Origin of the sequence: Pseudomonas mercuritolerans (genome assembly GCF_025706525.1) — a bacterium.
Classification (GTDB): domain Bacteria; phylum Pseudomonadota; class Gammaproteobacteria; order Pseudomonadales; family Pseudomonadaceae; genus Aquipseudomonas; species Aquipseudomonas mercuritolerans.
The window spans coordinates 686,329-742,433 of the sequence record NZ_JAMSHA010000003.1 but is presented as its reverse complement, the minus strand read 5'-3'; the positions used below and the strand labels follow the sequence as shown (position 1 = coordinate 742,433).

General features: G+C 59.0%; 57 protein-coding genes (1 of these 57 running past the window's edge). 32 read left to right on the top strand and 25 right to left on the bottom strand.

Translation table 11 applies throughout. The features are described from left to right. Window positions 1–2 precede the first annotated feature (2 nt). Both tal and ND528_RS11890 read right to left on the bottom strand, forming a co-directional pair. Complete coding sequence (gene tal / locus ND528_RS11895) at window positions 3–929, bottom strand: transaldolase (protein WP_016775468.1); 927 nt, start codon at window positions 927–929, stop codon at window positions 3–5. A gap of 202 nt (window positions 930–1,131) precedes the next feature. Continuing rightward, the gene (locus ND528_RS11890) at window positions 1,132–2,088 is read right to left on the bottom strand and encodes a cellulase family glycosylhydrolase (protein WP_263470387.1); all 957 of its coding nucleotides are present in this window, start codon (window positions 2,086–2,088) and stop codon (window positions 1,132–1,134) included. Window positions 2,089–2,377: 289 nt separating this feature from the next. On the opposite strand from ND528_RS11890, the gene ND528_RS11885 reads away from it, so the two are divergent. The 8 genes from ND528_RS11885 (at window position 2,378) to ND528_RS11850 (ending at window position 12,028) form a co-directional block, all read left to right on the top strand. Further along, window positions 2,378–2,818 (top strand): low molecular weight protein-tyrosine-phosphatase, encoded by a 441-nt coding sequence (locus ND528_RS11885; protein WP_016775466.1) that lies wholly within the window; start codon window positions 2,378–2,380, stop codon window positions 2,816–2,818. A gap of 39 nt (window positions 2,819–2,857) precedes the next feature. Continuing rightward, window positions 2,858–5,080: a polysaccharide biosynthesis tyrosine autokinase gene (locus ND528_RS11880; RefSeq protein ID WP_263470386.1), complete on the top strand. Its 2,223-nt coding sequence runs from the start codon at window positions 2,858–2,860 to the stop codon at window positions 5,078–5,080. Between the two features lie 40 nt (window positions 5,081–5,120). Continuing rightward, a complete protein-coding gene (locus ND528_RS11875; RefSeq protein WP_263470385.1) occupies window positions 5,121–6,203 on the top strand; it encodes a glycosyltransferase in 1,083 nt (360 codons plus the stop codon). Window positions 6,204–6,218: 15 nt separating this feature from the next. After that, a complete protein-coding gene (locus ND528_RS11870) occupies window positions 6,219–7,331 on the top strand; it encodes a polysaccharide pyruvyl transferase family protein (RefSeq protein ID WP_041477306.1) in 1,113 nt (370 codons plus the stop codon). After that, window positions 7,328–8,560, top strand: a complete 1,233-nt coding sequence (locus tag ND528_RS11865; RefSeq protein WP_330221313.1) for an oligosaccharide flippase family protein — start codon at window positions 7,328–7,330, stop codon at window positions 8,558–8,560. Before ND528_RS11870 ends, ND528_RS11865 begins: the two co-directional genes overlap by 4 nt. Continuing rightward, on the top strand, window positions 8,551–9,654 hold the full coding sequence (locus ND528_RS11860; protein ID WP_024013616.1) for a hypothetical protein: 1,104 nt from the start codon (window positions 8,551–8,553) through the stop codon (window positions 9,652–9,654). Before ND528_RS11865 ends, ND528_RS11860 begins: the two co-directional genes overlap by 10 nt. 12 nt (window positions 9,655–9,666) lie before the next feature. After that, complete coding sequence (locus ND528_RS11855) at window positions 9,667–10,716, top strand: acyltransferase family protein (RefSeq protein WP_263470383.1); 1,050 nt, start codon at window positions 9,667–9,669, stop codon at window positions 10,714–10,716. Between the two features lie 178 nt (window positions 10,717–10,894). Then, a complete protein-coding gene (locus ND528_RS11850) occupies window positions 10,895–12,028 on the top strand; it encodes an SGNH/GDSL hydrolase family protein (RefSeq protein WP_263470382.1) in 1,134 nt (377 codons plus the stop codon). Window positions 12,029–12,143: 115 nt separating this feature from the next. Here ND528_RS11850 and ND528_RS11845 read toward each other — a convergent pair whose 3' ends face one another. Together ND528_RS11845 and galU are read right to left on the bottom strand one after the other, a co-directional pair. Continuing rightward, a complete protein-coding gene (locus ND528_RS11845) occupies window positions 12,144–12,557 on the bottom strand; it encodes a mannose-1-phosphate guanylyltransferase (protein ID WP_016770593.1) in 414 nt (137 codons plus the stop codon). A 31-nt stretch (window positions 12,558–12,588) separates the two neighbouring features. After that, window positions 12,589–13,422 carry a UTP--glucose-1-phosphate uridylyltransferase GalU gene (galU, locus tag ND528_RS11840; protein WP_263470381.1) on the bottom strand — a complete coding sequence of 278 codons (834 nt, stop codon included), beginning with the start codon at window positions 13,420–13,422 and terminating at the stop codon, window positions 12,589–12,591. A gap of 387 nt (window positions 13,423–13,809) precedes the next feature. On the opposite strand from galU, the gene galE reads away from it, so the two are divergent. From galE to ND528_RS11810, 6 genes are all read left to right on the top strand, one after another. Further along, on the top strand, window positions 13,810–14,826 hold the full coding sequence (galE, locus tag ND528_RS11835) for a UDP-glucose 4-epimerase GalE (protein WP_016775458.1): 1,017 nt from the start codon (window positions 13,810–13,812) through the stop codon (window positions 14,824–14,826). 230 nt (window positions 14,827–15,056) lie between these two features. Then, a complete protein-coding gene (locus ND528_RS11830) occupies window positions 15,057–15,293 on the top strand; it encodes a hypothetical protein (RefSeq protein WP_016775457.1) in 237 nt (78 codons plus the stop codon). A gap of 91 nt (window positions 15,294–15,384) precedes the next feature. Next, window positions 15,385–16,500, top strand: coding sequence for a polysaccharide biosynthesis/export family protein (locus ND528_RS11825; RefSeq protein WP_172667912.1), 1,116 nt, complete (start codon window positions 15,385–15,387; stop codon window positions 16,498–16,500). 12 nt (window positions 16,501–16,512) lie between these two features. Continuing rightward, the gene (locus ND528_RS11820) at window positions 16,513–17,178 is read left to right on the top strand and encodes a YjbF family lipoprotein (protein WP_263470380.1); all 666 of its coding nucleotides are present in this window, start codon (window positions 16,513–16,515) and stop codon (window positions 17,176–17,178) included. Continuing rightward, window positions 17,175–17,936, top strand: coding sequence for a capsule biosynthesis GfcC family protein (locus ND528_RS11815; protein ID WP_262136114.1), 762 nt, complete (start codon window positions 17,175–17,177; stop codon window positions 17,934–17,936). The genes ND528_RS11820 and ND528_RS11815 overlap by 4 nt, the downstream gene beginning before the upstream one ends. Beyond that, the gene (locus ND528_RS11810) at window positions 17,933–20,011 is read left to right on the top strand and encodes a YjbH domain-containing protein (protein ID WP_263470379.1); all 2,079 of its coding nucleotides are present in this window, start codon (window positions 17,933–17,935) and stop codon (window positions 20,009–20,011) included. Before ND528_RS11815 ends, ND528_RS11810 begins: the two co-directional genes overlap by 4 nt. A gap of 501 nt (window positions 20,012–20,512) precedes the next feature. On the opposite strand, the gene ND528_RS11805 is transcribed toward ND528_RS11810, so the two are convergent. The 3 genes from ND528_RS11805 to ND528_RS11795 form a co-directional block, all read right to left on the bottom strand. After that, entirely contained in the window at window positions 20,513–21,907 is a 1,395-nt protein-coding gene (locus ND528_RS11805; RefSeq protein ID WP_122612703.1) for an undecaprenyl-phosphate glucose phosphotransferase, read from the bottom strand. 390 nt (window positions 21,908–22,297) lie between these two features. Further along, window positions 22,298–22,957, bottom strand: a complete 660-nt coding sequence (locus ND528_RS11800) for a winged helix-turn-helix domain-containing protein (protein ID WP_263470378.1) — start codon at window positions 22,955–22,957, stop codon at window positions 22,298–22,300. Between the two features lie 277 nt (window positions 22,958–23,234). After that, window positions 23,235–23,975, bottom strand: coding sequence for a winged helix-turn-helix domain-containing protein (locus tag ND528_RS11795; protein ID WP_137214684.1), 741 nt, complete (start codon window positions 23,973–23,975; stop codon window positions 23,235–23,237). A 568-nt stretch (window positions 23,976–24,543) separates the two neighbouring features. On the opposite strand from ND528_RS11795, the gene ND528_RS11790 reads away from it, so the two are divergent. Further along, on the top strand, window positions 24,544–25,377 hold the full coding sequence (locus tag ND528_RS11790) for an undecaprenyl-diphosphate phosphatase (protein ID WP_263470377.1): 834 nt from the start codon (window positions 24,544–24,546) through the stop codon (window positions 25,375–25,377). Here the strand turns inward: ND528_RS11790 and ND528_RS11785 are convergent, their stop codons facing one another. Then, window positions 25,378–25,797 carry a DUF2388 domain-containing protein gene (locus ND528_RS11785; RefSeq protein ID WP_263470376.1) on the bottom strand — a complete coding sequence of 140 codons (420 nt, stop codon included), beginning with the start codon at window positions 25,795–25,797 and terminating at the stop codon, window positions 25,378–25,380. It abuts the gene before it with no gap. Window positions 25,798–25,824: 27 nt separating this feature from the next. Continuing rightward, entirely contained in the window at window positions 25,825–26,835 is a 1,011-nt protein-coding gene (dusA, locus tag ND528_RS11780) for a tRNA dihydrouridine(20/20a) synthase DusA (RefSeq protein WP_263470413.1), read from the bottom strand. A gap of 126 nt (window positions 26,836–26,961) precedes the next feature. On the opposite strand from dusA, the gene ND528_RS11775 reads away from it, so the two are divergent. Further along, window positions 26,962–27,249 carry a hypothetical protein gene (locus ND528_RS11775; RefSeq protein ID WP_130909764.1) on the top strand — a complete coding sequence of 96 codons (288 nt, stop codon included), beginning with the start codon at window positions 26,962–26,964 and terminating at the stop codon, window positions 27,247–27,249. 15 nt (window positions 27,250–27,264) lie between these two features. Here ND528_RS11775 and ND528_RS11770 read toward each other — a convergent pair whose 3' ends face one another. The 3 genes from ND528_RS11770 to ND528_RS11760 all read right to left on the bottom strand — a co-directional run bounded on the left by ND528_RS11770 (window position 27,265) and on the right by ND528_RS11760 (window position 29,383). After that, a complete protein-coding gene (locus ND528_RS11770; protein ID WP_130909763.1) occupies window positions 27,265–27,678 on the bottom strand; it encodes a hypothetical protein in 414 nt (137 codons plus the stop codon). A 452-nt stretch (window positions 27,679–28,130) separates the two neighbouring features. Then, window positions 28,131–28,844, bottom strand: coding sequence for a peptidoglycan recognition protein family protein (locus ND528_RS11765; RefSeq protein WP_137214686.1), 714 nt, complete (start codon window positions 28,842–28,844; stop codon window positions 28,131–28,133). Window positions 28,845–28,849: 5 nt separating this feature from the next. After that, complete coding sequence (locus tag ND528_RS11760; RefSeq protein ID WP_263470375.1) at window positions 28,850–29,383, bottom strand: PAAR domain-containing protein; 534 nt, start codon at window positions 29,381–29,383, stop codon at window positions 28,850–28,852. Window positions 29,384–29,824: 441 nt separating this feature from the next. Here ND528_RS11760 and ND528_RS11755 point away from each other — a divergent pair, with 441 nt between their 5' ends. Continuing rightward, window positions 29,825–30,175, top strand: a complete 351-nt coding sequence (locus ND528_RS11755; RefSeq protein ID WP_263470374.1) for a DUF6124 family protein — start codon at window positions 29,825–29,827, stop codon at window positions 30,173–30,175. A 93-nt stretch (window positions 30,176–30,268) separates the two neighbouring features. Here ND528_RS11755 and ND528_RS11750 read toward each other — a convergent pair whose 3' ends face one another. The 6 genes from ND528_RS11750 to ND528_RS11725 all read right to left on the bottom strand — a co-directional run bounded on the left by ND528_RS11750 (window position 30,269) and on the right by ND528_RS11725 (window position 35,547). After that, window positions 30,269–31,057: a transporter substrate-binding domain-containing protein gene (locus ND528_RS11750; protein WP_263470373.1), complete on the bottom strand. Its 789-nt coding sequence runs from the start codon at window positions 31,055–31,057 to the stop codon at window positions 30,269–30,271. A 58-nt stretch (window positions 31,058–31,115) separates the two neighbouring features. Then, entirely contained in the window at window positions 31,116–31,985 is an 870-nt protein-coding gene (copD, locus tag ND528_RS11745) for a copper homeostasis membrane protein CopD (protein WP_263470372.1), read from the bottom strand. Between the two features lie 3 nt (window positions 31,986–31,988). Continuing rightward, the gene (copC, locus tag ND528_RS11740) at window positions 31,989–32,363 is read right to left on the bottom strand and encodes a copper homeostasis periplasmic binding protein CopC (RefSeq protein ID WP_263470371.1); all 375 of its coding nucleotides are present in this window, start codon (window positions 32,361–32,363) and stop codon (window positions 31,989–31,991) included. Window positions 32,364–32,395: 32 nt separating this feature from the next. Next, window positions 32,396–33,265 (bottom strand): copper resistance protein B, encoded by an 870-nt coding sequence (locus ND528_RS11735; protein WP_263470370.1) that lies wholly within the window; start codon window positions 33,263–33,265, stop codon window positions 32,396–32,398. A gap of 11 nt (window positions 33,266–33,276) precedes the next feature. After that, window positions 33,277–34,974 (bottom strand): copper resistance system multicopper oxidase, encoded by a 1,698-nt coding sequence (locus ND528_RS11730; protein WP_263470369.1) that lies wholly within the window; start codon window positions 34,972–34,974, stop codon window positions 33,277–33,279. Window positions 34,975–35,076: 102 nt separating this feature from the next. Beyond that, a complete protein-coding gene (locus ND528_RS11725; RefSeq protein WP_137214694.1) occupies window positions 35,077–35,547 on the bottom strand; it encodes a hypothetical protein in 471 nt (156 codons plus the stop codon). A 164-nt stretch (window positions 35,548–35,711) separates the two neighbouring features. Between ND528_RS11725 and ND528_RS11720 the strand changes: the two genes are divergently transcribed. From ND528_RS11720 to ND528_RS11705, 4 genes are all read left to right on the top strand, one after another. After that, on the top strand, window positions 35,712–36,380 hold the full coding sequence (locus ND528_RS11720; protein WP_263470368.1) for a ribonuclease T2: 669 nt from the start codon (window positions 35,712–35,714) through the stop codon (window positions 36,378–36,380). 138 nt (window positions 36,381–36,518) lie between these two features. Continuing rightward, window positions 36,519–37,016 (top strand): PAAR domain-containing protein, encoded by a 498-nt coding sequence (locus ND528_RS11715; protein WP_408005030.1) that lies wholly within the window; start codon window positions 36,519–36,521, stop codon window positions 37,014–37,016. A gap of 4 nt (window positions 37,017–37,020) precedes the next feature. Continuing rightward, window positions 37,021–37,749: an alpha/beta fold hydrolase gene (locus tag ND528_RS11710; protein WP_130909818.1), complete on the top strand. Its 729-nt coding sequence runs from the start codon at window positions 37,021–37,023 to the stop codon at window positions 37,747–37,749. After that, a complete protein-coding gene (locus tag ND528_RS11705; RefSeq protein WP_178083624.1) occupies window positions 37,749–38,270 on the top strand; it encodes a hypothetical protein in 522 nt (173 codons plus the stop codon). The genes ND528_RS11710 and ND528_RS11705 overlap by 1 nt, the downstream gene beginning before the upstream one ends. Before the next feature lie 16 nt (window positions 38,271–38,286). Here ND528_RS11705 and ND528_RS11700 read toward each other — a convergent pair whose 3' ends face one another. Further along, window positions 38,287–39,144, bottom strand: coding sequence for a LysR substrate-binding domain-containing protein (locus tag ND528_RS11700; RefSeq protein WP_263470367.1), 858 nt, complete (start codon window positions 39,142–39,144; stop codon window positions 38,287–38,289). A gap of 109 nt (window positions 39,145–39,253) precedes the next feature. Between ND528_RS11700 and ND528_RS11695 the strand changes: the two genes are divergently transcribed. From ND528_RS11695 to ND528_RS11685, 3 genes are all read left to right on the top strand, one after another. Next, window positions 39,254–39,961 carry a haloacid dehalogenase type II gene (locus ND528_RS11695; RefSeq protein WP_263470366.1) on the top strand — a complete coding sequence of 236 codons (708 nt, stop codon included), beginning with the start codon at window positions 39,254–39,256 and terminating at the stop codon, window positions 39,959–39,961. Window positions 39,962–39,972: 11 nt separating this feature from the next. Next, window positions 39,973–40,746, top strand: a complete 774-nt coding sequence (locus ND528_RS11690; RefSeq protein ID WP_263470365.1) for an aldolase — start codon at window positions 39,973–39,975, stop codon at window positions 40,744–40,746. Window positions 40,747–40,920: 174 nt separating this feature from the next. Next, complete coding sequence (locus ND528_RS11685) at window positions 40,921–42,489, top strand: sensor domain-containing diguanylate cyclase (protein WP_130909823.1); 1,569 nt, start codon at window positions 40,921–40,923, stop codon at window positions 42,487–42,489. 159 nt (window positions 42,490–42,648) lie between these two features. Here the strand turns inward: ND528_RS11685 and ND528_RS11680 are convergent, their stop codons facing one another. Continuing rightward, window positions 42,649–42,984, bottom strand: a complete 336-nt coding sequence (locus ND528_RS11680; RefSeq protein WP_130909824.1) for a hypothetical protein — start codon at window positions 42,982–42,984, stop codon at window positions 42,649–42,651. A gap of 189 nt (window positions 42,985–43,173) precedes the next feature. Between ND528_RS11680 and ND528_RS11675 the strand changes: the two genes are divergently transcribed. The 4 genes from ND528_RS11675 (at window position 43,174) to ND528_RS11660 (ending at window position 47,906) form a co-directional block, all read left to right on the top strand. Further along, complete coding sequence (locus ND528_RS11675) at window positions 43,174–43,614, top strand: carboxymuconolactone decarboxylase family protein (RefSeq protein WP_073471402.1); 441 nt, start codon at window positions 43,174–43,176, stop codon at window positions 43,612–43,614. 251 nt (window positions 43,615–43,865) lie between these two features. Next, entirely contained in the window at window positions 43,866–44,357 is a 492-nt protein-coding gene (locus ND528_RS11670; RefSeq protein ID WP_263470364.1) for a sigma-70 family RNA polymerase sigma factor, read from the top strand. Between the two features lie 40 nt (window positions 44,358–44,397). Next, window positions 44,398–45,381 (top strand): FecR family protein, encoded by a 984-nt coding sequence (locus tag ND528_RS11665; protein ID WP_263470363.1) that lies wholly within the window; start codon window positions 44,398–44,400, stop codon window positions 45,379–45,381. 98 nt (window positions 45,382–45,479) lie between these two features. After that, window positions 45,480–47,906, top strand: a complete 2,427-nt coding sequence (locus ND528_RS11660) for a TonB-dependent siderophore receptor (protein WP_263470362.1) — start codon at window positions 45,480–45,482, stop codon at window positions 47,904–47,906. Window positions 47,907–47,996: 90 nt separating this feature from the next. Here the strand turns inward: ND528_RS11660 and ND528_RS11655 are convergent, their stop codons facing one another. Continuing rightward, a complete protein-coding gene (locus ND528_RS11655; RefSeq protein ID WP_076563610.1) occupies window positions 47,997–49,148 on the bottom strand; it encodes an MFS transporter in 1,152 nt (383 codons plus the stop codon). 244 nt (window positions 49,149–49,392) lie between these two features. Here ND528_RS11655 and ND528_RS11650 point away from each other — a divergent pair, with 244 nt between their 5' ends. Then, the gene (locus tag ND528_RS11650; RefSeq protein WP_263470361.1) at window positions 49,393–50,373 is read left to right on the top strand and encodes a diaminopimelate epimerase; all 981 of its coding nucleotides are present in this window, start codon (window positions 49,393–49,395) and stop codon (window positions 50,371–50,373) included. Between the two features lie 153 nt (window positions 50,374–50,526). Here ND528_RS11650 and codA read toward each other — a convergent pair whose 3' ends face one another. The 4 genes from codA to ND528_RS11625 form a co-directional block, all read right to left on the bottom strand. After that, the gene (gene codA, locus ND528_RS11645) at window positions 50,527–51,762 is read right to left on the bottom strand and encodes a cytosine deaminase (RefSeq protein ID WP_263470360.1); all 1,236 of its coding nucleotides are present in this window, start codon (window positions 51,760–51,762) and stop codon (window positions 50,527–50,529) included. 14 nt (window positions 51,763–51,776) lie between these two features. After that, on the bottom strand, window positions 51,777–53,048 hold the full coding sequence (codB, locus tag ND528_RS11640; RefSeq protein WP_263470359.1) for a cytosine permease: 1,272 nt from the start codon (window positions 53,046–53,048) through the stop codon (window positions 51,777–51,779). 304 nt (window positions 53,049–53,352) lie between these two features. Next, window positions 53,353–53,709, bottom strand: a complete 357-nt coding sequence (gene queD, locus ND528_RS11630; RefSeq protein WP_007915588.1) for a 6-carboxytetrahydropterin synthase QueD — start codon at window positions 53,707–53,709, stop codon at window positions 53,353–53,355. 85 nt (window positions 53,710–53,794) lie between these two features. Next, window positions 53,795–54,874 (bottom strand): patatin-like phospholipase family protein, encoded by a 1,080-nt coding sequence (locus ND528_RS11625; RefSeq protein ID WP_263470358.1) that lies wholly within the window; start codon window positions 54,872–54,874, stop codon window positions 53,795–53,797. A 291-nt stretch (window positions 54,875–55,165) separates the two neighbouring features. On the opposite strand from ND528_RS11625, the gene ND528_RS11620 reads away from it, so the two are divergent. The 3 genes in view from ND528_RS11620 to ND528_RS11610 are tightly spaced (at most 3 nt apart) and all read left to right on the top strand, a layout consistent with a single transcriptional unit that may run on beyond the window. Then, entirely contained in the window at window positions 55,166–55,474 is a 309-nt protein-coding gene (locus tag ND528_RS11620) for a PepSY domain-containing protein (RefSeq protein WP_024013515.1), read from the top strand. Then, on the top strand, window positions 55,474–55,785 hold the full coding sequence (locus ND528_RS11615; protein ID WP_016775413.1) for a PepSY domain-containing protein: 312 nt from the start codon (window positions 55,474–55,476) through the stop codon (window positions 55,783–55,785). The genes ND528_RS11620 and ND528_RS11615 overlap by 1 nt, the downstream gene beginning before the upstream one ends. Window positions 55,786–55,788: 3 nt before the next feature. Then, window positions 55,789–56,105, top strand: the 5' end (the start) of a protein-coding gene (locus ND528_RS11610) for a response regulator transcription factor (protein WP_016775412.1). It continues 352 nt past the right edge of the window; 317 of the gene's 669 nt are visible here — the first part of the coding sequence; it begins with the start codon at window positions 55,789–55,791; its stop codon lies off the right edge, out of view.

The following is a 56,105-nucleotide window of genomic DNA, read 5'->3' as shown; positions in this document are numbered from 1 at the left end:
AATCACAGCTTGGCCTGCAGCAACGCTTCCAGCTTCTCCTGGTCGCGGGCGAACTGACGGATGCCTTCAGCCAGTTTCTCGGTGGCCATCGCGTCTTCGTTGGACAACCAGCGGAATTGCGCTTCGTTGAGGCTCAGACGCGCTTCACCGGCATTGCCCGGCGCCAGTTTGCGTTCCAGCTTGCCGGTATCGGCGGCCAGCTTCTCCAGCAGTTCCGGGCTGATGGTCAGGCGATCACAGCCAGCCAGTTGTTCGATCTGGTTGATGTTACGGAAGCTGGCGCCCATGACCACGGTCTTGTAGTCATTGGCCTTGTAGTAGTTGTAGATGCGCGTCACCGACTGCACGCCAGGATCATCGGCGCCGGTGTAGTCGTTGCCGTTGGCCTTCTTGTACCAGTCGTAGATACGGCCCACGAACGGCGAAATCAGGAACACCCCGGCGTCGGCGCAGGCGGCGGCCTGGGCGAAGGAGAACAGCAGGGTCAGGTTGGTCTGGATGCCTTCCTTCTCGAGGATTTCGGCGGCGCGGATGCCTTCCCAGGTCGAGGCGATCTTGATCAGCACTCGGTCGCGGCCGACGCCGGCCTTGTCGTACAGCTCGATCAGGCGATGCGCACGCTTGAGGATCGCATCCTGGTCGAAGGACAGGCGCGCATCCACTTCGGTGGAGATGCGGCCCGGAACCACGTTGAGGATTTCCTTGCCCACTGCGACGCCGAAACGGTCGCTGGCCAGGCCGACATCACCCTTGCAGTCGCGAACGCAATCGTTCAGCAGTTCGGCGTAACCGTGAATGGCCGAAGCCTTGAGCAGCAGGGAAGGGTTGGTGGTGGCATCGGTCGGTTTGACTCGGGCGATCGCTTCGAAGTCGCCGGTGTCGGCAACCACGGTGGTGAACTGTTTGAGTTGTTCCAGCTTGGAAGTCATGGGCGTGCTCTATCCTATGGGTCTGAAGACATTACCCGAGCGCTGACGGGCACTCAAGGGTGCATTCGTGGATCGATGGCCCCGGTGGCAACAACCTGAAAACGATTGTTTGAAAGGTGGGGCGCGGTGTCGCTGAATACGATGCCAAAACAGCCCACAGGTTCAAAGCAACCGACCTGTGAACAGGCCGGTTGCCCATGTCCTACTCAGCGTTCAACACACCTTCCACGGACAACCGTGCCGGTTTTGGCTGACCGTCAGAGGTGAGAAAGCCGAAGTTCTTCTCGCGATCGTTGCTGCCCGAATCACTGTTCCGCCATTCATAGATAGAGGTCAGCGGAATATTCAGGCGTTTAACGTCGGTAATAAACGCGTTGATCTTGGTTGCTTGTCCCTCAGGACCACCGTTGGAGGCGAGGGCCGAAACCCCCCATTCACTGATGACCCCCGGCAGATTGAAGTTCTGTTGGATGAAGGTCTGTGCGTTGCTGATCTGCGTCGCGGTCATCCCATAAGGATGATAGGAAACCGCGTTGAGGCATTTCGGGTAATCGCTGACGATACTTTTCATCGCCACCGTCGATGCCGAGCCCGCGCTTGGCGGCCGGGCGAAGCCGAAGCCGACCCGTGGCGTCGTCTGCGGCTGGCCTTCGAAGGCCTTGCACATGCCGGCCATGAACGGCACGAACGTGGTGTCGAAATTGCGCGTCGGCCAATAGGTTTCCAGGTCCGGCTCGTTCCAGATTTCGATCGCCACCAATTGCGAACTCCAGGTTTTTTCCAGCCCGGTCACGGTGTTGGCGAACTTACTGCCGGCGGCGTTCAGCTCTTCGGGCGAAGTGGCCGGCAGTGCCTTGATTGCGCGCACAGTCAGCAGCACCGGCAGGCCGGCGGAAGCGGCGGCGGCAAAGGCGTCGCTGACCTGTTTCTGATACGTCTTGGCGGTGAGGCTGTCGCTCCACACACCGAAGCGCACAAAGCTGAAGCCTGCTGCCTTGATTTGCGCGGCATCGGCGGCGGTGAAGCTCTGGATCTTGACTTGGACGCCGATGGTTTTTGCTGGAAGGTTGGGGAACAGCTCACTGGCGTGAACCTGGCTGGTGGCACCGAGCGCCATCAGGGCGAGGGCGGCGAGTTTATTGCGCTGTGCTGTTTTCATGTCTGCTCTCCTGAAGAGAATGACAACTACGAATATTTATCCCGTTACTCAATTTCCGATAACGGTGATGTCACTAAGTGCGCGAATGTTATTTTTTGTCAGGAAAACAGCAACTGAAAATCACAGTTATTTTTAGTCCGCTAATTGTGGTTGGGGCGGCTTAAAACGCTGTGGTACTTAATGTTCCTGTACTAACAGGGCGAAGCTATTTCTGAGTGCAGGAAAGTCGTGAGGGTTCATTAACTTTCACGGCATGTTGGCTGTTTGATATTACACAGGAAAGCAAGACTTGTTCAAAAAGATCCTCGTTGTCTGCGTGGGCAATATATGCCGAAGTCCGACGGCTGAACTGCTGCTGCGCAACGCGCTGGGCCCGTCCGCCATCACTGTGTCCTCTGCCGGCTTGTCCGCCCGCGTGGGCGAGGGCGTGGAAGCCTCGGCGCGGCAGGTTCTCGAAGAGCACGGGCATTGCGCCGAGGCCTTCAAGGCGCGGCAACTGACTTCGGACATCGTCAATGACTCGGACCTGATCCTGGTCATGGAAAAAGCCCACGTCAATCAAGTGCTGAAGATTGCCTCGCACGCCAGAGGCAAAGTGTTTCTGCTCGGTAAATGGCAGAGCGAGCGCGAAATACATGATCCGTATCGTCAAGGCAAAGCCGCGTTTATTCATGCCCACGCATTGATTGAAGATGCTGTTAGTTCATGGGCGAAGCGTCTCGGGCATTGATGAATCTTCTTCAGAACAGTAAATGGTAAGAACAGACTTATGCAGTTACCGTCCGTAATCGGCACCCGCGACAATGATCAAGACAGTATTGATCTGCTCGGCATCTTCGGCAGCCTGATCGACCAGAAGTGGCTGATCGGCGCGCTGACCGGTGCCTTCATGGTCACCGGCGTCGCCTATGCGGTGCTGGCAACGCCGGTGTACCTGGCGAACGCGCTGGTGCAGGTCGAACCGAAAAAGAACGACATGCTCGGTTTCTCCGACCTCAACAGCATGCTCGGCGGGCAATCGCCGTCGGTGACCGAAATCGGCATCATCAAATCCCGCGCGGTGATCGGCAAAACCGTTGACGACCTGCGCCTGGATATCGACGTCACCCCCAACACGTTCCCGTTGATCGGCGGCTTCCTTTCGCGGCGCTATCGCGGTGACAGCGAGACCAGCGTCGCGCCGCCGCGTTTCGGTTTGAACAGTTATGCCTGGGGCGGCGAACGTCTGGAATTCACTCGGCTGCAATTGCCGAAAGACCTGCTCGGCAAGAAACTCACCCTGGTCGCCGGCGAACAGCAGCGTTTTCAACTGTTCGATGAAAACGACAATCTGCTCGCCGAAGGCGTGGCCGGCGAAGCGTTTGCCAACGACGGCGTGGAAGGGCAGATCGCGCAACTGGCGGCCAACCCCGGCACGCGCTTTCAGGTGGTGCGCAATCCACGCATCGTGACCATCCAGGGCTATCAGGACGCGCTGGATATCTCCGAACAAGGCAAGGAGTCGGGGATCATTCGTCTGGCGCTGGCCAGCTCCGACGCGGCCGAGGCGGTGAAGATCCTCAACAAGATCGCCTCGCTCTACGTCGAGCAAAACGTACGGCGCACTTCGGCGGAAGCCGCGCAGAGCCTCGCTTTTCTGCAAAGCCAGTTGCCCCAGGTCAAGCGTGATCTGGCCAAGGCCAGCGACGCCTTGAATGCCTACCAGACCCACGGCAAGACCGTGAACATCTCGCTGGAAACCCAGTCGGTGCTGGGCCAGTCGGTGGCGCTGGAAACGCGCATCTCCGAGCTGAAAATGCAGCAGGCCGAACTCGATCGCAAGTTCACCAAACAGCACCCGGCCTACCGCGCCTTGATGACGCAGATCGGCGAGCTGACCCAGCAGCAGAAATCTCTCGAGGGCAAGGTTCAGGACTTGCCGGCCACTCAGCAGGAATTGCTCAACCTGACCCGCGACGTCGAGGTGGCTTCGCAGATCTACACGCAGTTGCTGAACAAATCCCAGGAGCTCGACATCGTCCGCGCCGGGGCCGTCGGCAACGTGCGCTTGATCGACACTGCCGATGTCGACCTGACCAATCCGATCAAACCGAAGAAACCACTGATCGTGCTGATCGCGACATTGCTCGGCGCGTTTGTCGGCGTGGCGCTGGTGCTGCTGCGCAAATCCCTTAGCCGAGGCCTTGAAGGTCCAGAAGGCATCGAGCAGTTGGGCCTGCCGGTTTACGCGTCGATTCCCTACAGCGCCTTGCAGGAAGAAGAGGACAACAAAAAGGGCCGCGCCCGCGATGGCGTCGACAAGCCTGCGTACCTGCTGGCGCTGCGCAACCCGACTGATCTGTCGATCGAATCGATCCGCAGCCTGCGCACCTGCCTGCACTTTGCCGGGCTCGATTCGACCAACAACCGCATCATGATTTCCGGGCCGAGCCCGCAGGTCGGCAAGACCTTCGTTTCGTCCAACCTTGCGGCGGTCATGGCCCTGAGCGGCCAGCGCGTGGTGCTGATCGATGCCGACATGCGCAAAGGGCACCTGCACAAAACCCTCAACACGCCGATCAGCAACGGTCTGTCCGACCTGCTGGTCAAGCGCTGCACCCTCGAACAGGCGATCAACAAGGTCGAAGTCGACAACCTGCATTTCATCAGCCGGGGGCAAGTGCCGCCCAATCCTTCCGAATTGCTTATGCACGCCAACTTCCGCGAACTGCTGGCAGAACTCAGCGAGCGCTACGACCTGGTGATCATCGACACGCCGCCACTGCTGGCAGTGACCGATGCCGCCATCGTCGGTCGCGAGGCCGGCATCAGCCTGATCGTCACCCGCTTCGGGGTGAACCCGGCCAAAGAGATCGAACTGACCATTCGCCGCTTCGCCCAGAACGGCATCGAGTTGAAAGGCGCGGTGTTCAACGGCGTCGAGAAGCGTGCGGCCAGCTATTACGGCGGCACTGGCTATTACAACTACGAATACGCGTCCGACAAATCCTGATGGTTGCCGATTGTTCTTTCCTGTTTGAAGTGGGTGAGTTGTGAAAAAAATACTGCACGTGGCAGAGACGATCAAAGGTGGCGTGGCGACGGTGATCCGCACGATCTCGGCATCGCCCGAAGACGACGCAGCGGATTATCAACTGGTCTATCTGGTGCCCGAGGATCAGGCCAAGGAGCTGCACGGCATCGCCCCGCAGCAGGTGCGCACCTTCCCGCGCAGTGGCCGCAACGTGCCGTCGCTGCTGCGTTTCGCCTGGCGTCTGAGCCAGGTGCTGCTCAAGGAAAAGCCCGACGTGGTGCATTTGCACAGCACCTTTTCCGGGGTGATCGGCCGTGTTGTGTGCGTGCTGTTGCGACCATGGCGCAAGCCGAAAATCGTCTACTGCCCGCACGCGTTTTCGTTCCTGATGGAAAGCTCGCCGACCAAGCAGAAAGTCTATGCGTGGATCGAGCGCGTGCTGCAGAAAGTCACCGACGTGATCATCTGCGTCAGCCAGTACGAGCTGGATAAAGCCGCGCGTTTCGGCATCGAGCGCAAGCGCATGAAGCTGATCTACAACGGCATTCACCACAAGGACGACGCACCGAAGAGCGTTGGCGCCGAGCCGATTCATCTGCTTTTCGTCGGGCGCCTGGATTACCAGAAAGGCTTCGACGTGCTGCTCAAGGCCTACGCCAAGGTCAATCGCAACGACCTCAAACTGACGGTGGTTGGTAGTGCGGTCAACGAAGACTCGGTCGAGTGCCCGCCGATGGATTCGGTCGAGTACCTGCCGTGGGTGACGCCGAGTGAAGTGCAGGCGCTGTATCAGAAAGCCGATGCGCTGATCGTGCCGAGTCGCTGGGAAGGCTTTGCCATGGTGCCGCTGGAAGGCATGGCCATGGGGCTGCCGGTGATTGCCAGCAACTGCACCTCACTGCCGGAACTGGTCACCAACGAAGTGTCTGGCTACGTCTTCCCGTCCGGTGATCACCAGGCGCTGGCCGACGTGTTGACGATCATCCAGAAGCCGCGCCTGCTCGACCTTGGCAATGAAGGCCGGAGCATTGTCCGCGAACGCTTCAGCGCCGCGTTGATGATCCGCCAGACCTACGACCTGTATCACGCTCCCACTTATTAAGTAGAACTCAAGCTTATGAACGTAACGATTTTGCATGGCTACAGTGCGTCCAACTCCGGTGACGGTCTGCTCGTCGATCTGGCCATTGCTCTGGTGCAGCGTAACTTCGGTGACGACACCGCGATCAGTGTCGTGGCGTCCGACCCTGAGTCGTTCAATTACTTGCCGCACCCACGTTTCGATGCGCCGGTAATGGCGGCCAAGGGGCTGGGCCGGGTCAAGCAAGCGGTGTTTCTCAATCAGTCCTACGCCGGGCTCGCCGATCTGCTGAAGAAAACCGATCTGATCGTCGGTGTCGGCGGCGGCTACATGCGTTCGAAAAGCGCCTTCGAGCACATCAAGCTGAAGCTCGGCCACGCCAAGCAACTGGAAACCGCGATCCTTAGCAAAGTGCCGTCGGTGTACCTGCCGCAGAGCATCGGCCCGTTCCACGGCGAGAGCAGCAAGATCGTTGAACACTACGCCAGCGCCGATGCGGTGTTCGTGCGTGACAACCGTTCCTCGGCCATCTTCGATGCTTGCGAAAACGTCTACCGCGCGCCGGATCTGGCCGTGCAGTCGCTGGCGAGCAAGATTCTTCAGCAACCGAAATTCACTCGCTGTGCTGCCTCGCCGGCGACAGTCTGCGTGGTGCTGCGCAAGCCGCCGGAGTGGAGCAAGGAGAAGAAGGTCGCTTACGTGGCCAATCTGAAACTGCTGCTGCAGCGTCTGAAGAACAAAAGCAAAGTGGTCTGCGCTGTGCAAAGCGCGGTACGTGGCAACGATGACGGCGCGTTCTACCGCGAGCTGGGCATCAACGAAGATCTGCTGTCGCTGAAGGCAACCATTGCCAAGTACCAACCGGACCTGGTGATCTCGGTGCGTTTGCATGGCGCCATCGAATCGCTGCTCTCCGGCGTGCCGGCGTATCACATCAGCTACGAGCGCAAAGGCTTTGGCGCCTATCAGGACATGGGCGTCGAGGACTGGGTGATCAACGGCGGCGATATCGACGTCGACACCATCATCAACACCGTTTACGCGCCCAATGCCTTGGCGGATTTCGGCAAGCGCCTGACCGACACTTGCCGCGAGATCGAGGCGAAAACCGTGGCCATGGACGAAATCATCAAGGGTGTCGTTCGATGATATTTCGGCTGTTGCTTCGCGGCGGAGCCTTGGGCGCGAAGTTCTTGCTGGTGTTGGCCATCACCCATTACCTCGGTTACGAGGCGCTGGGTTTTTACGGTGTGGTGGTCGCGGCGTCGTTGATCGCGTCGAAGTTCTACAGCGTCGGCTTCAGTTCCGAAATCAACCGGCTGATCAGCGTCGGCGGCAGCTCGCGGCGGGTGGTCGACAAGGTTCTGCTGCTGTATCTGGCGGTGGGGCTGTTGTTGTCGGTACTGACGGTGCTGGTCTATTCGCTGTTTCAGTCGGTGGAAGCGACCGCCACGCTGATCCTGTGCGTGACGCTGGTGTTGCTCACCGAGCACCTGTCGTTCGAAATCAATTCCTTCGTGTTTTCCGCGCAGAAAGCCACCGCCGGCGCTCTGCTGTTCTTCATCAAGACTGGCCTGTGGGCGGCGTTGGCGGTGGGCGGCATGGTGCTCGGCTGGGTCGCGGGCATCGCCAGTGTGTTGTGGCTGTGGGTCGTCGCCAACGTGCTGGTAATCATCGCCGGTTATTTGATCGTGGTGAACGTGCACAAGGGCCGCGAAGCCGCGCCGCTGGACACCGCGACGGTGTGGAAGGCCGGGTTGCCGTTCTATCTCGGCACCGGTCTGATCGCCCTGAGTCAGTACGCCGAGCGCTTTCTGATCATCGACCTCGAGCCCTACGCCAGCCTCGGTAAATATGTGTACGCGTGGTCCGCGGCCAACACTTTGCAGGCGTTGTCGTACGCGGTGGTGGCGGTGGTCGGCATTCCGGTGCTGGCCAAGCGTTTCCAGGCCGATCAACAGGCGTTCACGGTCAGGCAACTGTTCGTCAACAAATGGGTGATGCGCTCGCTGGTGGTCTCCGCCGTTGTGGCCGTGGCGATCTATGTGTTTTTCAATGTGTTGCTCGATTACGTCGCCAGCAGCGTGCCGCGCCCGGATAACGCGCTCCTCGCGGTGCTGATTTTTTCCTTCGCTTTGCGGGCGATTGGCGACATCGTCTGGGGCGGTTTGATTGCTTCGAAAAACAGCCGGGTGTCGCTGGCCAGCTCGACGCTCTGCCTGCTGATTTCAGTGCCGATCAGCTATGTGCTGATCAAGCATTACTCGATCTACGGCGCGGCGTGGGGCAACGTTTTCGCCATCGTCGTGCAGCTCAGTGTGATTGCAGTGTTGACCCGTGTCACCGGCGCGAAAAAGGTTGCGCTGTCATGGGCCTGAAATTGCCGCGCATCGAGTTTCGTGGGCGCAAATTCGATTCGTCGATTTCCTTTCTGATCCTGTTCACCGGGCTGTTTCTGTCAGTGGCGATGCCGCTGTTGGTGCCGCGTGATCCGGGGCCGGATGCGATGACCTTGTGGTCGTCGTATGCGCGTGCCGACAACTGCAATTTCTGGAACCCGTTCTCGCCGGATCGCTCGTCCTACGAGTGTTCGGCGTTCCTGCTGCGGCCCACCGGGATCAACCTGACCAACGCCTGGGCCTACGGCATGTTCTGCAATTTCTTCCTCACCGCAATTCCGGTGGTGGTGTTCCGGCGCATGCCGTTGACCATTTTCGGCACCCTGTGCCTGTGGGGCATCGTGCGCTCGTTTTTCCTCGAGAACCTGACCAAGGAAATCATCGTGTCGGTGGCGGTGTTGAGCATTCTGCTCAGCGCATTGACGCGCAAATATCGCGGCGGTTTTTTCCTCTCGGCGGTGATTTACGGTGTGCTGATCCGGCCGTACTGGATCCTGTTTTCGCTGTCGTGGGTCGGCGTCTGCGTGATGAAAAAGTACGTCTCGCGCTTCACCTTCTTCCTGATGCTGTTCCTGTTTTATCTGGCGGTGGCCATGGCCATTCAGCTGGCGTTGGGCTTTCCGGTGTCATCGATCCGCGCGAGCAACAACGAGCTGCGCACGGCGGGCGAGGAGGGCTCGAAGTCGCTGATCGTTTCGTGGCTCAGCGGCAGCGACTTCGTCTCCCAGGCGCTGGATTCGATGATCATTTTCTTCCGCCTGTCGTTCCCGGTTGAGCTGATTCTGCTGTCCGGGCCGGGGCAGGTGATCTTCGTTGCGCTGATGATCATGACCGCGCTGCTGCTGTTCAAAGTCATCACTTCGACCGACTACAAGGGCGCGCCGATCCAGACCAAACCCAAGGAACTGATCGCGATTCCGCTGGCGTTTCTGTTGGTGCAAGGCTTGTTCGAGCCGGACTTCGGCTCCTTCGCCCGCCACTTCTCGATGGTGGTGCCGGTGTTGTTCGTCGGCCTGGGCTTGATGCTGCGCGCGAACAAACCGGCGCAGGTCGAATCAAGAATTCTCACTTAAGGCAGGTGCTCTATGTCGAGCAAGAAAAAATCCCTGGAAATCGAAACCCTGCGCGGCCTGGCGTGCCTGCTGCTGGTGCTCTATCACGTCATCGGCCCGCTGGGCGGCGGCTTGAAGATCGACATCGGCTCGCCGTTCCGGGTCATCGCCGACTCGATGGTGTACGTGCGCATGCCGCTGTTCACGTTTATCTCCGGCTACATCTATTCGATCTACAAGATTCGCGGCAATGACTTTTCCGCCTTCTTCGTCGGCAAGGTGCGGCGGCTGATCGTGCCACTGTTCTGTGTCGGCGTGCCGTTCTCGGTGCTGCAAGCGGTGGGGCCGGGGGTGAACAAGGACGTCGGCGTGATCGACGCGTTGTTGTCGTTCTGGGTGCCGATCAACCACTTCTGGTTCCTGCAGGCGGTGTTCAGCATTTTCATCTTCGTCGGTTTGCTGGAATGGCGCGGCCTGCTGCGTTCGGCGACGCGGTTGTATGGCTTGTTTGCGTTTGCGGCGGTGTTGTTCCTGCTGCCGCCGTTGCCGTTGGATGCGTTCGGTATCAACGGTGCGATTTATCTGCTGCCGTTTTTTGTTGCAGGGATGATCGGTCAGGAAAATGTCGATGTTTTGAAACAGCGTTTCAAAGTGATCGGGCCGCTGCTGTTTGTGCTGATCTCGCTGACGCTGTTGTACGTCGCGGCGATTGATCGTGAGCTGATTGTCGATCGCCGCAGCCTGATTGGTTTGACCGTGGGTTGCGTGTCTTGCATCGCGTTGCTGTCGAGTGACATGCGCTCGAAAGCGCTGACCTGGCTCGGTGGATATTCCTATGCGATTTTCCTTTTCCATGTGCTGTTCGCAGCGACCTCGCGGTTTGTCCTTGGGCGCCTCGGCGTGAAGGATGAGAGCTTGCTGGTGCTGGGTGGTCTGAGTTGTGGATTGCTCGGGCCGGTGGTGCTGGCGATGGTGTGCAGCCGGTTCAACTTCACTTCGGTGCTGTTCCTTGGCGAGCGCGCGGCGAAGAAAAAAGCACCGGTGATTGTCGCTCCGGTGGTGCAGACGCAATCATCCCTGTAGGAGCTGACGAGTGAAACGAGGCTGCGATCTTTTGATCTTTTGTCGTGGCTTGCGAAGATCAAAAGATCGCAGCCTCGTTTCACTCGTCAGCTCCTACAGTGGATTCGTGCAAGTCACACCATCCTTGTGGGAGCGAGCCTGCTCGCGAAGGGGCCATCCCGGACAAAGGAAATATTCAATGATGCCAGTAGACGCCCCTCAACCAGCCGCCACCTCGGCCATCACGGTAGACGATGCCCGCCAGCGCTTTACGCAGTGGCGCGAGGGCAAGGCCGGCAAGGTGCTGGCGGTTTCGGTGATCGGCGATAGCTACACCGCCGGGCAGGATTTCTACCTGAACAAACTGGTGCAGCGAGTGGCCGCCGAAGCGGGTTTCGCCGGCCCCGGTTACGTCGGTTTCAACCACGGCGCGGCGCTGGGCGGCACGCATTTCAAATACACCCGCAGCAGCGACAAATACTTCGGCGGCGGCTGGAAGGTTTCCGAGCTGGGCCAGGCCAGCCCGGACAGTCGCACGATCAGCGGCAAACCCGGCGCCTGGTTGCAAGTCGATGCCAGCCCTTCGCCGCGCATCGATACCACGGTCACTCAGGCGAAACTGTTGTATCTGGGCAACGGCAAATCCGAAGAGCTGCGCTATCGCTGGTCGCCCGCGCAAGCCTGGCAACCGTTGAAACTCGCAGGCTCAGGCGTTCAGGAAGTCGCGCTAGCGGGCGTTCCATCAGCCGCAGACTGGTCATTCAGACTGGAAGTGGTGAAGGGCGCGCCCACGTTGTTCGGCCTTTGGATGACGAATGATGAGAAGGGCATTCGGGTGTCGAAACTGGCGGCCTCCGGCGCGGCATCGGCGGATTTCTATCACGCCGATCCACAGTGGCAGGCGCAGTGGAAAGCGGTGGTGTCGAAGATTCCGGCCGACGTTTACCTGATCATGCTCGGCGGCAACGATCAGGGTTTCGGCGTCAAACCTGCGCAGTACCTGCAAAACGTTCAGGGCCTGGTGAGCATGCTGCGCGAGATTCAGCCGGCGGCGAGCATCAACCTGATCATGCGCCAAGACACCACGCGCTCCAGCGCTTATCCGATGTCGGCCTACGCGCAGGTGCTCGAACCGTGGGCGCGTGAACAGCAGCTCGGTTTCGCCAACCTGCAATGCGCATTCGGCCCCGACGTCAAACGCTACGCCAGCGCGATGATCGGCCCGGACAAGATTCATCCGTTGCCGGCCACGGGCGGGAAGGTGATTGCCGATTATTTTTATGGCTGGATCATGGGGCACGAGACTGGGTGCGGCAGCGCTGCAAAAATTTGAATGTGGGAGCGAGCCTGCTCGCGAAGGCGCCGTGTCAGATACCGAAATGCTGACTGTGCCGCCGCTTTCGCGAGCAGGCTCGCTCCCACAATGGATCGGCGTGACGCCCGGGTGATCAGGCGTCGTGCTTGAAGGCGTCGATGAGCCCCAGCAGTTCGTCAAGCTTGCGCGGCATCAACCGCGCATCACAGCGGGTCTCGACGTTAATGATGATCGCCGGATCGTTGCAGCAGATGCGCACGCGAAAGCGCCAGTCGCTGAAGATCACTTTCAGGCCATCGCGGTCATCCATTTCCAGCGCCTGTTCGCCATACAACGCCTTCAGGTGCGCGAGTAGCGGATAGGGATCACGCAGCGGCCGGCGAATATCGCCGGACGCAGGAAACACACCGATCCGCTCCACCAGCAGAATCGTGCCCAGCCAGGTCTCGTTGGCGCTGGGCAGCGGTTGATGGCGCGACAACCAGCTCATCACCCCGAGGTTGCCCACCTCACGTTCAATCTCTGTCGAATGTTGTGCAATGTTCATGGTTGCCTGCCTCTGGTGATGGGGGGCCGTCTCAGCGGCCCTTGAGGTACACGTTGTCGTAGCAGAAATTGGTCGCTTGCAAGTAACCCTCGGCATCGCCGCAATCAAAGCGCAGGCCTTTGAATTTATAGGCCAGCACGCAGCCGTTTTGCGCCTGTTTCATCAGCGCGTCGGTGATCTGGATTTCGCCGCCCTTGCCCGGTTCGGTGTCGGCGATCAGGTCGAAGATGTCCGGGGTGAGGATATAGCGCCCGATGATCGCCAGGTTCGACGGCGCGTCCTGCGGCGCCGGTTTTTCCACCATGTTGTTGACTCGGTAGATGCCCTCGGAAATCAGCTCACCGGCAATCACCCCGTACTTGTGGGTCTGGTCGGCCGGGACTTCCTGGATGGCGACGATCGAGCAGCGGAATTTCCTGTACAGCTCAATCATCTGCGACAGCACACCGTCGCCTTCCAGGTTCAGACACAGGTCGTCGGCCAGCACCACGGCAAACGGCTCGTCGCCGATCAATGGGCGACCGCTGAGAATGGCGTGGCCCAGGCCTTTCATTTCCACCTGACGGGTGTAGGAGAAGGTGCAGGTGTCGATCAGTTCGCGGGTGCCGGCGAGGAATTTCTCTTTCTCGGTGCCACGGATCTGGTGCTCGAGTTCGTAGCTGATGTCGAAGTGGTCTTCCAGCGCGCGCTTGCCCCGGCCGGTGACGATGGCCATGTGTTGCAGGCCGGCGTCCCGTGCTTCTTCAACGGCGTATTCGATCAACGGCTTGTTGACGATCGGCAGCATCTCTTTCGGCATGGCTTTGGTCGCCGGCAAGAAACGCGTGCCGTAGCCGGCAGCGGGGAACAAACATTTACGAATCATAAAAGTATCCTGGACAGTCATGGAACACAGGCGACGGTTGCGCACCAGAAAGTGGCGGCAAGTTTCAATGATTATTGAAGGCTTACTTTAATACCCGAGTCAGGTTGTTGCTGGCAATTAGTTGCGCTGTTAAAAAGCGCTAATGTTATGAGATGTCGACTACTTGGTTATTAGTTATTTTTAGTCGGTATCTGTCGATAGTGATAAGTGTCCAGTGAGTGCTAATAAGTACCCGTCAAACAGTTTGACCGGCAAAAATAATTTTTGCCAGTGGTTGAACTGAATTTGTTTGAGGTTGTTGTCGCCCTGTTTGTGTGAATTGCTCCGCATATCCACCAGGCATGGCTTGACACGCTACCGGGTATTTATTCAATGACGGACCGCGCTATGAAGATTCTGGTAACGGGTGGTGCCGGCTATATCGGCTCGCATACCACACTTGCATTGCTTGAAGCAGGTTATGAAGTTGTCGTTCTGGATAATCTTTGTAACAGCAGCGACGCAGCACTTCACGCCGTTGAAGCCATTTGCGGCAAAAGTGCGTGGATGATTCGCGGCGATGTCTGCGATCGGCCGCTGCTCGACCGGATTTTCCGCGAGCATCAGATCGACGCCGTGCTGCATTTCGCCGGGCTCAAAGCCGTGGGCGAGAGTGTGCGCAAGCCGCTCGAATACTACGAAACCAACGTCGGCGGCAGCATCACCCTGTGTCAGGCGATGGCAGCGGCGGGGGTGTTCCGGCTGGTGTTCAGTTCCTCGGCGACGGTGTACGGCGAGCCTGAAGAGATGCCGATTCGCGAGGATTTTCCTACGGGCAATCCGACCAATCCCTACGGCCAGTCCAAGCTGATCGTCGAGAACGTGCTGCGCGACCTGAGCCTCGCCGAGCCGCGCTGGAGCATCGCGCTGCTGCGCTATTTCAACCCGATCGGCGCCCACGCCAGCGGGCACATGGGCGAAGACCCCAACGGCATCCCGAACAATCTGGTGCCGTATATCAGCCAGGTCGCGGTCGGCAGCCTGCGCGAGCTGTCGATCTTCGGTAATGATTACCCGACCGCCGATGGCACCGGCGTGCGCGATTACATTCATGTCGTCGATCTGGCGGATGGGCATTTGAAAGCGTTGCAGTCGATCAGCGAGCGCACCGGCATCCACACCTGGAACCTCGGCACCGGCGATGGCTACAGCGTGCTGCAAGTGCTGCATGCGTTCGAACAGGCCTGCGGCCGCCCGGTGCCTTACCGGATGATGCCGCGTCGCGCCGGTGACATTGCCGAGAGTTTTGCCGATGCTTCGAAAGCGGCGAAAGAACTCGGCTGGAAAGCCACGCGCAACTTGCAGGACATGGTCGCCGACACTTGGCGCTGGCAATCGAATCATCCCAATGGTTATTCGCGATGATGGCCATTTAGTCCGATGTTAGTTTCAGTCAGGTTGTTAGATAACGTCGGGAAATTACACTGGCAATGCCGTTTGCAAATCCGTAGATATAAACCTGCCGTTCGACTTTAGCAGTTGCGTAGCGCTGTGAAAGAACAACGGATCTTGTTCGCGCTCTTTGCGGACTTGAAAGCTACCAGCTCTGACACAGACCTGTTTTTTAACAGTTCGAATGTTAGAAAGGAGTTGTTATGAAAAAAGTGATGGCAGTTGCCCTGTTGACGATGTTGAGCAACTGGGCTGCCGCCGCTGAAGCGCCGTTGACAGCGGTAACCAATGTAGGTGGCAGTGTGGCGGCTTCGCAAGCGCCCGCGGCCAGTACTGCAATGGTTGCCAGTGCTGTAGCGGCGTCCAACAGCGGTGGCAGTGCCAACGGTGGTACCACCGGTACGACGGGTACCACCGGTACAACCGGCACGCATAACTAACAGGAACATTTGTTAGTGCAGTACAGAGTCGCCCGACGCAAGTCGGGTGACTTTGTTTTTTGGATTCGCCCTTGAATAGCGTAGTGCCATTATGACTCGTAGTGTTTATCTTTTAATGTTGGCAAGTCTCGCTTTGCAAGGTTGCATGTTTTCCCCCGGCCAGTACCTCAGCACCAGCGATATCACCCGCCAGGGTGCCAGCGAAAGCAGTCGGGTCGAGCTGATTCCGATCACCCCGAAGCTGATCGCCATGAACCGCGCCACCCAGAAGCGTGAGTCGCTGCCGGCGGAGCTGCTGGTGACGCCGGCGGAATATCGCATCGGCAACAATGACGTGCTGTACATCACCGTCTGGGATCACCCGGAGCTGACTGCCCCCTCCGGCGCGCAACAACAGATCGATGCCAACGGCCGTCTGGTGCGCTCCGATGGCACGCTGTATTACCCGTTCATCAAGGAAGTCCAGGCCGCCGGCCGGACTATCCAGCAACTGCGCGCGGACATCGAACAACGCCTGTCGGCATTCATCGCCGAGCCGCAGGTCGACGTCGCGGTGCTGCGCTTCGCCAGCCAGAAAGTCGTGGTCACCGGCGCCGTCACGAAGGCCGGCCCGCAAGCGATTTCGACCAATCCGCTGAGCGTGGTCGAAGCCCTCGGTTCCGCTGGCATCGACACCAACAATGCGGACTTGTCCGGGCTGCTGCTGACGCGCAACGGGCGGGTGTATCCGCTCAATCTCGACTCGCTCAATCAGCAGGATTCCGAACTGCAGAACGTCTACCTCAAGGGCGGCGATCAGCTGTATCTGCCGTACAACGACAACAAGCGCATCTACGTCATGGGCGAAGTCAACCAGCCGCGCGCGCTGAGCTTCAAGACCGCAACCATGAACCTGTCCGACGTGCTCGGTTCGGTCGGTGGCCTGAGTCAGACCAGTTCCAACGGCAACGCGGTGTACGTGATTCGCGGCGTGGAAAATCTCGACGTCGAGCCGGCGAAGATCTATCAGCTCGAAGCCGAATCGCCGACCGCCATGGCGCTGGCCTCGCACTTTCAGGTGCGGCCGCAGGATGTCGTCTACGTCGGCCCGGCCAACGTTACGCGCTGGAACCGTTTCATCAGCCAGTTGGTGCCGTCGGCGTCGATTGTCGGCACCGGAGCTTCGGCAGCGAAGAACTGGAGCGAATACAGCAACAACAGCAAATAAGGCCGCCCGACTGTGAACCTATTGAAAGTGGGCGTCTGCCTGATGGCGGCCTCGTTGCTGTGCGGCTGCAACCCGCTGATGAGCGCATCGCTGAACAACCTCAAGGCCGCCGTCGTCGGCCCCGACGAGGTTGATGTGACAGCGGCCGAAGTCGCCGGGGTCAACTACCCGCAACTGAAACTGACCACACCGTCCGGCTCAGGCGTGCTGGCGCTGGTGCGCGAGCGTGAAGACCTGCAATTCTGGGTCGCCTCCGGCAAGCAGGTTTTGCTGCTGCGCGATGGCCTCGCCGTGCGCAGCATCGGCCTCGGTCTGCAGGGCGATCTGGATGGCACGCGGCTGGCCGATGACTCGCCGTTCAAGCAAGGCCTGCACCACGTCGCCGACGGTTTCACCACGCGGCGCTGGATCGATTTGTACAAGGGCCAGGAAGTCGGTGTGATCGTCAACAGCCGCTTCTCGCGCCGCGCCACCGAGACCCTGGAAATTCTCGGCAAGCCTTACTCGGTGCTGCGCGTCGATGAACAGATCGACGCCCCAGCCATCGGCCTCAGCGCAACCAACCGTTACTGGGTCGACCCGCGGGACGGTTTCATTCTGCAAAGCGAGCAACAACTGACCTCGCAATTGCGCGTCAAGCTGGTTCAGCTGACTCCTGATCGCAGGCATCTGCCGTGAAGCGCTTAAGCATTTTGGCTGCGGGTCTTTTGCTGATCGCTGGGGCGAGTCAGGCCGCTGTCACTGTGTCCGGCGACGTCGCCAATCCCGGGCCGATTGCATTGCCGCCGGGTGGACGCCTGTTCGATGTGATCAGCGAAGCCGTGCCCAATGCCGAAGGCTATTGGCTGGCGGGCGGCTTGTTGCGCCAGTCGCTGGTCGAGGAACAGACGCGGCTCAAGGTTGGTGTGCTGTTCGATCTCGAGGTGCTGCAGCGCATGGCGACGCTGTTTAATCGGCCAAGCCGCGCGGCACTGGCACAGCGCGTTGCTGAAGAAGTTCGACAGATGCCAGTGACCGGGCGGCAGATCGCTGACCTCGATCCGGTGGCGGTGGAAGTCGGCTTCGCGCGCAACATTCGTCTGGATGACGGCGATCGGCTGATCTATCCGAAACGGGTTGATGAAGTGCAGGTGTTGGGCGCGGTCACCGAGCCATGTCACTTGCCGTACCAGCCATTGCAGGAGGCCCGTGAATACCTGGAAGGCTGCTCGATTCTCGACGATGCCGAGGCCGATTATCTGTGGTTGATCCAGCCCAACGGCGTCTCGCGGCGCGTCGGCATCGCGCACTGGAATCGCGAGTCCGGGCAGTTTCCGGTGGCCGGAAGCAGGATTCTGGTACCGATAAAAAATGATGATCTTGATCCGCCTCTTCCTGAATTGAATCAGCAGTTGGCCGAATTCATTGCCACGCAGCTGGCCGAGGTGGTTCGTTGAAGTTAAGTTTTGCAGCTGTGTTGTTATTGCCCTGCGGTCTGGCTCACGCCGAGCCGCGCATCACCCAGAGTGACTTCGGTGGCGCCGGTCTGTTGCAGACGCCGACGGCGCGCATGGCCCCGGCCGGCGAGCTGAGCGTCAATGCCAACCGCACCGATCCCTACAGCCGCTACAGCGTGTCGTTGCAACCGCTGGACTGGCTCGAAGGTTCGTTCCGCTACACCGCGATCACCAACCGGCCGTACGGCTCGGAGGCCCTCAGCGGCAGTCAAAGCTACAAGGACAAGGCGGTCGACGCCAAGGTACGCCTGTGGCAGGAAAGCCACTGGGCGCCGGAAGTGGCGCTGGGCTTTCGAGATATCGGTGGTACCGGTTTGTTCTCCAGCGAATTCTTCGTCGCCAACAAGCGCTTCGACAATTTCGACTTCAGCGCCGGCATTGCCTGGGGCTACATCGGTAATCGCGGCGACTTCGACAACCCGCTGGGCTACGTCAGCAATCGCTTCGATACGCGCCCGGCGCTGGAAGGCACCGGTGACGTCAACTCCGGCTCATACTTTCGCGGCAAGCCTTCGCTGTTTGGTGGCGTGAGCTACCAGACGCCCTGGGATCGGCTGAGTCTGAAGCTTGAATTCGAAGGTAACGACTACAAAAACGAGCCGAAGGATAACGAGATCAAACAGGACTCGCCGATCAACCTCGGTGCGGTGTTCAAGGTGACCGATTCGATCGATCTGAGCGCTGCCTGGGAACGGGGCAATACGGCGATGTTCGGCGTGACCTTTCACACCAATTTTGTCAGCCGCAAGGCGCCGGCCAAGACCTACGACCCGACCCCCGAACCGCTGCCGGTGAAGGCGCCGACGACCTCGATGGAACAGGTCAACTGGGCCGATGTGTCGCGGCGTTTGCAGCAGAATGCCGGGTACAAGGTCGAGCGCATCAGCCAGCGCGATTCCGAACTGATCGTCTATGGCGAGCAGCAGCGTTATTTCCATTCGTCCAAAGCCGTTGGCCGCGCGAGCCGGATTCTCGACAACAGCGTCAACGACGACATCGACTGGTTCACCGTGGTCAACAAGCGCTACGACCTGCCGCTGGAAGAAACCAGCCTGCCGCGCCAGACCTTTCGCGAAGTGATCAACAACGAAGAGCCGTTGGAGGCGCTGCACCGCACCACCGAAATCAACCCGGCGATGCCGCACAACGAGAAAACCCTCTACACCGAAGCGCCGCAGCATTTCAGCTATGGCGTGGGTCTGGGCTTCAAGCAGAACGTCGGCGGCCCGGATGGTTTGCTCTATCAATTCAGTGCTGATGCGGACGCGGAATATCGCTTCAACCGCAACACCTGGTGGAGCGGTTTGCTCAGCGCCAACCTGGTCAACAACTTCGACAAATTCGTCTACGACGCGCCGAGCGGATTGCCCCGCGTGCGTACGGACCTGCGCCAGTACCTGACCACGTCAAACACGACCATGCCGTTGTTCCAGGTCAGCCATGCCGAGCAGTTGGATAAAGACCTGTACGGCATGGTTTACGGCGGTTATCTGGAGTCGATGTTTGCCGGCGTCGGCGCGGAAGTTTTATTCCGCCCGACCGGCGAGCGCTGGTCGCTGGGCGCGGACCTGAACTGGGTGCGCCAACGCGATTTCGATCAGGGCTTTGCCTTGCGCGATTACTCGGTCGTGACCGGGCATATCACCGGCTATACCGATCTGCCGTTCGACACGCTGGCGGCGGTCAGTGTCGGTCGTTATCTGGCCGGAGACTGGGGTACGACCGTGGACATCTCGCGCGAGTTTTTCAACGGCGTGCGCGTCGGTGCCTGGGCGACCATCACCACGGCCAGCAGCGCCGAATATGGCGAAGGTAGTTTCGACAAAGGTCTGTATCTGTCGATCCCGTTCGACGAAATGATGAGCATGTCGACCATGCGCCGCGCCAACCTGGTCTGGGCGCCACTGACCCGAGATGGCGGCGCCAGACTGAGCCGCAGCTATCAACTGCACTCGATGACGGATAGCCGGGAAGGGGACATGTTCTATCGCAACTTCGAGAAGATTACCGAGTAAGGGCTGGTCTGTGGGAGCGAGCCTGCTCGCGAAGGCGCCGGCGCATCCAACATCTTCATCGCCTGGCACAACGCTTTCGCGAGCAGGCTCGCTCCCACAGTAAATCGGCATCACGCCACACATCCCGGCCATAACCCAAACCCCTCTGTGGGAGTGTTACACCACAATTTCCCCCAAACCCTAATCCCTGTGGGAGCGAGCCTGCTCGCGAAGGCGCCGACACATTCAACATCGCCATCGCCTGACACACCGCTTTCGCGAGCAGGCTCACTCCCACAATTGGACGGCGTCACGCCACACATCCCGGCCATAACCCAAACCCCTGTGGGAGCGAGCCTGCTCGCGATAGCGTCGTGTCAGCCGACATCATCATTGACTGACCCACCGCCATCGCGAGCAGGCTCGCTCCCACAGGGGCGCACCTGGAGTCGATACTGGTTACCCAAATCCCGGCCACAAAAAAGGGGACTTTCGTCCCCTTGTGATCTGCAGCGCTGAACCTCAGTAAATATCCTTCGACAACAACGTAAACGGCGTCTTCACGAGGATCTTCAGATCCAGCCACAACGACCAGCTGTTGATGTACTGCAGGTCGATCTCGACACGCTTTTGCATCTTGTCGATGGTGTCGGTCTCGCCGCGGCAGCCGCTTATCTGTGCCAGGCCAGTGATTCCCGGTTTGATTCGGTGACGCGCCATGTAAGCGAGAATCTTGCCCGAGTAATAGTTGTTGTGCGCCACCGCATGCGGCCGTGGCCCCACCAGCGCCATATGCCCCTGCAACACGTTGAACAGTTGCGGCAACTCATCCAGCGAAGTGCGGCGAATAAAACGGCCTACTGCGGTGATGCGCGAGTCATTACGGCTGGCCTGTTTAACTTCGCGGTCATCGTGGACACGCATCGAGCGGAATTTCCAGACCTTGATCACCTTGCCGTTCCAGCCATGGCGGTCCTGCTTGAAAAATACCGGGCCGGGAGAGTTGAGTTTCACTGCCAGAGCGATGATCAGCAGCAGCGGACTGAGGGCGATGATCGCCAGAAATGCCACGGTCTTCTCAACCAGACTTTTGCTCAGCGCAGCGGTCGGACGGCTGGTCAGCGGGCTTTCGTTCAAGTAGATCGCCGGCAGGCCGTCCACGACTTTCACCGAGTGGTTGAGCAGGGTCAGGCTGTTCAAGTCCGGCACCCACACCACATCGACGTTGGCCCCGAGCAAATCGACATACATCGCTTCGATTTTCGCTGCTTCGCACAGCGGCAGGGTGATGTACAAGCGGCGGATGTCGTGGGCTTCGATCAGCTCGAGCAACTCATCCTGAGCGCCAACGACACGCGGTGCGTCGGAAGCGAGGACTGGTTTGTCGCCGTTGCTGACCAGGCCGATCAGCGGCAGGTTTTCCAGTTGGCTGAGTTTCTTCGCCAGGCCCAACGCCAGTTCGCCAGTGCCGACGATCAGCGTCCGGTGCTCGCTTTTACGCGAACGCTGGTAGTACTTGGAAAACGCATGCAGCGGCGCGTAGAGGAAGGCCTGACCGAGGAAGCCGTACACCGCCCAGCTCAGGATCACCTGACGGGAAAACAGCTCGTCGGCCTGGCAGACAAACGCGATGCACGCCAGCGCGGCCATGGTCATCGACCAGCCCATGAACAAGCGGCCGAGGCCGGTCAGGTAGTTGTCGCGTTTGCGATAAACGCCGCTGAATGTGTAAGCCGGCACCGACGCCAGGACGGCGAGGGTGGCGCACATTCGGTAGTAGAACGCGACGGTGCCGGTGTGCTGTTCAGCAAGAATGAACAGCAGCGTCACAACGAAAGCCTGTGCCAGCGCCCATTGGCCCCAAAAGGTAAGTCCCTTGAGGCCCGTGCTTCGATTAATACTGAGAGAAAGATCCATACGATATCCCCAAAAGACGTCCATTCAGGTTTCAACAGTTGAAAGCCGAGTTGTTATGCAGACTTATTGTTTTGTTTTAGCGAGTGTCTTGAGGTAACAACATCGAGAGCCGAACTGTCGTCAGCCAATAGACTAAGTTATTGCCGGGGATGGTGTCTGACGAGTTCTAACAAGATGGCACTGTGCCAACTTTTTAATATTTAAATAGAGGGCTGTTAGAAAAGGTCGTAGAGAGGGGGGTGAAAAAATTAGGGCGTATTTGTTACTGTTGAAAGATGAAGGCAGGGAGGCGTTTATCAATTCAGGGAGGGGAGAATCAAACAGAGTGCTCTTCTTGTTGTTGTGGTCGCACTTTATATCTGTTTGTCTGGCTTTGAAGGTCGTCTTCGGTTACGCAACGACTTCTTGAATCAGGCAATATCCGCGATTTCTAACGGCTCGGAACAATCGCTCGCCATTGCTTGCGCTCTTGAACTTGTCCTGCAACCGGCTCAGGCACATTTCCAGGCCACGGTATTGCTCGGGTTCCCGACCAATGCTGATGATCAAGTCATCACGACTGACCACGCGCTCTTCATGGCTCAGCATTTTCCGCACCAGCGCGGTTTCCAGGCCAGTCAGGCTGATCGCAACATTGTCCTTGAGCAACACGCCTTGTTCATCGTCGAGATGCCAGGTATCGCTGCAAGGCTCAGTGCTCTCGCTGACATTTGAGATATGAGCGCCTTCTGCACTGCGGGTCGGGAAGCTTTGAAACGGATTGTCTGTTTGCGCGGCTCGCCATTCATTTTCAAGAGTGGCCAGTATGCGTTGAGTATCATGTTCGATACTGCGCGCAACATTCTTTCGGCTGAGGCTTGGGTAACTGAACTCCATGACCATCGGGGCGGAAGAGGGCGAAGCAACACCTTCAACAAACATTTGTGCCTGCGACGTGCCAAACGAATTGAAACGCTCGCTGGACAAGATACTTTCCAGTTCACGTTGCGACGTTGTGCTGTGCGTCACAACAACAAAATATTTTCTGGGGAGGGTTGTACTCGTTTCCATGTCTCTCTCCTAAATACACACCAAAATTGGCTAAAAGATAAATCGGCAGGCGAGCAATGACTTCCTCGGAAGTAATCGTAGGCAGGGTTCGGGCCGAAAATGGCCCTCGATAAATTCCACTCGATCTGCTGCTATGTTATGGAGTTTTATTGTTATTAGGCGTGATGCCGTGCTCATTCAAGTGCTTGAGTTTTAATAAGTATGAAGCGCGATTGAAACGATATGGCTGCATCAGACGATCCTTCGTACGTATGCAAAAGGGAAGACTGCCCGAGACTCAGGCAGTCGATATCAGGCCCCGCATCAGGCGATAGCCGTAGCCGCGGATGCTCTGAATCGCGTTTGTACCATACATGTCCTTGATTTTTCCACGCAAGCGACTGATTGATTTTTCCAGTGCCCGAGGGTCGTAGAAATTGCTGTTGAGGCCCATGATGCTGGCGATTTCATCATGGCTCAGAATGTGATTGCCGGTGTTCGCAAAGGCTTCGAGGATCTTCATCTCGGCGAAGGAGATATCGAGTTTGCGCCGACTGTCCATCAGGCAGATCCGTGTCGGATCAAGCGTTAGATTGATATCTCGTTGCCAGTCTTCGCTGTTGAAGAATTCAGTCAGCAACTCGTCGCTGTCATCGCCCAGTGTGTTGAGCTTGATACAGGCATCCGCCCCGGCGAGAAAATACTTGAGTTTGTTGACGGCGCCGCGGCCGGTGACGACTGCGCAAATAAGCGGTTTCAAGTTGTCATTGCGCAGGTTCTGCACCAGGGCCAGATTGTCTTCGAGCGCCTGTGGGCTATCGATGATGAGGAAAATGGCGCGATATGAACCGATGTAACCTTGTTCTTTATACGAACTAGTGAAGGCACCTGTTTCCAAGATCATATCGGACTGCACGTGCTTTGCGATCAGCGATCTGAAATGATCAGCCACACCCAGTGTACGACCCAGCGCAAGAACACCGGATTCATCATTTGTCGGGCGCGGACTTCTGGTCGCCAAGTTCCCTGAGAGCATCATGCGTTGACTCGAATTAGGTGCTGACATCGGGATGTTAAAGCACCGGTTCTCATCTGTGACTGACAATTGGTAACATTTACGCGGATTTTAGACACATCTCCCGAGTTTTCTAACAATAAATAAGCTTTTCAAGCTTTTAGTTGATTTTCTCGAGGTTGTGAACTAACGCGTAGATGATGGCTATATGCAATGGTGCCACTATTTTGAGCTTGTGGCGATGGCTTTGTCTATGTCCTTTTGCCATTGATTGGCCATGTCAACAATGTGTGAAGTTGATCACACTTCATATCTGAACTGAATATTTGTAGTAATAGATGTAAATTTTTTCAGTCTAGTTCGTCGGCCGACGATTACTAACATGACTTGAGTGTGGCTATTCGTTAGACCTATTCTTCGAAATCAAAAGATCGCAGCCTTCGGCAGCTCCTACAGGGAAATGCATTCCCAATGCAGGAGCTGCCGAAGGCTGCGATCTTTGATCTTCATATGCGCCAATTATGTAACTCAGATACTCAACCCTGAGTGTTATTGACTGGTCGCTCACCCTGAGTGCTCTGACGGAGGATTAATGGATTTCTGGACCCTTTTCCAGGTATTGATATTAGGCGCGGTAGAAGGCCTGACTGAGTTCCTGCCCATCTCGAGTACCGGCCACCAGATTATTGTCGCCGACCTGCTTGAATTCGGCGGTGAACGCGCGATGGCGTTCAACATCATTATTCAACTGGGGGCCATTCTTGCTGTGGTCTGGGAATTTCGTCCGAAGATCTTCGAAATCGTCAAAGGCCTGCCTACCGAACGCAACGCGCAACGTTTCACCCTCAACCTGCTCATCGCGTTTTTCCCGGCCGTCATCCTCGGCGTGTTATTCGCGGACGCGATCCACGAATACCTGTTCAACCCGATCACCGTTGCGGTGGCGCTAGTAGTCGGTGGCATCTTCATGCTGTGGGCCGAACAGCGCAGCCATGTTGTCAGCGTCGAAGACGTCGACGACATGCGCTGGTCTCACGCGCTAAAGGTCGGTTTCGTACAATGCCTGGCGATGATTCCAGGCACTTCGCGCTCCGGTTCGACCATCATCGGCGGCCTGCTCTTCGGCCTCTCGCGCAAAGCCGCCACCGAGTTCTCGTTCTTCCTCGCCATGCCGACCATGGTTGGCGCCGCCGTTTATTCCGGCTACAAATACCGCGACCTGTTCCAACCCAACGACCTGCCAATCTTCGCCCTCGGCTTCGTCACCGCATTCATCTTTGCCATGATCGCCGTGCGTGGCCTGCTTAAGTTTATTGCCAACCACAGCTACGCCGCGTTCGCGTGGTACCGGATCGGTTTTGGGTTGTTGATTCTGGCGACGTGGCTGTTTGGCTGGGTCAACTGGACCGCCGCAGCGGCTGCCTGATCACTGCGCGCTGATCAACGCCGCCACGGCGAGATCGTTTAACGTCGAATCCGACGACTCCTGACGAAAGCGCTGCAAGGCCGAGGTGAAATACGCGGCTTGCAGCATGCCGTTGCTGGCCAGATAGAGCCGCGCGTCTTCTTGCTCCTCGGCAGAGTAAACACGCTTGTGACTGTCGGTCGTTTCCTGGCTAGACGAAATAGGTGCGAGGATCAAAGACACCAAAGTGAAGCCGGAAAGCTGCGTCACCTCCCACGGCGTATCGGTACGGCCCATGCAAAAGCCATCGCAGTGCGCATAAACGTTGGAAGTGAAGCTGAACAAAGCGAGGAGGGTGAAACGCTTGAAACCTGAAAAAGTAAACGCGGGCATAAACAAAAGACATCCTGTCAGTACATCAAAACAGCGGGCAACGCTCATGCGTCGCCCGCACACTCAAACCATCAATCAACGACCTTCAAGCAACTCAGCCGCCTGATCCAGCAACGCCAGCGGATCCTTGGCCTTGTGAATATCCACCGACAACAACTGACGAAACTTGCGCGCCCCGGGGAACCCCGTGCCCAGGCCCAGCACATGCCGAGTGATGTGATGCATTGAACCACCGGCCAGCAGATGTTCGGCGATATAAGGCCGCAACTGCGCCAGCGCTTCAGCCCGACTGATCACCGGCGCCGAACTGCCAAACAACTGCTGATCCACCTCCGCCAGCAAATACGGATTGTGATAAGCCTCACGCCCCAACATCACGCCATCGAACGTCTGCAGATGCTCATGGCAGGCCTCCATGGTCTTGATCCCGCCGTTCAGCACAATCTCCAGCTCCGGAAAATCCGCCTTCAACTGCGCAGCCACGTCATAGCGCAACGGCGGAATGTCACGATTCTCCTTCGGCGACAACCCCTCCAGAATCGCAATCCGCGCATGCACGGTAAAACTCGTGCATCCGGCATCCCGCACAGTCCCGACGAAATCACACAGCTCGGCATAACTGTCGCGCCCGTTGATGCCGATCCGATGCTTCACAGTCACCGGAATCGACACCGCATCACGCATCGCCTTCACACAATCGGCCACCAACTGCGGATGCCCCATCAGGCACGCGCCGATCATGTTGTTTTGCACACGATCACTCGGGCAGCCGACGTTCAGGTTCACCTCGTCGTAACCGTGCTCCTGAGCCATGCGCGCGCAGGCGGCGAGATCGAGCGGAACACTACCACCGAGCTGCAACGCCAGCGGGTGCTCGGCTTCGTTGTGGCGGAGGAAACGTTCGTGATCACCGTTTAGGAGCGCGCCGGTGGTGACCATTTCGGTGTAGAGCAGGGCGTGCTTGGACAGGAGGCGCAGGAAGTACCGGCAATGGCGGTCCGTCCAATCCATCATGGGTGCCACACTGAAGCGCCGAGACGGCTCAGGCGTTGGTTTTACTGGGCTAAAGCTCTGATTCTGGACCATTTTACTCAACGTGTTTTCGACGTGATTTCGGGCGTTTTCAAGGGTTTTCAGCATCTGTTGGTACGATGTACCCATTCGAAGCCAATACGTACCACTTTCGTTTGTGGCAGCTGTAGGACATGAAAAATGGCTGATGGAAGCACTGCGCTTCACCGCGCAGCACCGCATCTGCCGGAATGGGTTGCAAGTCTACCAAGAGAGCGAGATTTGCGCCCCGGAAACGAACTACACGAGCGCGAATCAGAGCTGGATGAGCGGGCGATCAAGTGGGCGATAACGCAGGTTCGAGTGCATCAATGGCTGCACTTACGTTCAGTCTTGGTTGCGCTGGAAAGAGTGAATGGCATTCTCGGCGTAGAGTGGGGCGCTGCCGCCCCATCTATGACGATCGATGTGGTCGACCTAATTTCATGAGGGCTCACGACTAACTCATGGTCGGAAAGGGTCAGTTTCGCCAGTGCATTGTTTCAATCGAGCAATAACGTCCGGGCCGGTTTTAGCAATATCGACCCTGCCTGTTGCATCCAAATAGATGTCAATAGTTCGGCCCCATTTGGGGCTGATGTCCACGCACCTCTGAAAACCTTTATCAGTCCACCAATCAAACATCATGAAAAAGTCGTCATCAGGGAATAGGTAGCCGAACTCAACGGCTGAGCCACCGTGCTTGATATCGCCTCTATGAATCCTGTCCTGAGTATTCCAAACGTAGTGAAATTCTTCCTCACTGTTCAGGGAAAAATTCACCGCTACAACTGGGGAGCAGAAGTACCAGAAAAAAAGGACGATGAGCGGCAGAAGGATCCACCGTACATACCGGCGTCCGACTTTATTTGCATCCATGTGGCTTGATACCTTTTTCCATCGCTAGGTTGTATTGTCAGTATCAATTCCAAGATCATTTTAATGTTAACCCCGGCGGGGGGGCAGTAAAAAGCTGGGCAGGGGCATGGAGTATTCGTTCAGAAGATCGTTCTGCCTATGATGTATATGCTGAGATGAAGGTGGAAACTATCTCTTCTTGCATAGTTCGAGCTCCTCTTGGTTATGCAGGTCAGTAGTCACCCCGAGCCGATATTTGCAGTACTGAATTACCAACTGTCGTTCCGTACCGCTTAACTCACCTACAGTTTTGTCATCTGATTCGTACGCGAAAATATTTTCAAATTTCATTTGAAATGTCGGACTTTTCTTGATGAAGAACACTTTTTCTGGATAAGCGTCCTCCATCTTTTCATAGAAGCCGACGTATAGGACAACGACACAGATAATTGTGGAGATGATAAGAAGCGATTTCATGACGAAGGCGGTCGCAAGAGTTTGGTTTTGATTCGAAGGTTTTTTACCAGTTCCATGCCAATATTGCCTGGACAAATCTTCCCTTCGCCGGCCTGCATTGGGAATTCACGATGTCCTCCTAACGTTGTCACCCTGAAAACACTGGTCAGGGCCTGAATCAACTTCAGAAGAGTGTCAATCTGAATGGCAGGAATTTTCTGATCCATATTGCCATTGAAGGTTTCAAGAGCCTGACGGGCAAAAGCCACCATGTCTCCACCTTCTTCGGCAGTCGTCAGGTTCTCCAGCAAAACGATCCCAATTACACCAGTGTTGTAGTTATGTACGCTTGAGCCTTTGAATCGTATGTCACGTCCTTCAAAGACTTTCCCCGTGCAGTCGATACCATAGTGATAACCGATGTCATCAAACTTGGCTTGATGCTCACTTTGGATTGCCCGCATTTGTCCTGCCCCAGCACCGCAACCCATACTCCGGCCGGCATGGTGAAGGGCGATCATTGAGTAGTCCCAATCATCGACCATTTCGCCTTTTGCTTTATGTGCTCCCCAAGAGGATCTTTCCACAAATTCGCATTTGTTTTTGTGGAGAAGCCTGATAATCGCTTCCCTTGTTGCAGCTCTATCATTGACCGTGATAGTCGTGGGGACAATCGGCGCGCCTGGTTTGATTTCCGCTGCTTTTGCTTCAGTAGTAAATTGTTCGGCCATAGTGTTCAATCCGTGAGTTCGCTGAGCGTCCGAGCTGGTGAGGTGAAGTCGATGGTAACTGAAATAGCAGCATCTTTTGTTGGGGTCTTAACGGTCGCTGCTCCTGTACTATCGGTAACACCGGTAATCTTTTGACCATTAACGATTGCGCTGAAATTCCTTCCTGCCAAGGGCTGGCCTGTTTCGCTGTCAACGATGCTGAAGGTGTGCCCAGAAGTTTTCTGCAGCAATAGGGGAAGCGGGGCAATAAATGGTGCCGGACTATGCGAGTCACCAATAATCACGGTGCCCGAGCCGCCGATGACGATGTCTCCATGGGTGCCTACCGTACCTACCAAGGCAGCATTCTTACCGTTGATAAATACAGTCGAGGACACTGCTGACGCCAAAGCGCTGCCGCAGGTGCAAGTATCGCCTTTGGTCGCGGCTGCAAGACCGTCGAAGAAAACATCGGGAGATCCGGACGCGATAGCTTTCGGACCGTGTCCAGGGATAGGGCAATTGGTGGGATCGGTAATACGAGCTGCTGGCTTTGCCATGTCTGACTTCCTGTCTACGATTTTGCCAAGTGGAACTGTATCAGACTCGATTTGAACTTTGGCTCGGGATTTTTAAACGGTTACGCTGGCGCTTGTTTAAATCTGACTAGTGAAAGTCATCCGAAGCCTACGTTGTCTTGCGCCTCCCCCTACACCTAAGACAGAATCCGCCGGCTTGTGCGTCTAGCCTGCGGGTTCTATCGTCCCTGGGTCACTGAAAGCAGTGATCGGGTTTGGTAGCCCGCCTCGTGTCTAGATGCATTGCGTCACCTGATTCAGGTCGCTTATCAGCGCTCGAATATCATGGTGGTCATGCGTGGGGTCCATTCGTGGGCGCCGGGTTCTAGTGCGACCGGTCTACCAACCCGCGTATGGCCGCCACCCTTCGTTTGGTAGCGAGGGTGATGGCTCCTTTTGGTAATCGCGCTAGAGGATTCATCCATGTTCAAAGTCACTCCCAATCCGCCGGACACCAATCCCGCATCCCCCGACTCAAAAAAACTCCACGACGCCGCCGAGCGTGCGCTGGATTATTACCTGCCTCCAGCCAATCACATCAAAGCCTCCACCAACCAGCCCGAACGCATGTTCATCGCCAACCCGGCTAACGACAGTGAGTCCCTGTTGGCCAATGCCAGCGAATCACTGGGTTCGGCCAGCACCATGCTCAACGACTTCGCCGCGTTACTGGAAAACTCGCAGCGCAAGACGTTATTGGGCATCGCCCAGGTAGTGATGCTGGGAGAGATCGCAGTGAATCAGGCGTTGGACAAAGTTGAAGTGAAGGCTTGAAGCGAACCTCGCGGTGACGGAGCGGTTATCCGTCACCGCGAGGCTAAATAGTTAGCTGAACATTCGCTTTCACCGCTGCACGACGAATAACGGTTACTGCCCCGGCACCGCAATCCACTCACCCAACGTCTGCTGATACTTGCCAGTGACCTTGCTCAAATGCAGCCACTGATCGACATACAGTTTCCAGCTGATGTCGTCGCGTGGCAGCAGGTAAGCCTTCTCGCCGTATTGCATGTATTGATGCGGGTTCACTGCGCACAAACCGGGTTTGAGTTTCTGCTGATACAGCGCTTCCGAGGCGTCGGTGATCATCACGTCGGCTTTGTTGTCGAGCAGTTGCTGGAAGATCGTCACGTTGTCGTGCAGGGCCAGTTGCGCTTTGGGCAGGAAGGCGTGAACGAAAGCTTCGTTGGTGCCGCCGGCAGGTTCCACGAGGCGCACGTTGGGCTGGTTGATCTGGTCGATGGTCTGGTATTTGGACTGGTCGGCGCAGCGCACCAGCGGGATCTTGCCGTCGGTGTCGAGGGTGTTGCTGAAGTAGGCTTTTTTCTGCCGTTCGAGGGTGACCGAGATGCCGCCCATGCCGATGTCGCATTTGCCGGCCTGCATGTCGGGCATCAGGGTTTTCCAGGTGGTCTGCACCCATTGCACCTTGACGCCGAGGCTGTCGGCCAGGGAGCGGGCCATGCTGATGTCGATGCCTTCGAAGTCGCCGTCGTTGCGCTTGAAGGTGTAGGGCTTGTAGTCGCCGGTGGTGCAGACGCGCAACTGGCCTTGTTGCTGAATGCTGTCGAGGTGGGACGTGGCGGGGTCGGCGTGAGCGCCAGTCGCCAGGGTCAGCAGGCCGCCGAGGATCATCGTGCTTTTTAGTGTTGTCATTGAGATCGGGCTTGTGAGAGGGAAGGTGGCCCAGTGTAGTGAAAGCCTTCCACGGGTGTCATCCCGGGTCCGGACTCAATGTGCCCAGCCACGCCACCAGCGCCACGATCAACAGGGCAAGGGCCAGCTCCATCACCACACTGCGTCGCAGCGCGTTCGCGGCGATGAGGTGCTGGCCGTCGCGCAGCGATTGTTGCAGTGACGGTCCAAGATGAAAGCGGTTCAACGCAGCGAGCACCAGCATCACGGCAAACACCAGCACCTTGATCGCCAGCAGCTGCCCGTAGGTACCGAACAGCACTCCGTCGAGCCCTGGGCCGACGATGAAAAGATAATTCATCACGCCGGTGACCGACACCGTTAGCACGATCAACGCGCCCATCCATTCGAAGCGTTTCACTGCATCGGCGAGCAGGCGAAGGCGTGTGTCACCGATCCGCCCGCTCGCCATCAACACCAGCGCCAGCAAGGCACCCAACCACGCTCCCGCCGCAAGCAGGTGCAAGATGTCGCTGAGAAAGTGCCAGAACCGCAGCCATCCTTCGTCCATTGCGCCATGCCCGCTCCATGCCAGCGAAGCGAGAGCAATGGCGCCTGCCAACGACGCTGGCCACAGACCCGGCCGGATCACTACGATGGCCAGCGCTGTCATCCGCAGCGCCCACGCCAGGCCGACGTCTGTTTCCAGCAGCATCATCTGCAGGTGCGGCCACAATGCCGCGAGCTGGGTTTCGCCACTCATGGCGCGGGTCATCAGCACCAGCCCGGCCACTGACAGCAATGCCCCTGTCACTGCCATGCCCCGCAACAACGGACGGAACCGCAGCAGCGCGTTGAAGCTGTACAAGCCAAACAACGCCAGCCCGAACAACAGCAGCAAATCCACATACAAGGCGAACCGCAGGATGATGTTGAGCAGGTCCGCCATTGTTCACTTCACTTTGAACGTGACGTTACCGGTGATCGGGTGCGTGTCGGCGGACACCGCGCGCCACTGCACCTGATAGGTGCCGGCAGGCAGCGGGGCGAGCGGGGTGATCAGCATGGTTTTCGGATCGTTGCTGGCGCTGACTTTGGCTTTCATCGGCATCGGCGAGTGAGCCATGCCACCCATTTCGGTCATTACCAGTTTGGCCCCGGAAAATTGCGTGACCAGGTTCTCGGAAAAATGCAGCTCGATCCTGCCCGGCGCGGCGCCTTCCGCGCCTTCGGCCGGCGTCGACGAGAGCAATTTCGGATGGGCTTGGGCGAGGGCGCTCAGGAGTAATCCGCTAGCGAATATCAGGGGCAGGGTTAGTGTGCGCATGCAAGGTCTCCAATTTGTTTTTTTAGAAGAATTCAGAACCACAGCCTGACCCCGAGGACCAGGCGCGCCTCACTGCGATCCTCGTCTTCTTCGCCGGCATAGTCAGCGGTGTTGCCGTAAGTGCGATTCCACGTCACGCCGATATAAGGCGCGAATTCGCGGCGGATTTCATAACGCAACCGCAGGCCCGCCTCGGTATTGGACAACCCTGAGCCGATGCCTCGCTGGGGATCGTTTTTGCCGTAGATATTCAGTTCAGCGGTCGGCTGCAGGATCAGTCGATTGGTCAGCAGGATGTCGTAGTCGCCCTCCAGCCGTACCGCACTCTGGCCGCCCTCGCCAAGGAAGGCCGTGGCTTCGGCCTCGAAGTTGTACAGCGCCATGCCTTGCACGCCGAACGCGGCCCAGGTTTGCGGTGCGCCGGGTTTGAAGTCCTGACGCACGCCGCTGACCACGTCCCACCATGGTGAAATCGCGTGGCCCCACAGCGCTTGAATTTCCGCGTCTTCAGTCTTGCCGTTGTTGCGCTCGCCTTCAGAGCGCAGCCACAGCCGATCGGTATCCCCGCCGATCCAGCCGGACAGGTCCCAGGCCAAAGCGCTGCCGTCATCGGCGTTCTGCCATTCGAGTTTGTCGGCAAGAAAGTAGCTGTTTATAACGCTGTCGTGCACCTGATGACCGCCGGGGCTGGTGAACACCGCAGCGCGGTCGGCGTCGGTCACGGGCGAAATCGGCGTGCGGCTTTCGCTGGGCGCGGCGGGCTGCATCATGCCGTCGTCCATGCTTTGCATTGCCGAATGATCCATCCCGGGCATCTGGCTATGGTCCATGCCGTGCATGGCGTCGGCGGCCATGGCTGAGGTGCCGGCGAGCAGCAGCGAAAACACGCTGAGTCGAGTCATGATCGGCCTCTTCATTCTTCCACCCGCACTTCGCGGAACATGCCCGTTTCCATGTGATAAAGCAGATGACAGTGATAAGCCCAGCGGCCGAGGGCGTCGGCGGTGACGCGATAGCTGCGGCGGCTGCCGGGCGGCATGTCGATGGTGTGTTTGCGCACCTGAAAGTCGCCGTTTTCGTCTTCCAGATCGCTCCACATCCCGTGCAGGTGGATCGGGTGGGTCATCATGGTGTCGTTGACCAGCACCAGGCGGATGCGCTCGCCGTATTTCAGCCGTAAAGGCTCGGCATCGGAGAATTTGATGCCGTTGAACGACCAGGCGAATTTCTCCATGTGGCCGGTCAGGTGCAGCTCTATCGTGCGGCCCGGATCGCGGCCGTCCGGGTCTTCGAAGGTGCTGCGCAGGTCGGCGTAGGTCAGCACTCGGCGGCCGTTGTCGCGCAGGCCGAGGCCTGGGTCGTCGAGCTTTGGCGCGGTGATCATGGCCTGCATGTCCACCAGCGGATTGTTGTTTTCACTGTCGGGATGGGCTTGCATCGGGCCCATGCTGGAGTGATCCATGGTGCTCATGTCCATGCTGCCGTGATCCATGCCGCCCATGCCCATGTCGTCCATGCTCACCAACGGACGCGGATCCAGCGCCGGCACTGCTGCCGACATGCCGGCGCGTGTGGCGAGAGTGCCACGGGCGTAACCGCTGCGATCCATCGCCTGAGCGAACAGGGTGTACGCCTCGGTTTCAGGTTCGACGATCACGTCATAGGTCTCGGCCACGGCAATGCGCAGTTCATCGACGCTGACCGGTTTGACGTGCAGGCCATCGGCAGCCACCACCGTCATTTTCAATCCCGGAATACGCACATCGAAATAGGTCATGGCCGAGCCGTTGATCAGGCGCAGGCGCAGTTTTTCGCCGGGACGGAACAGCCAGGTGAAGTTGCTATCGGGGGCCTGGCCGTTGATCAAAAAGGTATACGTGGCGCCACTGACGTCGGCGATGTCGGTGGGGTTCATGTTCATTTGCGCCCACATCGTGCGATCGGCAACCGTGGCGCCCCAGCCTTTCTCACCGACATCGTTGATAAAGTCGCCGACGGTGCGTTTGTGGAAGTTGTAGTAGTCGGACTGTTTTTTCAGGGTCTTCATCAGTCTGGCCGGGTCTTCGTCGGTCCAATCGCTGAGCATCACCACGTAGTCGCGATCGTACTGGAAAGGCTCTGGCTCCTTGGCCTCGATGACCAGCGGCCCGTAGACGCCGGCCTGCTCCTGTAACCCGGAATGGCTGTGATACCAGTAGGTGCCGTGTTGCCGAACCTTGAACTGGTAAACGTACACGCCGCCCGGTTCGATGCCGTGGAAACTCAGACCCGGCACGCCGTCCATGTTCGCCGGCAGCAGAATGCCGTGCCAGTGAATCGAGGTGTCGGCCGTGAGCCGGTTTCGCACCCGCAGCGTCACGGTATCGCCTTCGCGCCAGCGCAACAGCGGACCGGGCAGGCTGCCATTGATGGTCATCGCCGTGCGTGCAGAACCCGTGAAATTGACCGGAGTTTCGCCGATGAACAACTCGAATTCGTTACCGCTCAGTTCGTTGACGGGCGCGGCGCCGTTCAGCGCCCAGACCGGTGTACGCCAGAGCCCGAGGCCACCGAGCAAGCTACCGGCGGCCAGGCCTTTGACAAAAATGCGTCTTGTGAGAATGGATGGCATGCGCTGGAAATCCCCGTCTGACTCATGACAGAGAGACTAGCCAGCCCCGGCTTTCAGTTGGCTGAGGCAAACATTACAGTTTTGTCAGTTAACCCGGGCGGCTTACAGGCTTAACCCTTGCTGCACCACCTGCAGCAGATTGTTTTCCGTCAGCGCGATCGCATCCAGCTCCTGGCCGGTCTCGATAGTCTGCAACCACCAATGGCTTTCGCCATGCTCGTCAACCGTGCGCAGCAACGACTGATCACGCCCCGGCACCTTGATCTCGACACGTCCGCAACCGTCCTCGGTAAACCGCGCAATCGGATCGAAAATCAGACTGTGATTGTTCGCTTCGATCACCAACTGGTCGATGGCGTAGTCATGGCTTTCACCATCCGGCGAAGTTTCGCAAACGTGCGTAGGATTTCGCCGAATCTTCAGTCCTACTTCGGTGACTGGCTGTAGCCAGGCTTCGATGCGGTGGTACAAGTCGTACACCTGAGCAGGCCAGCAATCGATTTCCAGCGCCGCATCAGCCTGGGTATGCCGTGTCTGCTTGAGTCTGGCGGCGAGTTCGTCTGCTTTACTCATGTCGGTTCCCTTGTTGGATGTCTGCCTGTTCAGCGTAGACCTTTGCACGGCGCAGGGCCTTGCCTTGCGTCATGCGCTTGCAATACAAGCGTGTCGAAATCAGCACTGGCCAAGCCTGGCCAACAACGAAAACCACGGACGCAGGCGTCCCAAGGAACGGGTTAATGAAAAAGCTGTTTACAATTCTGGCGATGATCGCGCTGACGGCCGGTAGCATCGGCATGAGTTCGGCGCGTCAGCCGGCGTCGAACAAAGCGCAGGCCGAATCGGTGGCGGGGGTGTTCGACTATTACCTGCTGGCGCTGTCCTGGTCGCCGACCTTTTGTCTGACGCACAAGGACGACGCGCAGTGCACCGGCAAGGGTTATGGTTTTGTCCTGCACGGTTTGTGGCCGCAATACGCCAAGGGCGGCTGGCCAGAATCCTGCCCACCGCTGACCAGGCTATCGGCGGCAGAAACCAGCAAGGGCCTGACGATGTACCCGACGAAAAAACTCCTCGATCACGAATGGTCCAAGCACGGTACCTGCAGCGGTCTTGGCGCGGAGGGCTATCTGGACAATTCCGATCAGGCCCTCGGCGCGGTGAAGATTCCGCAGGCGTTACAGCCGTTCGGCTCGACGTCGTACTACTTCGAAGCGCAGGAAATTGTCGATCTGTTTCGCAAGGCCAATCCGGGTATTCCTGAAGACGGAATTGCGGTGGTTTGCAGCGGCCCGCAGCTGTCGGAAGTGCGGGTGTGCATGGACAGGGATTTGCAGTTCGGCGTGTGTGGCAAAGGGGTGAAGACGCAGTGTCGGGCGGGGGATATTCGGGTGCCGCCGGTACGGTAAGCCATCCGTAATGAGCCAGGAAAAACAGGCGCTCCCGTGAGCGCCTGTTTTTTTGGCCTGAGGATTTGAAGGGGAGGGCAAATTCGCGCATGCTGCGCGCCTCAAAGGATCTGCACGACACATTGCAAGGAGCTGTTCATGAGCGGAAAACCCGCTGCCCGCGTCACCGACCCCACCGCCTGCCCGTTGCCGGGACACGGCACCAACCCGATCGTCAGCGGCTCGCCGAATGTCAATTTTGATGGACTGGCGGCTGCGCGCATGACCGACAAGTCCGCTTGCGGCAGTGCGATCAGCGGCGCTGTATCTGGCACCGTGTTCATCAATGGCTTGAACGCGGCGATGCTGGACAGCACCGGTGGCCACGGCAATGTCGTCATCGGCGGTTCAGGCACGGTGATCATTGGCGACACCGTAGTCGCGGCGCCTTTCAGTGGTCTGCTGCCGATGCCGGTGCACTTCACCGACAAGCTGAAACTGGTCAACGATGTGACCGGTGAACCGATGCCCAACCATCCCTACATGATCCAGCGCGCCGACGGACGCATGGAACATGGCGTGTCTGATGCCTCCGGATTTACCCATGAAGTCAGTTCGCACCTGCCTGAAACCATCAAGCTGTTTCTGGAGGAGTGAGGCAATGACGGCTGAGACGGTAACGTGCGCGAAGGGCAATACTTACAAGCTGCACAAGGAGCATACGCTGACCGACAAGAAGGATGTCAGCGCCAAGCCTGTGCCGGTGGAAAGTACCAAGGCGATCGTGCTTTTTATTGGTGGGGCTGGGGATAAGGAGAGTTATTACTTTTCTGGGCCTTATGGAAACATTTTGGCCGCCCGGGCTGCATTTGATAAACGCAATGAGTCGCTGAGCGCCGAAGGTAGATATCGCTCAGAGTGGCTGGGTTATAACGAAGTCAGAGGGAAGCAAGACATCCAGCGATATGTTCTTAGCCTGATTCCGTACAAGAGTTGCCCTATATACATCGTCGGACATAGCCTCGGTGGATGGAACGGTGCGCATCTGACGAAACTCATGTCGGATTGGGGTTACAGAATGCAGATGCTGATTACTTTGGATCCGGTTGGCGAAGGTGCTCTTGTCTGGATCGGCTCAGACATATATCGCCAGCGACCTGACCCAGTCGCTGTCGAATGGATCAACATCAAAGCGACACCTACCAATAGAAATTCATCAGATGGCGTAGCTGACTTTGGTGAGAAGTGGATTGTTTCTTGTGGGCCTTCTTTGAACGTAAACGTCGATACCAGTCATGCAAACGCGCTAGAGCTGTTTGTTGCGCCTATTTCCGGTGGCAATTCGGCGAGCGATTTGTTGATGGCCGCGATCATGAAGGAGTTTTCTTGATGTCCAGATTGATCATCTGCGTATTGCTCATTGTTTGCTCCGGATGTGCAAAAGACCATTCAAAGCCTGCTGCAAACTTGAGTTTCGTGTCCGTGAAACGAGAGAGGACGCTTTTATATGACATCCGATACCAATCGGATGTGGATGTCCTGAACCTGTTTGATAAAGGACAGGGAGAAGGGATGATTGCAGGTTTTCTGACGTGTGCGTTGGGGGACGATCATGATTTCTCCATTGAGAAAGCGATGCAGTTTTCCGCGGTAGGTTTGATTGAGTCTGACGGGGAACCGCTAAACGGAGGGAAATTTTCTTATCTCACCAGCGCGTTTCTCGTTGAAACCTCCAGCAGCCGTAGTTCAGAACGTCACCTGTCTACAACGGAGCTAAACAACCTTCTCTCCAACAAAAGCCAGATTCCCTGCAAACTATTTGTCACTGCCTTTGGCTACAAAACCTACTACTCAAACACCATGAACATCCCCACCGCCGACCTGCTCCGCGAAATCAACAAACCCGAATAAACAACCCCGGGGGGACTCACGCAAATCCCCCCGCATCCACCCCCAATTCCCCACGCAAAAACTCCACCAGCCCCCGCTGCAACCCGCTCAACACTCCCTCGCGGCTGACCAGCGCAAGTTCCGTCGGCGCCAACTCCGGCAGATCCGTACACACCTCATGCTCTGGCAATACCGCCGAAACCGGCAGCACCGAAACCCCCAACCCAGACGCCACCGCCGCTTGAATCCCGGTCAGGCTGTGGCTGCCGAACGCCACTCGCCACGGTCGCTGCGCTACATCGAGCAGGCGAATCGCCCGTTGTCGATACAGGCAGCCCTGCGGAAACAGCGCCAGCGGCAGCACACCGCTGGAGGTGTCCAATTCGGTGCCTTTGACCCACACCAGTCGTTCCGGCCAGGTGGCCCATGCCGGGCCGCTGTCGGGTTCGCGTTTGATCAGGGCAATGTCGATGTCGCCGGCGTCGAGGCGTTGGCGCAGGTCGAGGCTCATGCCGCTGATGGTTTCCAGGCGCGCTTGCGGATGGTTGCGGGTAAAACCGGCGAGGATCAGCGCCATGCGCCGGGCGTCGAAGTCTTCCGGCATGCCGATGCGCAGCACTTCCAGATCGACGTCGCTGGCCAGCGCTTGCGTGGCTTCGGCAGACAGCGCCAGCAATCGCCGCGCGTAGTGCATCAGTAATTCACCGTGCTCTGTGACCGCGACGTTCACTCCGCTGCGGTCGCGCAGGAGTAGCGGGTGGCCGACCAGATCTTCGAGTTTGCGCACCTGCTGGCTGACCGTCGATTGCGTGCGGTGCACACGTTCGGCAGCGCGGGTAAAGCTGCCTTCGTCGACCACGCAGACAAAGGTTTTCAGCAATTCGAGATCCAACATGGCAGCATTCCTGATAGTTGATTTGCGAATGACTATCGAGTGTTTATTTAATTTCACACTATTACCGCGCGCTCATAAGCTGAAGTCCTCACTCTGGAGGAATCGACCGATGACCTTGAACAACACGCCACGCCCGCACTGGCTGACCTTCGATTGCTACGGCACGCTGATTCAGTGGGATGAAGGACTGAAAGCCGTGGTCGAGAAAATGCTCAGCGACAAGGGCGAGCACGCAGTCGACGCCGCTAAGCTGATCGAAGTCTACGACCGTCACGAGCATCGTCTCGAACAAACACCGCCGCACCGTTCCTTTCGCGAACTGAGCACCCTCGGCCTGCAACTGGCGCTGGCAGAGTTGGGCTTGCCGAGCCAGCCCGAGGACAGTCAACGCCTGGCGGCGGCCATCCCGAACATGCCGCCATTTGCCGAAGTGGTCGACACCCTCGCGCAGCTCAAAGCCTTGGGCTTCAAGCTGTGCATCGTCTCCAACACCGACGACGACATCATTGCCGGCAACGTCGCGCAACTCGGCGGCCATATCGACCGGGTGATCACCGCGCAACAGGCTGATGCCTACAAACCGGCGCCACGGCTGTTCGACTACGCTCATGAGCAATTGGGCGTGACCCGCGATGAGGTGGTGCACATCTGCGCCAGCCCGACGCTCGATCACACGGCGGCGCGGGACATGGGTTTTCGATGCGTGTGGATCGATCGCGGCACCGGGCGCCAGTTGTTGCCCGACTATCGCCCCGACGCGATCCTCTCCAGCCTCGATCAACTGCTGCCGCTATTCAAATCTCTCGGCTGGACCTAAGGAGAATTGCCATGGCGCACACCTTGAGCGGCACCGCCAAAACCAGACCCACCTCGATGCTGAACCTTGCAACCGAGGCGATCATCACCGCTCGCAACGAACTTGCTGCGTGCTTTCAACTGGCCGCATTGCATGGTCTGGAGGAGGGCATCTGCAATCACTTTTCGGCGATGCTGCCGGGGCATGATGATCTGTTTCTGGTCAATCCATACGGCTACGCTTTTTCGGAAGTGACCGCGCAGAATCTGTTGGTCTGTGACTTTGCCGGCAACGTCGTCGATGGCGAAGGCGAGCCCGAGGCGACCGCGTTCTACATCCACGCGCGCCTGCACAAACAACTGCCACGGGTAAAAGTCGCGTTCCACACGCACATGCCGCACGCCACCGCGTTGTGCCTGTTGCAAGGCCCGCCGCTGCTGTGGCTGGGGCAGACTGCGCTGAAGTTTTACGGGCGCACAGCGGTGGACGAGGATTACAACGGCCTCGCACTGGACGCATCCGAAGGCGACCGCATCGCCAGCGTCATGGGCGACGCCGACATTCTCTTTCTGAAAAACCACGGGGTGATTGTCGCTGCGCCGACCATCGCCGAAGCCTGGGACGATCTGTATTACCTGGAGCGCGCCGCGCAAGTGCAACTGCTGGCCATGGCCACCGGGCGTGAATTGAAACCGGTGCCCCACGCCATTGCGCAGCGCGCCTATGAACAAATGCGTCAAGGCGATGCGCAAAGTGCCCGCGCGCATCTCACCAGCGCAATGCGGCGGCTGGCCATGCACAACTGATTAACCGTAAAGAAGCAATCGTAAATAAATCGACGAAAAGCGATCATCCAAACTCGCGACGCGCCGATAACTGGGCGGGAGGCGGGCGTTTGCCCGGTACATCCCGGTGGGCTACGCTCACACATACAAGGGTTTCGGGCTCGCGCCCCTGTCGTACCTGCCCAGGACATGCTTTTGCCAATCCCCATTCACGATCCGCATCAGGCCCCCGGCACGCTCAAGCGGTTGCCGCTTCGCAAAGCGGCGGTGCTGTTTATTGTTGCGGTGAGTCTGTGCCTGTGCGGTCTGCTGTACCTGCAACTGGAGCAGTCGCGGCGTCAGGATCTGGCGGTGGCGAAAATGGCCTCCGGCAACCTGACCCGAGCCATGGCGCAGCAGGCCGAGGACACCGTGCGGGCGGCGGATCTGGTGATGACCAGCCTGGTCGACTGGATTCAGGACGATGGTTACGGGGCGGCGCAGCGCCCTCGGTTACAGCGGATCTTTGCCCGCCGCGCGCAGCAACTGGATCAGTTGCATGGCATCTTTCTCTTCGATCGCGAAGGGCAGTGGGTCATTACTTCGTTCGCCGATCTGCCTCGTGGCAATGGCGTGGCCGATCGCGAATATTTCAAGTTCCATCAGCAGAATGCTTCGACCGTTGCGCACATCGGCCCGGCGATTCGCAGCCGCGAAAACGGCGAGTGGATTATTCCGATTTCCAGACGCGTCAACGATCAACTTGGCAACTTTCAGGGCGTGCTGATGGCCGGTATCCGCATGTCCTACTTCGATCAGTTCTTCAAAAGCTTCAGCCTCGATGACAGCGGCATCATGTTTCTGGCGCTGACCGACGGCACCTTGCTGGCGCGACGGCCCTTTGATGAGTCGCTGATCAACACCTCGGTGGCTCACGGCGAGATCTATCAAACCCTGTTGCCGAACGCTAACGCTGGCACCGCGATGCTCAATTCCGTGGTCGACGGCGTGACCCGCTTGTATGGCTATCGCCAGCTCGCCTCGTATCCGCTGGTGGTCTCTGCTGCGACGTCGCAAGACACGATTCTGCAGGGCTGGTATGACCGCGCCTTTCAGTCCAGCGTGATTGTCGCGCTGGTGATCCTCGGGATTGGCCTGTTCGGCTGGGTGTTCATTCATCAGGTGCGCGACGGCGAGCGTATCGAGAAAAACCTGCGCAAGGCGCAACTGGCGCTGGAACAGATTGCCACCCACGACAGCCTTACCGGGTTGGCCAATCGGCGCTTGTTCGAGCGTTCGCTGGACATTGAGTTTGCCCGGGGCGCGCGGCAGGTCAGCCCGGTGAGCCTGATCATGCTCGATATCGATTTCTTCAAGCGCTACAACGATGCCTACGGCCATGTCGCCGGCGATCAATGCCTGGCGCAGGTGGCACAGGTGGTGAAGACCTGCTGCCAGCGCAAGTCGGATCTGGCGGTGCGTTACGGCGGCGAAGAATTTGCCGTGCTGCTACCGGACACCGACATCAACGGCGCGCTGGCGATAGCCGGGCAGATACGCCGCAGCGTGATCGACAAGCACATCATTCACAGCGGCTCGCCGACCGGTTATCTCACGGTGAGCCTGGGCTGTTATTCATTTATTCCCAACGGCAACGACAGCCCGCAGGTGTTTATCCAGCGCGCGGACGCGGCGTTGTATCAGGCGAAAAATGCCGGACGCAATCGCGCGGCGGTGTTTACAGCTGAAGAGGGTTTTGCCGAACTGATGCGTTCGGATCGCTGATTCTTTCAATCAACAGAAATCAGAAGTGGGAGCGAGCCTGCTCGCGAATCGGTGTGTCAGCTTGCATCAAGCTTGGCTGACAGACCGCTTTCGCGAGCAGGCTCGCTCCCACATTGGGTCCTGATGTAAGCAGGACTATCCGGGATGGCTCTTGTTCGTTCAGCCGCCCGTGCCACCGCCCGCACCACCCGTGCCGCCGCCGGCCGAGCCGGTGCCGCCACCCGCGCCGGAACCCGAGCCACTGGCGCCGCCATTGGTGCCCGTGCCGGTGCCCATCCCCGAGCCAGTACCGGTGCCGGTGCCGTTATTGGTTCCGCCAGAACCAGTGCCGCCCGATGGCGAGCCCGGGGTGTTGTCTGGCGGCATGGTCGAGCTGCTGGCGCCGCCGGACTTGGTGCCCGTCGCATCGGTGCTGTCATTGGCCGCGAAGCTGGCGGCGGACGCCGTGGCGAGCAGGCCGGCCAACAATAACGAAGTGAATTTGCGCGTCATCATGGTACGTCTCCTGATAAAGGGGATTACCTGATGTTGGTCTTGCGCACTGAAACCTTGGTGCCCGTCGAGTGACGAGCGGTCAGTCGCCGCGCCAAGTGGCCTACCGTTCTTCTGCAATATTGGCTATTTGCCGAAGCACCCCCGGGGACTAACGTAGCCACACATTCAATCGCTACCCCGGAGCCCACCATGCAACCTCGTGCCGATTTCTACACCGCTTCCCCCGATGCCATGAAAGCGATGATGGCGCTGGAAAATGCCGTCTCGAAACTGTCGCTGGAAAAGAGCCTGCTCGAACTGGTCAAGCTGCGCTCTTCACAGATCAACGGCTGCGCATTCTGCATCGACATGCACACCGCCGACGCGATCAAGGACGGCGAAACCCCACGCCGCCTGTTCGCCGTGACGGCATGGCGGGAAGCGCCGTTCTTCAGCGAGCGTGAGCGTGCCGCGCTGCTGTGGACCGAGTCGCTGACACAACTGAGCCTGAGCCACGCGCCGGACGAAGACTATGAAGTCGTCGCTGCACAGTTTTCGCCGAAGGAACTGGTTGACCTGACAGTGGCGATCAACACCATCAACGGCTGGAATCGCCTGGCGGTGGGCTTCCGCAAACTGCCGCAGGCCTGAAACACTCACGCTATTCCCTTGTGGGAGCGAGCCTGCTCGCGAAGGCGACGTGTCAGTCACCATCATCGTTGCTGACATACCGCATTCGCGAGCAGGCTCGCTCCCACAGGGACCTGTTCAATGCCCATCGGAGCTCGGCGTCGTCGGTGGTTGCACCTTGCGCATCAAGAACACCATCACAGCGTGCATTGCTTTGTATTAATACGAAGCATTACTATTCACGCCCCTTTCTCACACGCCGCCCATCCCCCATGCGCTCCCGCAGATCCGGCTTTTTCGAGCATTACGAAGAGTTGATCGGCACCTGGACTCGGCGCCTGCGCAATCGCGCGCAGGCCGAGGATCTGGCGCACGACACCTTTGTGCGGGTGCTCGAGGCGGATTCGGCGGCGGTGCAGCAGCCGCGTGCGTATTTGCACCAGACCGCGCGCAACATCGCGGTTGATGGGTATCGGCGTGAGGATCGGCGCGGCGCCATGGAGTCGGAGGCGGTCGAGGACACTGCATCGTCAGCGGGCGACCCGGAGCATTACATACGCGCGATCCAGTTGGCCGACTCCATCGAACGCGCGCTTGCCGAATTGCCGCTCAACTGCCGCAAGATTTTTGTCTGGCAGAAGATCGAAGGCCTGACTCAGGCAGAAATTGCCGAACGCCTGGGGCTGTCCAGGAACATGGTCGAAAAGTATATGATCCGCGCCCTGCGGCATTTGCGTGAGCGGCTGGATGGGTTGCAATCATGAGCGCTCGCGTCTTTTCATTCTCAGCCGGACAGGACATTCCATGATGGAAACGGGTGATTGCGCCTGTGGGCAAACGGCGGTGCGTGACGAAGCGGCGGCCTGGTTCGTGCGTTTGCAGGAGCCGAACGTCAGCGTCGAGCAACGCCAAGGCTTCGAGGCCTGGCTGAACGAGCATCCGCAGCACCGCGAAGAATTCCAGTTGCTGCAAGGCTTGTGGACCGCGGCTGATCTGCTGCCGACTTCTCGCCTCAAGGCGCTTGCCGAAACTCCGCCACCTCGCCGCGAACGCCGGCCGTTGCTGCGTTATGCCGTGGCCGCGAGTGTTCTGACCGTGGCGCTGGGACTTGGCCTGTTCAGCGGGCTGAATCATCCGGGCGGTTACCGCGCCGAGTTCGCCACGGCGTTGGGCGAGCGCAAGCATGTAGCGTTGCCGGATGGTTCGGTGATCGATCTGAACAGTCGCAGCCGCTTGCAGGTGCGTTATGAGAAGGATCGACGGCTGATCGAATTGAGCGCGGGCGAGGCGATGTTCAGTGTTGAACACGACGCCTCGCGTCCGTTTATTGTCGAAGCCGGCAGCGGCAAGGTCACAGTCACCGGTACGCGTTTCGATGTGCGCCGCGATGCCACGCAGACCCGCGTGGTGGTGGAGCAGGGCACGGTGAAGGTGCAGGGAAGTGCTGCCCCGGAAAACGAATTCATCAACCTGAGCGCAGGCCTCGGCACTTCGGTCGATGCCCAAGGCAAAGTCCTGCCGGCCTACGCGGTCAGCCCGGCGGAACTGACCGCATGGCGCAACGGCAAACTGGTGTTCAACAACGCCAGCCTCGGCGAAGTAGCGGCGGAAGTATCGCGATATCGCGACAAACCGCTGACCGTATCCCAGCCGAACGTGGCCAGCCTGCGCCTGACCAGCGTGTTCAAATCCGACGACACCGACGCCTTGCTCAAAGCCTTGCCGAGCATCCTGCCGGTGACGGTGCGCACCCTCGCCGATGGCAGTCAGGAAATAATTTCCAGATAGCATTCAGGTTTTTTCCCCGTTCATCGTCTACCTGTTCAACTGCAACTGGTTTGCATTAACAGCCGCACACTCTTGCGATCCACAGGACTGCGTACGACGTGAACATCACCACAACCCACAATAAAAAATCCCCTTGGTTGCCACTGGCCTTGGCGCTGGCGGTCAGTGCCGCGATGCCATTGGCGTTTGCCGCTGAAGCCATTCACATTCGCGCGCAACCGCTGGGCCAGGCCTTGAGCGAGCTGGGCCAGCAAACCTCGCTGCAGGTGTTTTTCAGCCCCGAACTGGTGGCCGGCAAACAGGCGCCAGCGGTCGACGGCGACCTTTCGCCAGAGCAGGCTTTGCGTCAGCTGTTGCAGGGCAGCGGTCTCGATTATCAGATCAATGAAGGCTCGGTGACGCTCGCCCCAGCCGCCACTTCCGCAGCCAGCAACGGCCCGCTGGAGCTCGGCGTGACCGACATCAAAGTGGTCGGCGACTGGCTCGGTGATGCCGACGCGGCGGTGGTGCAGAACCACCCCGGCGCGCGCACGGTGATTCGCCGCGAAGCGATGGTCGAGCAGGGCGCGATGAACGTCAGCGACGTGCTCAAACGCGTGCCTGGCGTGCAGGTGCAGGACTCCAATGGCACTGGCGGCAGTGATATTTCCCTCAACGTCGGCGTACGCGGTCTGACTTCGCGCCTGTCGCCACGCTCGACCGTGCTGATCGACGGCGTACCTGCCGCGTTTGCTCCGTACGGCCAGCCGCAACTGTCGATGGCGCCGATTTCCTCAGGCAACCTCGACAGCATCGACGTCGTGCGTGGCGCCGGTTCCGTGCGTTACGGGCCGCAGAACGTCGGCGGCGTGATCAACTTCGTGACCCGCGCGATTCCGGAGAAAACCACCGGCGAAATCGGCACCACCCTGGAAACCACGCAGTACGGCGGCTGGAAACACATCGACACCGCATTCCTCGGTGGCACCGCCGACAACGGCATGGGCGTCGCGCTGCTGTACTCCGGCGTCAACGGCCACGGTTATCGCGAGCGCAACAACGGCAACGACATCGACGACGTGCTGCTCAAGACGCACTGGGCGCCGACCGATCAGGACGACTTCAGCCTCAACTTCCACTATTACGACGCCAGTGCCGACATGCCCGGCGGCCTGACCCAGCGTCAGTACGACGACAAACCGTACGAATCGGTGCGTGACTACGACCAGTTCACAGGCCGGCGCAAAGACGTGTCGTTCAAGTGGATTCGCCAGATCGACGAGCGCACTCAGGCGGAAATCCTCACCTACTACACCGACAGCTTTCGCGGCAGTACCATCGCTGCGCGCGATCAGCGCACCCTCAGCTCGTACCCGCGTTCCTACTACACCCTCGGCATCGAGCCGCGCGTGTCGCGGGTGTTCGATGTCGGCCCGACCACTCAGGAAGTCAGCGTCGGTTATCGCTATCTGAAAGAGGCAATGCACGAAGAGTCGAGCCGTCTGGCGCTGGTCAACAACCAGCCGGTGGTCACGCCGACCTCCGACGGCCACGTATTTCAGGATCGCACTGGCGGCACCGAGGCCAACTCGGTGTATGTCGACAACAAGATCGACGTCGGCAACTGGACCGTCACCCCGGGCATTCGCTTCGAACACATCAGCACCGACTGGCATGACCGCGCCGTGCTCGACACCGCTGGCCGCCCGGTCCAGGAAAAAAATCGCAGCATCGAAAGTAACGAACCGCTGCCAGCGCTGAGCGTGATGTATCACCTCTCCGATGCCTGGAAGCTGTTCGCCAACTACGAAACCTCGTTCGGCAGCCTGCAGTATTTCCAGCTCGGCCAGGGCGGTTCGGGTGACAGCACCGCCAACGGTCTGGAGCCGGAAAAAGCCAAGACCTACGAGATCGGCACGCGTTACAACGATGATGTCTGGGGCGGCGAGGTGACGCTGTTCTACATCGACTTCGATGACGAACTGCAATACATCAGCAACGATGTCGGCTGGACCAACCTCGGCGCGACCAAGCACCAGGGCATTGAAGCCTCGGCGCACTACGACATGGCGGCCCTCGATCCGCGCCTCGATGGTTTGACCGCCAATGCCGGGTTCACCTACACCCGCGCCACCTATGAAGGCGAGATCCCCGGCTTCAAGGGCCGCGATCTGCCGTTCTATTCGCGGCAGGTTGCGACGGTCGGATTGCGTTACGAGATCAACCGCTGGACGTACAACATCGATGGCTTCGCCCAATCGAAACAGCGTTCGCCGGGCACCGGTGTGAATGCGGATGGCAGCTTCAACGGCAATTACATCACTGAAGGCACGGCGGACGGGCAGTACGGCGACATCCCGGGTTACGTGACCTGGAACGTGCGCGGCGGTTATGACTTCGGCGCGCAGGTCTCGAATCTCAAGCTCGGTGCCGGGGTGAAGAACGTCTTCGACAAGCAGTACTTCACCCGCTCCAGCGACAACAACTCGGGGATGTATGTCGGCGCACCGCGCACGTTCTTCGTGCAGGCCAGCGTCGGTTTCTAAAACACAAGATCAAAAGATCGCAGCCTTCGGCAGCTCCTACAGGGGAACGCAAATCCATGTAGGAGCTGCCGAAGGCTGCGATCTTTTGCTTTAGACCTTGAGGACTTTGCCGCCAATTGCCACAGCCACCAGCAACACCGCCATCAGGCCAAAGGCAAAACTCAGGCTGCTGGCATGCGCGACAAAACCGATCACTGCCGGCCCGGCGAGAATCCCGGCATAACCCAGCGTGGTAATCGCCGGCACCGCGATGCTCTCCGGCATCACCGTCTGCTTGCCCACCGCCGTGTACAGCACCGGCACGATGTTCGAGCAACCGGCGCCGACCAGCGCATACCCGACCAGCGCCGCTTGCCAGCTCGGCGCGAAGGTGGCGAGAAACAACCCCGCCGCCGCCAACAGACCGCCGAACAGAATGATCCGCGTGGCACCCAGCTTGCGCACGATGCGGTCACCCAGCAGACGGCCGACGGTCATGGTCAGGGCAAACGCTGCGTAACCCATTCCCGCATAAGCCGTGTCGATCCCGCGTTCCTGAGCGAGGAACACTGCGCTCCAGTCCAGCGCCGCGCCTTCGGTGAGGAATACGATGAAGCACATGCCGCCGATAAACAGCACGATGCCATGGGGAATGGCGAACGCCGGGCCGGAGCTTTCGCTGCCGTAGGGCAGCATGTGCGGCACGCATTTGAGCAAGGCGCCGATCAGCAAAACCACTACCACCAGCATCGCTGCCAGCGGTGTCAGCCCGAGGCCGAGCAGGGCACTGACGCCCGCCGCACCGACGATGCCGCCGAGGCTGAACAAACCGTGGAATCCCGACATCATGTGCTTGCCGCTGGCGCGCTCGACGATCACTGCTTGCAGGTTCACCGTCGAATCCACCGTGCCGAGGCCGGCACCGAACATGAACAGCGTGGCGATCAGCGCCGGGATCGAGGACACCGTCGCCAGCAACGGCAGCGCCGCGCAGATCAGCAGCGTGCCGCCGGTGGCCACACGTCGGCAGCCGAAGCGCGTGGCAAGAATCCCCGCCAGCGGCATCGCCAGAATCGAGCCGACGCCCAGGCACAACAGCAATAACCCCAGCGTGCCCTCATCCAGCCCGGCCCGCGCCTTGGCATACGGCACCAGCGGTGCCCACGCGGCAATACCAAGGCCGGCGATGAAAAAAGCGATGCGGGTGGACATCTGTTGCAAACGTCCGGGGACGAAGGTGTCTTGGGGGTTGAGGCTGGTCATATCGATCCTTGGCAAAAAAACAACTGCATCCCGAGTGACATTCTGACGGCGTTGAGGTTCGATCTCAGGCCTTTCGGGGCATAACGGTGAACATCCTACCCTGTGGGAGCGAGCCTGCTCGCGAAAGCGGTGGGTCAAATATGGAAATGTCGACTGACCCACCGCCTTCGCGAGCAGGCTCACTCCTACAGGGGATTGCGGTTTACAGTCGGATTTTCGCCAGCATGGAATACGGGAACAAGGCATGACGAGCTTCTACGACGCACGCGGCAATATCTACGGAGTGGTTTCGCCCCAAGCCTTGCGCGAGGCCGGAATCGCTTTGCCAGCGAGGGCCGCAGAATGCGCCGTATCCAGGCAGCAATGGAGCGAGGCAGCCATCGTTTTGTGCTGTCACTGGCCCGAAGGCCAACGCCCGGCCAACAGCAAACCCCACCGCAGTGACGGCCTGCTGATCGGCCCGTTCCAGGCATCTGCGCCGTTCGATGTGCTGATCGTCAACACCGACGGCAGCCTCGCCGAGCGCAGCGGTAACGGCCTGACGATTTTTTCTCAGGCATTGACCGAGCAAGGCTTGATGGCGGAGCAGGGCGCAGTGTTGCGCGTTCATCATGACAAGGGCGAAGCGCTGGAAACCGCGGTGACACCGGTCGAAGTCGAAGGCGTGCGCGGCTTCTGGCTCGATCTCGGCCAGCCCGGATTCGGCCCGGAGGCTGTGGGTGCGCAGACGGTTGAAAACGTTCAGTTCAACAATCGCGACGTCAGCCATGTCCAGCCCCTGGCGGAACTCGATCCTGACTGGGCACACAGCCAATTCGTCCGCATCGGCAATCCGCATTGCGTGACGCTGCTCAGTGATGCGGCCGCTCTGCCGAGCAATGAACAGATGCGTGAACCCACCCTGAACCAACGGCTTACAGCGATCGCCTATGCCATGCCCAACGGTGCCGGCAATCCCTGCCCGACCGGCGTCAATCTGCAATGGGCCGCGCTGGTGTCGCCGCAGCAAGTCCTCGCCCGGGTATTCGAGCGCGGCGAAGGACCGACCGCATCTTCGGGCACCAGCGCCAGTGCGGTCGCGTGTGCTGCGTGGCGGGTGGGTTGGGTCGAGGCAGGGGAGGTGCGGGTGGTCATGCCGGGTGGCACCGCACCGGTTTTGCTTGAGGTTTCGGAAGGGGAGTTGCTGCGCGTCAGATTGTTTGGCACGGCGCGGTTGATCGCTTGATTCGGCCGACGCCATCGCTGGGATCTTCTGTGAGAGCGAGCCTGCTCGCGAAGAGGTCGGGACATCCAACATCGAGGCGCCTGGCATGGCGCTTTCGCGAGCAGGCTCGCTCCCACAGGTTTTGCTTTCGGCCCATCAGGTTCAGCGCAATTCTCAGCTGAACTCCACCACCGGCATCTGCCGCTTCATCAACACCTTGCCGCCACGAATCGAATACAGCGGCAGACCCTGGCTGCGGATCACTTCGTAGTCGCTGTCCGCCGATAGAATCAGCAGGTTCGCCGGGCGGCCCTGTTCCAGTCCGTAGCGATCGCCCAGGTGCATGGCTTTGGCGCTGTTGTCGGTGACCAGATCCAGCGCACTTTGCAGATTGCGATAGCCGAGCATGTGGCAGATGTGCAAACCCGCTTCAAGCACGCGCAGGATGTTGCCGTTGCCCAGCGGGTACCACGGGTCGACGATCGAATCCTGACCGAAACACACGTTCATCCCGGCTTCGAGCAACTCGTTGACGCGGGTGACGCCGCGGCGTTTCGGGAAGTTGTCGAAACGCCCTTGCAGGTGAATGCTTTCGGTCGGACAGGAAACAAAACTGATCCCGGAATGGCCGAGCAGGCGGAACAGTTTGGCGCAGTAGGCGTTGTCATAAGAGCCCATCGCCGTGGTGTGGCTGGCGGTGACGCGGGTGCCCATGTCGCGGCTGCGCGCTTCCTCGGCAAGCACTTCGAGGAAACGTGAATGCGGATCGTCGGTCTCGTCGCAGTGCACGTCGACCAGGCAGCCGGTGCGCTCGGCCAGGTCCATCAGAAACTTCACCGAGCTGACGCCCTGATCGCGGGTGTACTCGAAATGCGGAATGCCGCCGACCACGTCGGCGCCCATGCGGATCGCCTCTTCCATCAACTCGCGCCCGTTGCGGAACGACTCGATGCCTTCCTGCGGGAACGCGACGATTTGCAGGTCGATCAGGTGACGACTTTCCTCGCGCACTTCGAGCATGGCCTTGAGCGCGGTGAGTTGCGGGTCGGTGACGTCAACGTGGGTGCGCACGTGCTGAATACCGTGGGCGGCCAGGGCCTGAATGGTCTTCTTGGCGCGAGTCTTGGTGTCTTCTTCGGTGATGGTGACCTTGCGCTCGCCCCAGCATTCGATGCCCTCGAACAGCGTGCCGCTCATGTTCCAACGCGGCTCGCCGGCGGTGAGGGTGGCATCGAGGTGGATGTGCGGCTCGACGAAGGGCGGCACCACCAGATTGCCGCCGGCATCGAGGTCATCCGGGCCGAGGGTCGGCGCTTCGGTCTGACGGGCGATGCTGTGGATCAGGCCGTCTTCAAGGTGCAATTCGTGCAGGCCTTCCTGGTTGCGCAGGCGGGCGTTGATGATGTGCATCAGGCAAATCCTTTTTATAGGTCTTGTAGTGGTGCGCTGACGCGACGGGCGCCGAGCACACCGGTGACGATGACATACGTTAGCGCGGCAGCGGCAATGCCTACCAGCGGCGCGACCCAGGGCGAACTGAATGCAGCGACGGTGCCCACCCCGTAGGCCCCGAGCCCCGGCCAGTTGAACGCCGGCAACCGTGCGTCGGCCAGACGCGGATAGTGGCCGCGCCAGCGATAGAAAAAGTCAGCCATGATCACCCCGCCAATCGGCGGAATCACCGTGCCGAGCAGAATCAGATACGGCACCAGGATGTCGTACATGCCCAGCAGGGCGAGCAGGGTGCCGATCACAGCGCCGCCCAGGGTCACGGTCTTGCGCCGACCGGTACGCAGCAGGTTGCAGCCGGCCACGGCGAAGTTGTAGATGGTGTTGTCCTGCGTGCTCCAGATGTTCAGCAACAGCATGGCCATCGCGGCCATGGCGAAGCCCTGCAACAGCAGCACTTCAACCACATCCGGCTGTTGATAGACGATCGCGCCATATGCGCCGATCAGCACCATCAGGCCGTTGCCGATGAAAAAACCGATCAGGCTGGCCAGCACCGCGACTTTTGCCGAGCGCGAAAAACGCGTCCAGTTGGTGGCTTGGGTCGCGCCGCTGACGAAGGTGCCGAAGACCAGGGTGATCGCCGTCGACCAGTCCAGCGAACCGCTCGGCACCACGCTGAGCAAGCCTTCGAAACCGCCGACTTTCACGGTCGCTGCCCACATCGACAGCATCAGCAGCAACATCATCGCCGGCACCGCGATGTACGAGAGAATTTCCAGGCCGCGATAACCGATGTACGCCGTAGCGCAGAAACCCAGACCGAACAGCACCATCAGGACCAGCACGGTGCTTTCATCGAGATTGAAATACTTGCCGATCACCACCGCTGCCGTTGCCGTGCCCCAGGCGTACCAGCCGATCTGGGTGAAGCCGAGGATCAGGTCGCTGAGCTTGCTGCCGACTTCGCCAAAACAGAAGCGGCCCATCAGCACTGAATTGAGGCCGCTCTTGAAGGCGATGTAACCCAAGCCTGCCGCGTACAGACCGAGCAGCAGGTTGCCGACAATGATCACCGCCATCATCTCGGCGAAACCGAACGCGACCCCCAGCTTGCCGCCGGCAAACATGGTCGCGGTGAAAAACGTGAAGCCCAGTAACACCATCGCCGTCGAGGCCAGGCCTTTGCGCGCGTGCATGGGGACTTCACTGAGCGGGTAATCGTTGCCGGAGGCGTTCTGCGTCATGGGGCAGTCCTTGCTGGAAGGGGAAGACGCAGAAGGGTTGCAGCGGTCGTGCCAAGCGACGCAAGTGACCGAATGTGGAGACGCGACTGGGGTTTTCAGCGCGAAAGCAGTGCACTTAATGCACCAGGAGCCCAATGTGGGAGCGAGCCTGTGATGTGCACGGCAGATGAGTCAAACCTGGCGCCGGACTCTTGTGGGAGCGAGCCTGCTCGCGAATACGGAGTGTCAGTCACCGAATAAATTGACTGGAACGACGCTTTCGCGAGCAGGCTCGCTCCCACAGGGGCGGGGAGATGTGTGTTGCTTATTCGCCGCGATAAATGCAGCCGCTGGTGCACGTCTCATGAATGCGGATCGCGCTGAGTTCCGGCAGCAATGGCTTCATCTCGTTCCAGATGAATTTGGCCAGCACTTCGCTGGTCGGGTTTTCCAGGCCGGGAATGTCGTTCAGGTAGTTGTGGTCAAGACGCTCATACAGCGGCTTGAAAATCGCTTTGATCTCGGAGAAATCGCGAATCCAGCCAGTGTGCGGATCGAGGTCGCCGCTCAGGTGCAGCGCGACCTTGAACGAGTGACCGTGCAGGCGTCCGCACTTGTGGCCGTCCGGGACGTGCGGCAGGCGGTGGGCGGATTCGAAAGTAAATTCTTTGAAGATTTCCACGGTATTTTCGGCTCTGTTCAGATGGCGTTCGCCGCAGCGATTCGGGCAGGCGGCGAGTTTATCAGCTTGTCTTTGGCCGTGCTGACTAAAGGGTCAGCAAGCGCTCGGCGAGGCGACCATTGGCCGTCAGTTCGAGAAATTCGTCGCCCAGTCGGCGGCTCTCGTCCATCGCCGTGTGCCAGTATTTCTGCCGGCTCGGCGCATCGCCCATGAAGCGTTTGAAGTCGTTACGGTCGGGCAGTTTGCCGTAGGGCAGGCGCGCCAGATATTCCTTCGACGGCGCGACCAGCAGCACATCTTGCAGACGCTGCACCGAAGCGCGGCGCCAGGGCAGGGTCTTGTCGAACCAGCCGGGAATCACTCGATCGGTGAAGTGCGGATAGAGCACGATACCGTCGCCGCTGTAGGGCAGGTCGAGGTGGTAGTCGAGCAAACCGCCGTCACGGAACGTACCCGCGCCGGCGCCGGGCAAGTCGCGTACGCCTTCCATGACCATCGGGATCGATCCGGAAGCGAGCAGGGCCTGGCGCAGGTTGCCGGTGTTGAGGGCAACGAAACGCGAGGGGAAATCGGTCAAGGCATCAAGCGGCGGGGCCAGGCGCGGATCGTGGATGATCAGCCGTTCGAAGTGCCGCGACAGCCGCGCACGACCGCGCAGGTTGTCGGCGATCACCGAACCCAGCGCCAGACCGAGGCGCCCGCGATGATCCTCGGCGAGGCGGCCTTGGCTTTTCACCACCATGATGTTCAGTCGGTAATCGGGGTTTTCGAGGATGCTCGCATCGCGGCCGTCGAGCAGGTCATTGAGCATGCGCTGCGAGCTCTGGCTGATCTCGGCCATGGTCACGCCTTTGTTGAAATTCTGCTCGGCGTACAGCTGGCCGAGGCGGCGAATGCCTTCGGCGGCGTCCGGCAGGCAGGCGCTGGCGAAGCGCCAGGAACCCACCGAGGCGCCGATCAGCGAACGCTCACGCGGCGCACTCGGCAGCCACTCGCCGAACAACGCCAGATCGAGCCCCTGAATCCCCAACGCCTTCGGCCCACCGGCCGCACCGGGCAGGGTGCCGACGTCAGCGGCGTGCAATCCCTGCGCACGAATCCGCGCCATGGCCCGCGGGCCGGCCTTGAGAGTGAGGGCGGGAAACTTGATGTGGATGGCGGTCATACCGGTCTCGATCGTTAGCAAGCTGGCGATTATAAGCACATGTTGCAGGCCCATGTAGGAGTGAGCCTGCCCCACAAGGGGGGCAGACGCAAACCAGTGTGGGAGCGAGCCTGCTCGCGAAAGCGGTGGGTCAGAAACATCGTTGCGGCTGACACTGCGCCTTCGCGAGCAGGCTCGCTCCCACAGGGGACCTTGCCAGCAATAGGGCACAATGATGGCCATTCAGTTTCAGTTAAGTTGACCCCGCTAAGGTGCCCACCGTAAGCAACATATAAGAATTCGGAGACACCCATGAAAACCCTGACTGCCCTGACCACTGCCTCGATCATCTGCCTCACCGCCAGCACCGCATACGCGCGCGATCTCGGACCCGACGAAGCGCTTCGTTTGCGCGACGCTGGTACTATCGTCTCCTTCGAGAAGCTCAACGCCATCGCGCTGGAAAAACACCCCGGTTCGGAAATCACCGAAACCGAGTTGGAGGAAGAGTACGGCAAGTTCATTTACCAGATCGAACTGCGCGACCCGAAAGGGCTGAAGTGGGATCTGGAGTTGAACGCGGTCGATGGTGAAGTGCTCAGGGATCATCAGGATACGTAATGAAGCTGAATAGTCGCGCCACCCGCCTCACGGCGCTGGCGCTGGTGTTGTTGTGCAGCACGGCCATGGCTCGCGATCTCGATCAGGACGAGGCGCTGGCCCTGCGTCGCGATGGCGTGATCCTGCCGCTGGAGCAAGTGCTGCAGCAGGCGATGGATCGCTACCCCGGCGCCAAGCTGCTGGAAGTCGAGCTGGAAGAAAAACACGACGTGTACATTTACGAAGTCGAATTGCTGACGGTCGAAGGCGTGGCGCGCGAGCTGCACTTGAAGGCCGATACCGGCGAGTTAGTCAAAGACAAGGAAGATTGATCGATGCGTTTGCTTCTGGTGGAAGACCACGTACCGCTGGCCGACGAATTGCTCGCCGGCCTGCAACGCCAAGGCTACGCGGTGGATTGGCTGGCCGATGGCCGGGACGCGGTGTATCAGGGCAGCAGCGAGCCCTATGACCTGATCATCCTCGACCTCGGCCTGCCCGGCGTGCCGGGGCTGGACGTGTTGGCGCAGTGGCGCGCCGCCGGCCTGGCGATTCCGGTGCTGATCCTTACCGCGCGTGATTCCTGGGCCGAGCGCATCGAAGGGCTGAAGGCCGGCGCTGACGATTACCTGACCAAACCGTTCCATCCGGA

Excerpts from the sequence above, each read along its gene's own strand:
- ND528_RS11760 (WP_263470375.1), bottom strand. The coding sequence starts at position 29,383 with ATGGCAAAGCCAGCAGCTCGTATTACCGATCCCACCAATTGCCCTATC.
- ND528_RS11695 (WP_263470366.1), top strand. The coding sequence starts at position 39,254 with ATGACCTTGAACAACACGCCACGCCCGCACTGGCTGACCTTCGATTGC.
- ND528_RS11855 (WP_263470383.1), top strand. The coding sequence starts at position 9,667 with ATGTCGAGCAAGAAAAAATCCCTGGAAATCGAAACCCTGCGCGGCCTG.
- ND528_RS11770 (WP_130909763.1), bottom strand. The coding sequence starts at position 27,678 with ATGGATGCAAATAAAGTCGGACGCCGGTATGTACGGTGGATCCTTCTG.
- ND528_RS11790 (WP_263470377.1), top strand. The coding sequence starts at position 24,544 with ATGGATTTCTGGACCCTTTTCCAGGTATTGATATTAGGCGCGGTAGAA.
- ND528_RS11845 (WP_016770593.1), bottom strand. The coding sequence starts at position 12,557 with ATGAACATTGCACAACATTCGACAGAGATTGAACGTGAGGTGGGCAAC.
- copC (WP_263470371.1), bottom strand. The coding sequence starts at position 32,363 with ATGCGCACACTAACCCTGCCCCTGATATTCGCTAGCGGATTACTCCTG.
- ND528_RS11730 (WP_263470369.1), bottom strand. The coding sequence starts at position 34,974 with ATGCCATCCATTCTCACAAGACGCATTTTTGTCAAAGGCCTGGCCGCC.
- ND528_RS11720 (WP_263470368.1), top strand. The coding sequence starts at position 35,712 with ATGAAAAAGCTGTTTACAATTCTGGCGATGATCGCGCTGACGGCCGGT.
- ND528_RS11625 (WP_263470358.1), bottom strand. The coding sequence starts at position 54,874 with ATGACCGCCATCCACATCAAGTTTCCCGCCCTCACTCTCAAGGCCGGC.
- ND528_RS11670 (WP_263470364.1), top strand. The coding sequence starts at position 43,866 with ATGCGCTCCCGCAGATCCGGCTTTTTCGAGCATTACGAAGAGTTGATC.
- galU (WP_263470381.1), bottom strand. The coding sequence starts at position 13,422 with ATGATTCGTAAATGTTTGTTCCCCGCTGCCGGCTACGGCACGCGTTTC.
- ND528_RS11655 (WP_076563610.1), bottom strand. The coding sequence starts at position 49,148 with ATGACCAGCCTCAACCCCCAAGACACCTTCGTCCCCGGACGTTTGCAA.
- ND528_RS11860 (WP_024013616.1), top strand. The coding sequence starts at position 8,551 with ATGGGCCTGAAATTGCCGCGCATCGAGTTTCGTGGGCGCAAATTCGAT.
- dusA (WP_263470413.1), bottom strand. The coding sequence starts at position 26,835 with ATGGTCCAGAATCAGAGCTTTAGCCCAGTAAAACCAACGCCTGAGCCG.
- ND528_RS11795 (WP_137214684.1), bottom strand. The coding sequence starts at position 23,975 with ATGATGCTCTCAGGGAACTTGGCGACCAGAAGTCCGCGCCCGACAAAT.
- ND528_RS11615 (WP_016775413.1), top strand. The coding sequence starts at position 55,474 with ATGAAGCTGAATAGTCGCGCCACCCGCCTCACGGCGCTGGCGCTGGTG.
- ND528_RS11830 (WP_016775457.1), top strand. The coding sequence starts at position 15,057 with ATGAAAAAAGTGATGGCAGTTGCCCTGTTGACGATGTTGAGCAACTGG.
- ND528_RS11890 (WP_263470387.1), bottom strand. The coding sequence starts at position 2,088 with ATGAAAACAGCACAGCGCAATAAACTCGCCGCCCTCGCCCTGATGGCG.
- codA (WP_263470360.1), bottom strand. The coding sequence starts at position 51,762 with ATGCACATCATCAACGCCCGCCTGCGCAACCAGGAAGGCCTGCACGAA.
- ND528_RS11805 (WP_122612703.1), bottom strand. The coding sequence starts at position 21,907 with ATGGATCTTTCTCTCAGTATTAATCGAAGCACGGGCCTCAAGGGACTT.
- ND528_RS11735 (WP_263470370.1), bottom strand. The coding sequence starts at position 33,265 with ATGACTCGACTCAGCGTGTTTTCGCTGCTGCTCGCCGGCACCTCAGCC.
- ND528_RS11725 (WP_137214694.1), bottom strand. The coding sequence starts at position 35,547 with ATGAGTAAAGCAGACGAACTCGCCGCCAGACTCAAGCAGACACGGCAT.
- ND528_RS11800 (WP_263470378.1), bottom strand. The coding sequence starts at position 22,957 with ATGGAAACGAGTACAACCCTCCCCAGAAAATATTTTGTTGTTGTGACG.
- ND528_RS11850 (WP_263470382.1), top strand. The coding sequence starts at position 10,895 with ATGATGCCAGTAGACGCCCCTCAACCAGCCGCCACCTCGGCCATCACG.
- ND528_RS11705 (WP_178083624.1), top strand. The coding sequence starts at position 37,749 with ATGTCCAGATTGATCATCTGCGTATTGCTCATTGTTTGCTCCGGATGT.
- ND528_RS11765 (WP_137214686.1), bottom strand. The coding sequence starts at position 28,844 with ATGGCCGAACAATTTACTACTGAAGCAAAAGCAGCGGAAATCAAACCA.
- ND528_RS11715 (WP_408005030.1), top strand. The coding sequence starts at position 36,519 with ATGAGCGGAAAACCCGCTGCCCGCGTCACCGACCCCACCGCCTGCCCG.
- ND528_RS11775 (WP_130909764.1), top strand. The coding sequence starts at position 26,962 with ATGGCTGATGGAAGCACTGCGCTTCACCGCGCAGCACCGCATCTGCCG.
- ND528_RS11785 (WP_263470376.1), bottom strand. The coding sequence starts at position 25,797 with ATGAGCGTTGCCCGCTGTTTTGATGTACTGACAGGATGTCTTTTGTTT.
- ND528_RS11680 (WP_130909824.1), bottom strand. The coding sequence starts at position 42,984 with ATGATGACGCGCAAATTCACTTCGTTATTGTTGGCCGGCCTGCTCGCC.
- ND528_RS11755 (WP_263470374.1), top strand. The coding sequence starts at position 29,825 with ATGTTCAAAGTCACTCCCAATCCGCCGGACACCAATCCCGCATCCCCC.
- copD (WP_263470372.1), bottom strand. The coding sequence starts at position 31,985 with ATGGCGGACCTGCTCAACATCATCCTGCGGTTCGCCTTGTATGTGGAT.
- ND528_RS11710 (WP_130909818.1), top strand. The coding sequence starts at position 37,021 with ATGACGGCTGAGACGGTAACGTGCGCGAAGGGCAATACTTACAAGCTG.
- ND528_RS11880 (WP_263470386.1), top strand. The coding sequence starts at position 2,858 with ATGCAGTTACCGTCCGTAATCGGCACCCGCGACAATGATCAAGACAGT.
- ND528_RS11870 (WP_041477306.1), top strand. The coding sequence starts at position 6,219 with ATGAACGTAACGATTTTGCATGGCTACAGTGCGTCCAACTCCGGTGAC.
- tal (WP_016775468.1), bottom strand. The coding sequence starts at position 929 with ATGACTTCCAAGCTGGAACAACTCAAACAGTTCACCACCGTGGTTGCC.
- ND528_RS11650 (WP_263470361.1), top strand. The coding sequence starts at position 49,393 with ATGACGAGCTTCTACGACGCACGCGGCAATATCTACGGAGTGGTTTCG.
- ND528_RS11750 (WP_263470373.1), bottom strand. The coding sequence starts at position 31,057 with ATGACAACACTAAAAAGCACGATGATCCTCGGCGGCCTGCTGACCCTG.
- ND528_RS11620 (WP_024013515.1), top strand. The coding sequence starts at position 55,166 with ATGAAAACCCTGACTGCCCTGACCACTGCCTCGATCATCTGCCTCACC.
- ND528_RS11690 (WP_263470365.1), top strand. The coding sequence starts at position 39,973 with ATGGCGCACACCTTGAGCGGCACCGCCAAAACCAGACCCACCTCGATG.
- ND528_RS11825 (WP_172667912.1), top strand. The coding sequence starts at position 15,385 with ATGACTCGTAGTGTTTATCTTTTAATGTTGGCAAGTCTCGCTTTGCAA.
- ND528_RS11675 (WP_073471402.1), top strand. The coding sequence starts at position 43,174 with ATGCAACCTCGTGCCGATTTCTACACCGCTTCCCCCGATGCCATGAAA.
- ND528_RS11665 (WP_263470363.1), top strand. The coding sequence starts at position 44,398 with ATGATGGAAACGGGTGATTGCGCCTGTGGGCAAACGGCGGTGCGTGAC.
- ND528_RS11700 (WP_263470367.1), bottom strand. The coding sequence starts at position 39,144 with ATGTTGGATCTCGAATTGCTGAAAACCTTTGTCTGCGTGGTCGACGAA.
- codB (WP_263470359.1), bottom strand. The coding sequence starts at position 53,048 with ATGACGCAGAACGCCTCCGGCAACGATTACCCGCTCAGTGAAGTCCCC.
- ND528_RS11865 (WP_330221313.1), top strand. The coding sequence starts at position 7,328 with ATGATATTTCGGCTGTTGCTTCGCGGCGGAGCCTTGGGCGCGAAGTTC.
- galE (WP_016775458.1), top strand. The coding sequence starts at position 13,810 with ATGAAGATTCTGGTAACGGGTGGTGCCGGCTATATCGGCTCGCATACC.